This is a genomic window from Rubricella aquisinus, assembly GCF_014199445.1.
Lineage (GTDB): Bacteria > Pseudomonadota > Alphaproteobacteria > Rhodobacterales > Rhodobacteraceae > Rubricella > Rubricella aquisinus.
Map to the genome: position 1 here is coordinate 1 of NZ_JACIJS010000009.1, position 55,846 is coordinate 55,846.

A 55,846-nucleotide genomic window follows, 5' to 3' on the forward strand; every position below is an offset into this window, starting at 1 on the left:
GGAATGTCACGAATGACCTGGTACTTCAGTACCTCGCGACGCACAGCCCAGATGCTACCGACGTAAGTCGGTAGTGGTTCACTTTCTTCAAATATCTCCGCGCACGCGGGCGGCCTCTCATTGCCCCGGATCAATCTGCCGGCATGTCGCGCACGCGGGTGCCCTCATCATCGCGCGGCACGTCATCCACGGTCGTCTCAACCGGTTTGATGGCTTCGGTCGCCGCGTCCTCAATCGGTTTGGGCAATGTGTCGAGTGCCATGCGCATCGGCGGCGCTTTGCCCTGCTTGTCCTCCCCGAAATAGATCGTCTGATGCGGGAACGGGATCTCGATCCCGCGCTCGTCAAAGATCCGCTTGAGGATCGTCTTATAGGCCCGCCCCATGCCCCATTGCTTGCCCGGTTTGGTCTTGATCCGCGCGCGCACCACGACGGCACTGTCGCCAAATGCGTTCACGCCGAACCATTCCAGATCGGCCAGAATGTCCTTGCCGTACTCTTCGCTTGCCCGCAGCTCGTCGAACGCGTCATGCATGGCCTGTTTCGCGTCCTCCACACTTTCGCGGTAGGCGATGCCCATATCCTCCACATGGAAGGAAAACTCCTTCATGAAGTTCGACACGGAGCTGACAGAGCTGAACGGGATCACATGATAAACCCCGTTCAGATCACGCAAGGAGACGGAGCGCACGGTGAGCTTTTCCACCACCCCGGTGGTGCCGCCAAGGTTAACGACATCGCCCACATTCACTGCGTTCTCAAACTGGATGAACACGCCAGTGATGATGTCCTCCACCATCTTTTGCGCGCCAAACCCGATGGCGAGGCCCAACACGCCCGCCGAGGCGATCAATGGCGCGATGTTAAGCCCGAGTTCCGACAGCGCCACCATCAGCGTGATAATCAGGAGCGCGATTGTCACCGCGTTGCGCAGCAGCGTCAGCAGCGTCGCCTCTCGCGCGGTCGGCACGCTCCCGAAATCGGGGTTCAGCCGATACTCCACCCAAGAGGACAGCGCCAGCCACGCAAGAAAGCTGAACAGCAGCACAAATGTCACGCTGAACGCGACGCCCAACAGGCTCAGCCCTGCCGGGCTACCGAGCCAGCCAAAGGCGTCGGTCAGTCCCGACAAATCGCTGATGATCAGCACCACGGCGGCAATCACGATCAGCCGCACCGCGCCCAGAAGCTTCGGCACCAGCCCGTTGAGCCGCCGCTCCAAAAGCGGCAGGCGCAGGCGCACCCGCTCGGGCAGGCGCACACCGCGCTGCATCGCCCGCGTCAGCATCGCGATCACGACCATGCCCGCGACGAAAGACGCGACCGCGATGGCCGTGCCTTCCAACATCGGGCCAAGCACCCCGATGGGCCGCGTCAGCACCACCACCATCAGCGCCAGCAGATAGAGGATCACCGGCACGTTCCAGATGTCGCTCAGCAGTATGAGGAGTTTCGTATCACCGATCCGGCCCATGCCGTTCTTGAGCCATTCCGCGACCGGGCGGCGATAGCCGATGGCAAGCCCGATCCCCATCAGGATGACCAGCACGCCAATCGCAATTCCAACCGACTGACCCGAGAAAAAGCCGACCTGCTGGCGCACCACGGGCGTGACCAACAAGATGCCATAGCCCAGAAACGCGGTCGCCACCGTGCCCCAGCGATAAAGCACACGGGACGGATGATCGCCCAGCCCGGTGAGCCGCAGCCCCGCGCTGTTGGGCGAAAAGACGGTGCGCAAAAGCGCCTTGCTGACCTGCACCACCAAAAACGCGTTGAGGTAGAGGGATTGCACCAATTCAATCTCCCCCGCCGTCCCGGAGAACGCCAGCACCAGCCCGTAGCCCGATGCCCAGGCCAGCGCCACGACCGTCAGGTCCAACAGCATCGACAGGCTGGCAAGCAGGATCGTCCCGCCCCAGCCCATTGCCGCCGCCCGCTGCGCCAGCCGCTGATCGAGCCTCCGCGCGATCATGCGCAGCACCAGATAGGCGGCATAGGTCACAAAGATGGTGAAGGCGAGCTTGGTCAACAGATCGACGACAAGGTCCATATCCACCGCCGTCTGCACGGTCGCGAAGGTGGATGGCAGGTTGCGCACCGCGCTCATGAATTGCGCGACGCCGCTTGCCGTGCCTTCCGCGATGGATTGGGACAGTTCGGCCAGTTGCCGCACCAGCGTGAGCGGCGCGTCAGCCAGCGCGGTGGTGTCGGCTTCGGCCTCAGCGGCCACGGCCGCGTCTTCTTCGGCGCTGGATGCTGCCGCGCCGCTGCCGTCTGTGGTGTCGAGCGTGCGGAGCGCCTCGATCAGGGCGGCGCGGGTCTGCTCATCGGTCAGGGCCTCGATAAGTGTGTTGATCTGACTGCCCGCGGCATCACTGGCTGCCGCGGCGACATCCGCGCCACTCGCATCGGCGGGGGCGGCGCTGTCCTCTTGTGCGACGGCCAATGTGGCGAACAGGATCAACAGGGTGGTCAACGCCAGACGGACAAAAGCCATGGATGCCTCATTCAGATGGCGCCCAACCGGGCGCGCGCGGTGTCATTCTCAGGAGGTAACGCCCCACACGGGGATTTCGATCCCTGACATAGCCAGTTTTTACAGGGGCAAATAGCCGGTGCGTGGGAAATTTTGGTGGCGGGGGGGAGACTTGAACTCCCGACCTCACGATTATGAGTCGTGCGCTCTAACCAGCTGAGCTACCCAGCCACGCTGCGGGGGTGAATACGCAACGGGCGCGGGGGCGTCAAGCGCCTATCGGGGAATAAAGTACCGCGCGGGCCAATGCTTGCCCACTTTCCATCGCGTCACCCACCGTCGGGCCAAGGCACCAGTCCCCGGCAAGCCCGATATGCTGGTCCGCGTCCCACAGAAATGGCTGCCCCATGGGCATCTCCGTTAGGCCATAGCGCCAGCGATGCCCGGCGAGGTAGGCAGGCTCCGGCGCGCCCGTGGCCTCACGAAACGCCGCGATCAGGGCTGCGGCGATCGCTGGTTTGTCGTTCTCCACATGGGCGGCACTATAGGCTGGGGTGGCATGCAGCACCCACGCGTCCATCTTGCCCCGGCCCGGCTTGGCGCTGTTGTGGATCGCTTTTCCAATCGGCTCGGGCCAGTCCGCGACGCCCCGCACGGGGGCCTCGAACGCGGCCATCGCCGTCAGCACCGGTGCCATGCGCACCGCATCCAGCCCCGCGAACCCCGCGGCCCGCGCGCCCAGCAGCGCCACCGCCTGCGGATGCGGAATGGCCAACAGCACCGCGTCATAAGCCCGCTGATCGCCGCCCTCCACCCGCCAGTGATCGCCATGCCGGTGCAGGCCCGTGACCCCCCGCTTTTTCTTGACCCGCAGCCCGTCCGCGAGGTGTTTGCCAAGGCTGCTCATGCCCGGCCGGGCCAGCACGCCGCCCTGCCATTCGGCAAAGCCGTCCATCGGGAAATCCAGCGGCAGGTTATGGGCGACCGGCGCGCCATGATCGAAATTGCACAGATCGGTGCGCCGCGTGGCGCAGCGCCCGCCCAGACCACCGGATTTGTCGAAAACGGTGACGCTGTGCCCCTCGGCATCAAGGATGCGCGCGGCCGACAGCCCCGCCACGCCTGCGCCGATGATTGCGATCTCCATGCCTGTGCACTCCTGTCCCAGCCCGGCCCATTTGTTGCGCGGGGGGTGGGATTGGTCAAGTGTGTCCGAGGCTTAGCCGGAGGACACCCAGCTTGGCTTGCGCTTGTCAAAGAAGGCGGCGATGCCTTCCTGCGCCTCCGGGCTGTCCCACGCATCGGCGAGCCGCGCGACCGTATCCTCGATCACCGCGTCGTCGATGCGGGGGCCAAGGGCGCGCGCCAGCGCCTTTGAGCGGGCCACGGCACCGGGTGCGGCGCTGAGGTACGGCTTCACCTCCCGCGCGATCGCCTCGTCCAGCTCCGTCACCGGCACCGCGCGGGCAGCAAGGCCAAGGCGCACGGCCTCCTCTGCGCTGAACAGGCGGGCCGACATGAACACCTGCCGCGCGCGCCCCTCGCCCATGCGCGCGATCACATAAGGGGAGATCGTGGCCGGGATCAGGCCAAGCCGCGTCTCCGTCAGCCCAAACCGGGGATGATCCGCAATGATGCACACATCACAGACCGACATCATGCCGATGCCCCCGCCAAAGGCCTGACCCTGCACCCGCCCGATCAGCGGCTTTGGCAGGGTATTGAGCGCCCCGAGCATCCCCGCGAGCGTGCGCGCCTCCGCCATCCGGGTGGCGCGGTCGGCGGCGAATTGCTCTCGCATCCAGCCCAGATCACCGCCCGCGCAGAAACTCTCCCCCGCGCCGGTCAGGATCACGACGCGGCTGTCATCCTGCGCGAGCCTTGCTGCCGCGTCGGTCAATTCATGGATCATCCGCGACGACAGCGCGTTGTGCTTATCCGGGCGGTTGAGCGTCAGCGTGGCGATGCCGCGCGTGTCCGTCTCAAGCGTGATTGTCTCGTATGTCATTGATATAAAAGGCTTTCATCTTCGAGGGCGGTAGCGTAACAGATATCAACCTCCGCCAGATGTGCCATCATCACGGGCGAAACGGTGGCGCGCAGCCCGGCGCGCAGGGCGGTGGCCTGACCGCGCGGTGTGCGCAAAAAGGTCTGGTTCGCGACGATCTGCTGCACGGGCGACCAGCCCGCGCCAGTGGTCGTGAAACCGCCCTGCGCGGTGAACGCGGCCTCAATGCAGGTCGGGATAGAGCCGGGGCAGGTCGCCTCACACATCACATGCAGCGGCACCGCATCGGGCAGTGCCATCAACGTGCCCTGAAGGGCGCTGCGGGCCTCATCGGTCTTGGGTTGGTTATACCGCGCGGGCAGATTGCCATGGCGGAAAAGCCCGGTCAGCGTGCGGATGCGCTGGTGTTCCGCATCGGGCACCCGGCCTTCCAGCGTGAAAAGCCGCCCATAGGCCATCAATGCAGGCAGTGCACCTGCGTCCCATGAGGCTTGTAATTGTTGATCCATCTGGGCGACGGTTTCGGCGGATGGGTCGCTTTCCAACATGCGGCTCCAGACATTTGAGATCAGGCTTGGCGGAACGATCCCGTCCTCTATCAGGGGAATAAGCGCGCGGGCCCGTCCCTCGGGATAGGTCTCAGAAGCAAGGATGCGGATCGTGTGACGCCAGTCATCCGCCTCGGAGAGGGTAACAAGATCTTCCAGCGTCTCCGTCCGGCGATAGCTGCGTAACAGCCGGTCCGCCGCCGGGTGCGCGCCCTCCAGCCGGTTTTGCCAAAGGGTGCCGTTGCTGTCGCGCGCCAGCGCGCGGCGCTCCGCTCGGTCCAGCGTGGCAAGATAGGGAGAGGACAGGTCCGGCTCCCGCATCATCACCATCAGCCACATCTGCGCGGCGATATTGCCCTGATCGGCTTCGGCATGGAGGACGGGCAGGGCAAGTTCGTCCTCATCCTGTAGCCAGTTGAACAGGGCCGCGATGAAATTTGGCGCCATCATGCCGGGAATGGGCGCGTCCGTCTGCGCCACTGCCCGCAGCGGGAGGGAGAGGGCAATCAGGATCAGGAGGGCCCGCAGGATCATGGTGCGTCTTTCGTGCGAAGGGAGCGGGCAAACGCCGCCGCCGCGTCAAGTTTGGCAGGGTCGATCCCGGTGGTGAACCCCTTTTCGGTCATCAATGCCAGCACGGCCTCTGTCGCGACATTGCCTTTCGCGCCGGGGGCATAGGGGCAGCCGCCGAGCCCGCCCACCGCAGCGTCAAAGGTGCGAAGCCCGTGTTCCAGACAGACCGCGATATTATCGAGCGCGCGCCCGCGCGTGTCGTGGAAATGGCCAGCAAGCTGTGCGGCTGGCACGACCTCCTGCACCGCATGGAGCATGGCATTGGTCGTCTCGGGCGTTGCCGCCCCGATCGTGTCGCCAAGGGAGATTTCATAGCAGCCCGCCTTGACCAACGCGCGCGCCACAAGTGCCACGGATGCCGGGTGTACCGGGCCGTCATAGGGGCAATGGGTGACGCAGGAGACATAGCCGCGCACCGGGATGCCCGCCTCTTTCGCGGCTGAGGCCACGGGGCGCAACCGATCAAGGCTTTCGGCAATCGTGGCGTTGATATTGGCTTTTGAGAACCCTTCGGAGGCGGAGGCGAAAATCGCGACCTCATCGGCGCGGGCGGCCATGGCACCCTCCAACCCTTTCATGTTGGGGGTCAGGACCGCGTAGGTCAGGCCGGGCGCGCGGGTGATGCCCGCCATCACCTCTGCCGCATCGGCCATTTGCGGCACCCAGCGGGGAGAGACGAAGCTGGTCACTTCGATCTTTTGCAGCCCCGTGGCACTGAGCATGTCGGTCAGGCGGATTTTGTCCGCCGTCGCGATCTGAGCCTTTTCGTTTTGCAGCCCGTCGCGCGGGCCCATTTCAAAGATCGTGACATGCTCGCTCATGGTCTGGCCTTCGGGTTGTGTGGTGGGGGCGGAAGCCTCCGGCGGGAGGTATTTTTGGAAAAAAGAAATGGGTTAGGGCGTTTCTGGCTCCAAAGTCAGGAGGATGTCGCCGTCGCTGACTTGGGTGCCGGGGGCAGCCCCCAGAGTGGCGACGACGCCGTCGCGGGGCGCGGTGAGGGTATGCTCCATTTTCATGGCTTCCAGCACCATCAGAGCGTCACCTTTTGTGACCTGTGCGCCTTCCGTGGTCATCACCAGTTTGACGAGGCCGGGCATCGGGGCCGTGATGCTGTCGCCGCCCGTCGCATCCGCCGCCGCCGTGAGCGGATCGACGCGGGTAAAGACATGGGGCGTTGCGCCCTCAAACACCGTGATCCGGTCGCCAGAGACCGCGTGATCCAATTGTTTCGCGCGCGAAACATCGTCAACCTCCACGCCATCCGGGTGGATCGTGACGCGGGCAGTGTGGGGGGTCTCGTCATGGGTGAGGGTGACGGAATGGGTCAGCGGCTGCCACAGGGTGAAGCCCTGCCTGCCTTTACCATTCGTTAACCCAAGGGCCGCAATGGCTGCGGTCGCACGGGCCTGCGGGGAGGGGGCGGGTAGGGCCGTGAGCGCATCCTGATCCCGGCCAATCAGCCCGGTGTCCACCTCCCCCCGGCGGAACCCGTCATGGCGGCACAGAGCGGCGAGGAAGGGCAGGTTCGTCAGGGAGCCCGCGACGCGGGTGTCCTCCAGCGCCTTGAGAAGTGCGCCAAGGGCCGCGTCCCGGTTCGGGCCATGGGTGATGATCTTGGCAATCATCGGGTCGTAATGCGGGGTGATCGTGTCGCCTGCGCGGATGCCACTATCGGCCCGCGCGACATCGGGGAAGGAGAGATGCGTCAGCGTGCCAGTGGCGGGCAGAAAACCGCGCGCCGCGTCCTCCGCGTAAAGCCGTGCCTCAAAGGCGTGTCCGATCAGCGGCACGTCCTCCTGCGCCATCGGGAGCGGCTCGCCAGAGGCGACGCGCAACTGCCATTCGACAAGGTCGATGCCCGTGATCGCCTCCGTCACTGGATGCTCGACCTGTAGGCGGGTGTTCATTTCCATGAACCAGAATTTGTCAGGGTGCAGGCCATCGCCGCCATCCACGATGAACTCGATGGTGCCCGCGCCGGAATAGCCGATCGCCTCTGCCGCCTTTACGGCCGCGTCGCCCATCGCTGTGCGCATCTCAAGGGTCATGCCGGGGGCCGGGGCCTCCTCGATCACCTTTTGGTGGCGGCGCTGGAGGGAGCAGTCGCGCTCATTGAGGTGGATGGCGCGGGTGCCATCGCCAAAGACCTGCACTTCGATATGGCGGGGGGTGGTGATCCATTTCTCGATGAGGACGGCGGGGTCGCCAAAGCTGGCTTGGCCCTCGCGCTGTGCGCCTTCGAGCATGGACATGAAATCCTTTGGATCGTCGACCTTGCGCATCCCTTTGCCACCGCCACCGGCGCGGGCCTTGATGAGGACAGGATAGCCGATCTTGTCCGCCTCGGCGGCGAGGAAGGCCGGATCCTGCTCCGCACCGTGATAGCCGGGCACGACCGGAACGCCCGCCTGCTCCATCAGTTTCTTTGCGGCATCCTTGAGCCCCATCGCGCGGATCGCGTCGGCGGAAGGGCCGATGAAGGTGAGGCCAGCCGCCTCCACCGCGTCCACGAAATCGGGGTTCTCGGACAGAAAGCCATAGCCGGGATGGATCGCCTCCGCCCCCGTATCAAGCGCCGCTTGGATGATGCGGTCGCCCTTGAGATAACTGTCCGCCACGGGGGGCGGGCCGATATGCACCGCCTCATCCGCCATGGCGACATGTTTGGCCTGCGCGTCCGCGTCGGAATAAACCGCGATCGTGCGTACGCCCATGCGGGCGGCGGTTTCCATCACGCGGCAAGCAATCTCGCCCCGGTTGGCGATAAGGATCTTTCGGAACATCAGGAATTCTCCCCCGATTGGATGATGGCGCACCAGTTGGGGCGCGTGCCGCCGTCATAAGGCAGGGCATAGCCCGCCTGGGCCATGAGATCGCCCGCCGGGCGGCTGTTGAGTGTCATGAGGATGCGGGGCTGGCCGCGTGTATTCTGACCGTAAAGCGTGAGGTCGGTGGTGGTTGCGGCGTCCAGCAGGGTTTCAAGGTGGCGTTTGGCAGCGAAGCCAAGGATTGCCTCTTCGGCGCATTTGGGATTGGTGATCTCGGGCGCGTCGAAGGGGATGAGTTGGGCGGTTTGCTCGGGCAGGCCGGGGCAGATGAGGCGCACGGTGTCACCATCGACGACGCTCGTCACAGCGCAGGCGGTGCCGTCATCGCTGGTGCAGGCGGCGAGCAGCAGGGGTATGGCAAGCGCACGGATCATGACGCGGGGCAGAATTGCGGGGCAGGCGCGCCCGTGGGCCAGACCTGCCCGGTGGCGAGCAGGCTTTGCGCGGCGTCCTGCCCGTCAAGCGTGATGCGGGCCTCCCGGATGCCACCCACCACGCCCGTGGGGATGATGGAGACGGCCTCGGCGCGCGCAAACAGCGCCTCCGTTGTGAGGTAGGCTTGTCGCGCGGCGGCATGCCCGGCGGCGCAGGTCGGCGTGTCGATGTCGGGCGCGGTGATGCCCGCGATGCGGACCGGAAAGATGCTGCCATCGGTGCAGGACAACACCACCCGGTCGCCAGCGGCGACGCGCGCCACAGCGCAGGGCGGCTCAGTTCCCGCGCAGCCCGCCAGCAGCAGGACCGACAGCGCCAACGGGCCCTGCCACATCCGGGTGAAGCGGGGTCGTGGGTGCGGGGTGCGTGACGGCGTTGTGACCGGGCGCGCGTGGGGGCCAGCACCTGTTGATTGCTCTCCGCCAATGGATTGCGGTGCAGTGCGATCCCCGCCGCGATGCGGGCTGCGCGTGGGGTGCAGTGGTTGGGGCGCGAGGGTGATCCCGGCTACTGTCGGTGACGGGTGGCGCGGTGTTTGGTCCTGCAACGCGGCGGCGTCTTTCGGCTCACCCCCTACGGCCAGGTTCGCCGATTGGGCGCAGGGGATCAGGCCACGGACCGGACGTCGAGCGGAGCCTTCGCCCAGAATGACTGTTGCGGGACCATCCTCCCGAGGATGGGGGGTGCCGGGCGTTACCACCATGAGCTGCTCTCCCCGTCCTGCATATGGGCGCGGACATAGGCAGGCAGGGGCCATGCTTCATAATCCATGCCGGTGAGCTTGCCCGGTGTGCCGCTCCGATAGGCGTAGCTGTAGAGTTCGCGGTGGAGCGTGATGGTGATGCGCGACAGGGCGTCCTCCACCCGCTCTTTGGTTTCCTCTACCTCCGCCTCGATCTGCCGCGCGCGGCGGCGTTTGCGTTTGTCGGTGTCGAGCCCGAGGGCCGCGAGCAGGACGAGGTTCACCACAATGGTGCTGACGAGCGCGACGGGAAACAGAAGCGTTGAGCCGAAATCAATCCAGCCCCAGCTTTTGCCCTGCCCGTTCTGGCGGCGCATCGCTTCGAATTCGCGCGCGAACACCTCCCGGAATTGGCGGGCAAAGCGGCGGCGATCAAAGTCACTGCGGCCCGCCCAGATGCGCAAGCGGGGGCGGACGAACAGGCCGCGTTTGGAGCGCTCCATGAATTGCTCGAAATCGAACTGGAAGAAGTAATCCTCCGGGTCCAGAGAGTTGTGCACCAGATACACGTCGATATCGGCATCCCGCGTCAGGGTCGGCATCTCAACCGACCGGACGGAGCCGATCACCTTGGCCAGCAGGGCCGCCGGGGTGGACGTGATGCGGGTCAGCATCACATGCGGAACACGCCGAAACGTGTCTCCTTGATCGGGGCTTGCAGGCTGGCGCGGAGGGACAGGGCCAGCACGTCGCGGCTTTTGCGGGGGTCGATGATGCCATCATCCCACAGCCGGGCGGAGGCGTAGAGAGGATGCGATTGTTCCTCGAACATCTGGATCGTGGGCGCCTTGAACGCGGCTTCTTCGTCGGCTGACCATGTGCCGCCCTTCCGCTCGATCCCGTCGCGGCGGACGGTGGCGAGCACGCCTGCCGCCTGCTCCCCGCCCATCACCGAAATCCGGCTGTTGGGCCATGTCCACAGGAAGCGCGGTTGATAGGCGCGCCCGCTCATCCCGTAATTGCCCGCGCCGAAGGAGCCACCGACAAGCATGGTGATTTTCGGCACATTGGTGCAGGCGACCGCCGTGACCATCTTGGCCCCGTGCCGCGCGATGCCCTCATTCTCATATTTCCGCCCGACCATGAAGCCGGTGATGTTTTGCAGGAAAACTAAAGGGATGCCGCGTTGCGAGCACAGCTCAACGAAATGCGCGCCCTTTTGCGCGGCTTCGGAGAACAGGACGCCATTATTGGCGATGATGCCCACGGGGCAGCCCTCGACATGGGCGAACCCCGTCACAAGCGTGGTGCCAAACCGGGCCTTGAACTCATCAAAGCGGGAGCCATCGACGAGCCGGGCGATCACTTCGCGGATATCGTAGGGCGTGCGCAGATCGGCGGGGACGACGCCGAATATCTCCGCCGGGTCATAGGCGGGTGGCTCCGGGCTTTGCCATTCGACGGTGGCGGGTTCGGTGCGGTTCAGCCCCGCAACAGCCTGCCGCGCGAGGGCGAGCGCGTGGGCGTCATCCTCCGCCAGATAATCCGCGACGCCAGAGAGGCGCGTGTGCACGTCGCCGCCGCCCAAATCCTCTGCCGTCACGACCTCCCCCGTTGCGGCCTTCACCAATGGCGGGCCCGCGAGGAAGATGGTGCCCTGTTCCTTCACGATGATCGTGACGTCAGACATGGCGGGGACATAGGCGCCGCCTGCCGTGCAGCTTCCCATCACGACGGCGATTTGCGGGATGCCAGCGGCGCTCATCCGCGCCTGATTGTAGAAGATGCGCCCGAAATGGTCGCGGTCGGGGAACACTTCGTCCTGATTGGGCAGGTTCGCGCCGCCGCTATCGACGAGGTAGATGCAGGGGAGGTTATTCTCCGCCGCGATTTCCTGCGCGCGGAGGTGTTTCTTGACCGTCATGGGGTAGTAGGTGCCGCCCTTCACGGTGGCGTCGTTGCACACGACCATGCAGGTGCGGCCCGACACTTGGCCGATGCCCGCGATCACGCCCGCGCAGGGGGCTGCATTGTCGTAAAGGCCATGGGCCGCCGTCGCGCCCACTTCAAGGAAGGGCGCGCCGGGATCAAGCAGGTTCGCAACCCGCTCACGGGGCGGCATTTTCCCGCGAGAGACATGCCGCTCCAGCGCCTTCGGCCCACCGCCTGCCGCCGCGAGTGCTGCGGCCTCGGCCACCTGCGCAAGGGCCGCCTCATGCGCGGCGGTGTTGGCGCGGAATTGCTCGGACCCGGGGAGGGCTTGGGAGGTGAGTTTCATGTCTGTGTCCTAGCCAAAGGAGGAATGTTTCGTGCGGGCGGCAAAGCCGGCCAGCGCCCGTCCCGCCCGGCCCGGCCGGACGCTGGTCTTGTTCTTCGGTCCTGTCATCCCGCCTCCTTCGCCGCGCGGGCGCGGAGGTCTTTGCGGATGATCTTGCCGGTGACGGTCATCGGCAGGCTGTCCACGAAGGCGATTTCGCGGGGGTATTCGTAGGCCGCGAGTTTGGATTTGACGTGGGATTTGAGCGCGTCGCGGGTGGCCTCATCGGGCGCCACGCCGTCGCGCAGGATGACATAGGCTTTCACGATCTCGGTCCGCTGAGGATCAGGTTTGCCAACCACGCCGACGCTGGCCACCGCGTCGTGGCGCATTAAGCAATCCTCAATCTCCGCCGGGCCGATGCGGTAGCCAGCGGATGTGATCACATCATCATCGCGGCCTACAAAGCGGATAAAACCGTCCTGCGCCACGCCGCGATCCCCCGTCAGAAGCCATTCGCCGCGAAACTTGGCCGCCGTCGCCTCCGGGTTGTTCCAATATTCCAGCATCATCACGGGAGAGCCGCGCCGGATCGCGATATCGCCCTCGCCCGCCTCATCCGTGTCGATCACCGCGACGTCATGGCCCGGCACCACGCGACCAATCGCACCGGGGCGGGGGCTAAACAGCGCGCCGCAGCTTGACAGCACCATGTTGCATTCGGTCTGGCCGTAAAATTCGTTGATCGTGACGCCCAGCGCCTCCTGCCCCCATGCCAGCATCTCTGCGCCCAGAGGCTCCCCGCCGCAGGCCACAGTGCGCAGGCCGGGCAGGGCCATGCCTTCGGCCTTGAGCATCCGCAGGGCCGTGGGCGGGAAGAACACGTTGCGCACGCCCGCGCCCGCGATCACGTCGCGGCAGGCGGCGGCGTTGAATTTCGGCAACCGCGCGGCAACGACAGGCACGCCATGGTGCAGGCCCGGCATCAGCACATCCAGCAGGCCACCGATCCATGCCCAATCCGCCGGGGTCCACAGCACGTCCCCCCGCTGGGGCAAGAGGTCATGGGACATCTCGACACCGGGCAGATGGCCAAGCAGCACCCGGTGGCCATGCAACGCCCCTTTGGGCGCGCCCGTGGTGCCGGAGGTATAGATCAGGATCGCCGGATCATCGGGGCCAGTGTCGGCGGGCGCGAAATCGGTGGCGTAGCTGCCCAGCGCAATTTCCTCCGGCACGATCACATGGGCAAGCTCGGGCAGACGGGCGCGCAGGGGCGCGATCAGCGCGGCCCCGGCGGCATCGGTGATCACGGCGCGCGCCCCGCAATCGCTGAGCCGGGACAAAAGCGCCTCCTCCCCAAAGAGCGAAAAGAGCGGCATGGAGATGCCCCCGAGCTTCCACGCGGCGATATGGCCCGCCGCCGTTTCCACCGATTGCGGGCGCAGGATGCCGATCCGGTCCCCGGCTGCGACGCCAAGGGAGGTCAGCAGATTGGCAAACTGGTTCGACAGATCGCGCAGGGTGGCGTAGCTGATGTCGTTTCGCACGCCTTGGGTCATGTCGATGATGGCGGTGCGGTCCGGCTCCGCCTTTGCCCAGCGGTCACAGACATCAACGCCGATATTGTAGCGCGCGGGGATGTCCCATGCAAAATCGGCGGTGAGCGCCTCGTATGTGTCCGCTTGGGGCAGCATCAGCCCGCCTCATCCTTGGGCGCGGGCAGGAGCCCTTGCGCGTTGAGCCAGCGTTGGCGGTAAGCATAGCGCGCGGCGCGGCTCACATCAGTCTGAAAGCTGGCGTTGATCCCCGCGCCCAGCACAGCGCCCGCGATCGGGATGATCTGTGCCGCCTTGCGCTGCGCCAGATCAGTGCCAAGCTGGCGCGCGATCCGCTCCACCGCTTTGTCCACGACCCAGTCGAGCCCCTCTTTCGCCACCGTGCCGCCGATCCCGCGCGCCATTTGGTTGATCCGGGAGATGGCCCCGGCGCGGGCCTCCGTCGCGGATGTGGTGGCAAGCTCCAGTACGGTGAGGCGGAACATGCGCTCGTCATCTGTATTGGCGGCAAAGCCATAGGCCATGCCCGTGGCGCGCACATTGCGTGCAGCGAGGGTCATGGTGGCAGGAATATCCACGGCCATGCCCGCGCCACCGAACCAGCCCGCCCCCGCGCCGGACGCCGCATTGGCCCCCATTGCCCACGCCTGCGCGCGCAGGGCTGCGGCATCACAGGCGGGCAGGTCGCGCGTGTCATGCGTCATGTCGGGCAGGGTTGCAGCGGCCACACGGTCCGCCGCGTCCAGCGCCTGCCGCATGGCAGAGGGCGGCACGACCTGTCGCACGACGGAGCCAAGCGGCGCGGTGATCGCCTCCGCCCCACGGCCAAGGCGGGTCGCGCGATGCTCCTCAAACGCGCGCTGCTCATCCAGTACGCGGGCGATGGCGTCAGTGAGGTCAGGGCGGGTGGCGGGTGGTTTGGTCATGCGGAGACCCTCCCAAGGGAGCGGGAGCGCAGGCGCGCCGGACCACGAAGTGCCCCCACATCCGCCGCAACGCCGCTGCGAGGGGTGATAAGCGATACCTGTCTTTCACTCAGCATGGTCCGTCTCCCTGTTCCGTTAGGAGAGCATATAGGGATTTAGGCCGTCACCTTCATCAATTCGCGACCGCATAGCATCCGGCGGATTTCGGACGTACCAGCGCCGATTTCCATCAGTTTCGCGTCGCGCATGATGCGGGAGACGGGGCTGTCATTCATGAAGCCCGCGCCGCCCGTGGCCTGCACCGCTTGGATCGCTTGCAGCATCGCCTGTTCAGAGCAGTAGAGTACGCAGGCCGCCGCGTCCTGCCGGGTGACCTGCCCCCGGTCGCAGGCCGCCGCGACGGCATAAAGATAGGCGCGCGACGTGTTCATCGCGGTGTACATATCCGCGATCTTGCCCTGCATCAGTTGGAAATCCCCGATGGGTTTGCCGAACTGTTTGCGCTCATGCATATAGGGCATGATGTGATCGAGCATCGCGTGCATCAGGCCAACGCCGATGCCCGACAGCACCACACGCTCATAATCCAAGCCGGACATCAGGACGCGCACGCCGCCGTTTTCCTCGCCCAAAATATTCTCGAACGGCACTTCCACATCGTTGAAGGTCAGCTCCGCCGTGTCGGAGCCGCGCATCCCCAGCTTGTCGAAATGCGGCCCGACGGAGAAGCCGGTCATCTCCCGCTCAATGAGGAAGGCCGTGATCCCCTTGGACCCTTCGCCCGTTTTGGCATAGACGACGAGCGTGCTGGCCTGCGGGCTGTTGGTGATCCAGTATTTGTTGCCATTGAGGATAAAGCGGTCATTGCGCTTTTCCGCCTTCAGGGACATCGACACCACGTCTGATCCCGCACCCGCCTCTGACATGGCGAGGGAGCCGACATGCTCCCCGCTGATCAGTTTGGGCAGGTAGCGCGCCTTTTGCTCCGCCGTGCCGTTGAGCGCGATCTGGTTCACGCACAGGTTCGAATGCGCGCCATAGCTGAGGGAGACAGAGGCGCTGGCGCGCGCGATTTCCTCCACCGCGACGCAATGGGCGAGATAGCCCATGCCCGCGCCGCCATCCTCCTCCGGGACGGTGATGCCCAGAAGGCCAAGCTCCCCCATCTCCTGCCACAGCTCTGCGGGGAAAGCATTGTTGCGGTCGATATCGGCGGCCATCGGGGCGACGCGCTCTTGCGCCCAACGGTGAACCATATCGCGCAGCGCTTCGATATCCTCGCCCAGTGCGAAATTCATGGATGCGTGGAACATGCAGATTCTCCCCGAAAGCAGTGGCTTTGTCGCCTTTGGAAATTATCTGAACATACGTTCAATTAAAAAGCAAGCGGGATGAAGAGGAAGGCTCGGGCACAAGGACATGCTCGCTTATGTTGAAACAGGAGCCGGTCCAGCGGCCGTCCGAGGGGGCCGCACTGAAGGTTGGTTTAGGCGATTTATCGTGAAGAAGACCCTCATAGGTCAGCAGTGAGGAGGTGTTGCAAAGCGGCCGCCTGGGGGCGGGCGGCCGCTGGACCGGCGCCTTCGGCTTGATTGCGGTCCGGTTGAAGGTGTTGAACGACGCTTTGCAAGCCATTCCCATCGCCCTATAAGCAGCCTCAACAGACAGGAGGCTGCCCATGCGCCGCGCGACCGTGACCCGCAAAACCGCTGAAACTGATATCTCCGTCGAGATCAATCTCGATGGGACGGGGATGTATGACAATCAGACGGGCGTTGGCTTTTTCGATCACATGCTGGACCAGCTTGCGCGCCATGCGCTGATCGACATGACCATCCGCTGCGCGGGCGATCTGCATATCGACGATCACCACACGGTTGAGGATGTGGGCATCGCACTTGGTCAGGCTCTAACACAGGCGGTGGGGGATAAGCGCGGGATCGTGCGCTATGGCGCCTGCCTGTTGCCGATGGATGACGCGCTGGTGCGCGCGGCGCTTGACCTCTCTGCCCGGCCCTATCTGGTGTGGAAGGTCGATTTCCCGACCCCGCAGATCAAGACATTCGACACCGAACTGGTGCGCGAGTTTTTTCAGGCGTTCAGCACCCATGGCGGGATCACCCTGCATGTTGAGGCGCTCGACGGGATCAACAGCCACCATATCGCGGAGGCCGCGTTCAAGGCCGTGGCGCGCGCCCTGCGTGACGCGCTTGAGACCGATCCGCGCAAGGCGGATGCGATCCCATCGACCAAGGGGATGTTATGAGCACCTGCGCGATTGTCGATTACGGGTCCGGCAACCTGCATTCGGCCCATAAGAGCTTCGAGCGCGCCGCGCGCGAAGGGGCGGGTGGCGATATCGTCGTCACCGCCGATCCGGAGGTCGTGCGCCGCGCGGACCGGATCGTGCTGCCGGGTGTGGGCGCATATGCCGATTGCCGCGCGGGCCTGATGGCCGTGCAGGGCATGTATGACGTGCTGGAAGAGCGGGTGAGCGCGGGCGTCCCGTTCTTTGGCATTTGTGTGGGGATGCAGCTTTTGGCCAGCGTGGGTCGCGAATTTGGCGACACGCCGGGATTTGGCTGGATACCGGGGGAGGTGGTGCCATTGCGCCCCGCTGACCCGGCGCTGAAAATCCCGCATATGGGCTGGAACGCGCTGGCGCTCGATCAGGTGCATCCGGTGTTTCAGGGCGTGGAGGAGGGCGAGCATGTCTATTTCGTGCATTCCTTCCACATGCTGCCCCAGAACGCGACACACCGGATCGCGACCGTGCATTACGGGCAAAGCGTGACCGCCGCCGTGGGCCGGGACACGATCATCGGCACGCAATTCCACCCAGAGAAAAGCCAGCGCACGGGCCTGCATGTGATCTCCAATTTCCTGACATGGGCGCCGTGACCATGCTTGGCCCGATCCTCGCGCAGATCGCGGAGGAGATGGCCGCCCTGCCCGAAAGCGGCGTGTCGGCGGATTACATCCTCGAGCTTGCCCGGATCGACCCGGATCAATTCGCGATTGCCGTCGTGACGGCGGATGGGCAGACCTTTACGGCGGGGTTGTCGGACACGGCCTTTACCATTCAGAGCGTATCAAAGGTGTTTGCACTGGCACTGTCGCTCGGTCATGTGGGTGACGCGTTGTGGCAGCGGGTAGGGGTGGAGCCATCGGGCCAGCGGTTTGATTCGATCCTCCAGCTTGAGCAGGAAAGGGGCCGCCCGCGCAATCCGTTCATCAATGCAGGTGCGATTGTCGTCACCGATACGCTGCTCGATGGGTGCGTCCCACGCGAGGCGCTGGGCGGGATGCTGCGATTCGTGCGGGAGGCCGCAGAGGATGACAGCATCCTGATTGACCCGGCGGTCGCCAAATCAGAGATCGCGACGGGTGCGCGGAATTTCGCGCTTGCCCATTACATGAAATCCCATGGCAATCTGGTCCATGCGCCGGAACTGGTGCTTGGAACCTATTTCCACCAATGCGCGATAGAGATGAATGTGGTGCAATTGGCCCGCGCGGGGCGGTTTCTGGCAAGCCTGCCCGATGTGCCACAACTGGTCAGTCCGGAGCGGGTGCGCCGGATCAATGCGCTGATGGTGACATGCGGGCATTATGACGGATCAGGCGATTTCGCGTTTCGGGTGGGCCTGCCAGGCAAAAGCGGCGTGGGGGGCGGCATTCTGGCCATCGCGCCGGGTCGCGCCAGCATCGCCGTCTGGTCGCCGGGGCTGAACGTGTATGGCAATTCATTGCGCGGCACCGTCGCGCTGGAGCGGTTGGCGGCATTGACCGGGTGGTCGGTGTTTGGCTAGGGCAGACAGCCAGACAGGCGCACACCATGGGAGTTTCGCGTCAACTGCGCGGGCACAGCTCAGGATTGCCACCGTTGAACATCCGGTGTGTCATAACGCTAAGCGTCACTTTTAACACATCAGAGCGTGCGCCTTCCTCAATCGCCAGCACCATCGCGGGCAATTCGCGGGGCGTTAGGCTCCGACCGGGATACAGTCGCTTGATGATCGCATCATGCAGTTCCTTCGTCAGCGTATCGCGGGCGCGCGCGGTGATGCTTGATTTGATAAACGCAAGGACAATGCCGCCGAAAAACCAAGTCACCGGGTGCCTGAATGTCAGATCGAACTTTGTTTTTCTGATACTCAGGAAGGCACCATCGGGCGACTGCCCTCCCCAAACATCGACAGGTGCGACCGAGAATTCCAGCCGGAAGGTCGCATCATGTCTGCCAAAAGCATGCACGACAACCGGACCTTCCGCGATGATGGTTTGACCATCGGCACGGAGCGACATGCTGGTAATCTCCGCGCGGTCGCCTGAGTCGTTCATCGGGATCACCATAGGGAAACCAAGATCGGCCAATATGCTGCTAGCAGGCAACTCAACCGAAAGAGCATTGGCCTGCGCAGGGCTTAACACGATGTCCGGATCGGAGGCCGCCTCGGGTGGCACCTCAAAAACCCCCGAGCGGAAGATATAGTGCCCCGTTTCGCCGTGCTGGAGGAGAAAGGTCGCTTGGGCCGCGCCTTCAAGGTCGAGCGTGATCGCGCGGCGATTGTCCGGTGTCACGGTCACATCCTTCACGCGCCGGACCGGCGGGCTGCCGCGATCTGCGAATGTCGTGTATGACAACGTATAATCGCCGATATCGGGTGGTGCTCCCGGGGCAAGTGGAGTGGACACAACCAGTCGGATGGGAAGTGTTGCCATGTCTTCGACCTCGCGTCTCAGTCTTGCTCAAAGACGGTTTCGAACCCGCCATAGATCATGCGCTTTCCGTCAAAGGGCATCTCGCCCATGCGGGCCTCCATCTGCGGGTCAGACATCATCTTTTCCATGCAGGCATGGGCGGTGGCCTGATCGGGCCATGTGATCCATGAGAACACGATCGCCTCGCCCTCGGCTCGTTTGACGGCCATGGGGAAAGAGGTGTGCTCCCCATCGGGGACGTCCACTTCCCAGTTTTCACGGACGGACAATGCGCCCAACTCCATGAAAATCTCGGCGGCGGCCTTGGCATGGGTGATGAAGTCGGCCTTGTTTTCCTGCGGCACAGCCGCGACGAAGCCCTGAACATAGGTCATGGTGTTCTCCCGTTGTGATGGGAGGAGTGTGCGGGAATGGCGCGTTTTTGGCAAAGGAATTGGACGCTAAGCCGGTCCAGCGGCCGCCCGAGGTGGGCGCCGCAACAGATATGCTCGCCACTTTATCGTGCCGCATCGCAGAATGGTCGTGCTTAGTGGCAGCGTGAAGAAGCGACCGCCTGTGCGGCGGGCGGTCGCTGGACCGGCGCCTTCGGCGTGATTCCGGTCCAAGATAATTCTGAAACGGTGCCTCAGTTCACCCGCGTCCAGTCCTGCCCACGGCAGATGAACAGCACGCAGCCCTTGACGGTCAGCGTGTCGCCATTGACCTGCATGTTGGATTTATAGGTCTTGTCATCATCCGGCGCCCAGATCGTGCCGTTGGCGTAACGCGTCGCGTCGAGCACCTCCATGTCTTCGATGATCATGCGGCCCGTGTGCTCGTATTCGGTATTCTCCCCGGTTGCCGACATGGCGCGCGCGATGGTACCACAGGTCAGCGCGGCGTCGCCGGCGCAGGGCTGGATGTTCACTTCGATCCAGTTGCCCTCTTCATTACGTTCGCTGGCCCACATGCCATGGGCCGCTTCGGCGATGGCGCTCGCGGGCATCAGCGCGATCAAGGCGGCGAGTGTCAGTTTTTTCATCGGTGTCTCCTCCCAGAGTAGTGTTTTCCCGGATCGTGAGAGAGACAGCCGCGCGGCGTCAACGGTGACGTAACGCCAGTTCTTTGCATTCCGTGGCGTTCCGCCCTAATGAGAGCGCGAATCCACCAAACCGGAGCCTGACCGATGATCCTTTACCCTGCGATTGACCTCAAGGATGGTGCCTGCGTGCGCCTGTATAAGGGCGAAATGGATCAGGTCACGGTGTTCAATGATGACCCGGCAGCACAGGCGAAGGCATTTGCCGATGCGGGATGCGAATGGCTGCATCTGGTCGATCTGAATGGCGCGTTTGCGGGGGCACCAGTGAACGCGGCAGCGGTTGAGGGTATTCTGGCGGCGGTGAGCGTGCCCGCCCAGCTTGGTGGCGGTATCCGCGATATGGCGACGATTGACGCGTGGCTCGGCAAGGGGCTGGCGCGCGTGATCCTTGGCACGGTGGCGGTGCGCAATCCCGCACTGGTGAAAGAGGCGGCGAAGGCCTTTCCGGGGCAGGTTGCCGTGGGCATCGACGCGCGCGGCGGCATGGTCGCCGTCGAAGGCTGGGCAGAGACGACCGACATGACCGCGCTTGATCTGGCGCGGCAATTCGAGGACGCGGGCGTTGCGGCCATCATCTATACCGATATTGACCGGGATGGCGCGATGCAGGGCCCGAATGTGGAGGCGACGGCGGCACTGGCGCGCGCCGTGTCCATCCCTGTGATTGCGAGCGGTGGCGTGTCCTCCATGGCGGACCTTCAGGCGCTGAAAGACACCGGTGCGCCGCTCAATGGCGCGATCTCTGGCCGCGCGCTCTATGACGGGGCGATCAACGTGCCGGATGCGGTGGCGCTGTTGCGCGGTTAAGAGAGATTGCCGCGCCGCCCGCTGCGGGGTAATCAGACACATCCCCCATGGAGGCCCCATGCTCAAGACCCGCATCATCCCCTGCCTTGACGTGAAAGACGGACGCGTCGTCAAGGGCGTCAATTTCGTGGACCTCATCGACGCGGGCGATCCGGTGGAAGCGGCCAAGGCCTATGACGCGGCGGGCGCGGATGAGCTGTGCTTCCTCGACATCGCGGCGACATTGGAAAATCGCGGCACATTGCATGATCTGGCGCGGCGCACGGCGGAGCAATGCTTCATGCCGCTGACCATCGGGGGCGGGGTGCGCACGCCCGACGATGTGCGCGCGCTGCTGCTCGCCGGGGCGGATAAGGTCAGCTTTAACTCTGCCGCTGTCGCGAACCCGGATGTGGTGGCGCAGGCCAGCAACAAGTTTGGCACGCAATGCATCGTGGTGGCGATAGACGCTAAGACCGTGGCCCCCGGCGAATGGCAAATCTTCACCCATGGCGGCACCCGTGCCACGGGGATCGACGCGGTGGCCTTCGCCCGCGAGATGGAGACGAAAGGCGCGGGGGAAATCCTGCTGACCTCGATGGATCGGGACGGCACGCGCGCGGGCTTTAACTTGCCGCTGACGCGCGCGATCAGTGATGCGGTGAATATTCCCGTGATCGCGTCGGGCGGGGTCGGCACGCTCGATCATCTGGTCGAGGGGGTGCGGGACGGGCACGCCAGCGCGGTGCTGGCCGCGTCGATCTTCCATTTCGGGGATTTCACGATTGCCGAGGCAAAAGCACATATGGCCGCCGCGGGCATTCCGATGAGGTTGACATGAGCGATGTTCTAAAGCGACTGGCCGCCACAATCGAGGCGCGCAAAGGGGCCGATCCGGCCTCTTCCCACACGGCGGCGCTGCTGGCGAAAGGCCCCGCGAAATGTGCGGAGAAATTCGGCGAAGAGGCGGTTGAGGCGATCATCGAAGCGGTACAGGGCAACCGCGAAAAGCTGACCTATGAGGCGGCGGATGTGCTCTACCACCTCACGGTGATGCTGGCGGCACAAGGTGTCGCGCTGGACGATGTGCTGGCCGAATTGGAACGGCGCGAGGGGCGGTCTGGCATCGCGGAGAAAGCGGCGCGTTAGAGCTTTCCCACCCATGTGATGGCGAGGATGAGGCCGAACATCACCGGTACCAGACCCAGCGCGCCGGTCACGAGCGCGGGCAGGCCAAACATTACGACAGACGCCATCCATGCGAGCACATAGCTTGCTCCAAACCAGAACGGCGCGTCCTCCTTGCCGTAAAACAGATCACGCAACAGCCAGCCGAGCACCGGGATGGAGAAAGTCAGTTTCGCGACGGCGGTCATAATGCGTATCCTTGTGTCAGGTTTTAACACGCTGCTATTTGGACACGCGCGCTGGAATTTCAGCGTGGCAGGCTGACGCGCGGCGCGACCGCACAGGACAACTCGCCACAGGCCGCTCCCGCACGCTGTTCAGTCGCGATGCTCCTTCCAGCCCTTGGGCCGGGCCGGCGCTGCGCGCCGGTTTAAGATTGCGCTGAGGTGTTTGAGGAACAGGCCTGTTCCTCAAATCACCCGTTCAATTGTGCTGCTACGATTCGCCCGCGCGTCAAGGCCGCTCGTTCCTCGGACCTTGACCCACGGCCGAATCGCGGTGGCTGCTCTAGCTGCGCTCGTCCCAATTCACTTTCTTCAAATATACCCCGCCGGAGGCACCGCCGCGCCGAAAGGCGCGGCGCCCGGCCAAACGGGAGGACGGAGCGTCAGCGACGGAACGACGGGCGGGAGCGCTTGCCTAGCTGCGGGTCGTCAGTTGGACGAACACGTCTTCAAGATGCGCCTCTTCGGTCGCCACATCCTTGATCCGGATGCCATTCTCCCGAGCGAGGTCCAGCACCGCTTCTGCGGACACCTTGCTGCGGGCATAGGTGAAGGCGAGCGCGCCATCCTCGCGGCGGTCAACCTTGATCCCTTCAGGGGCGTCCGGCAGCGCGGCCTCTCCTTCTGGTGTGATGACCAGCGTTTTCGCGTCCATCTGCGCCAAGAGGGTCGATTTTTCATCAGATGCGACAAGGCGTCCTTCGGCGATGATCCCGATCCGGTCGCACATTTCCTCAGCCTCTTCGAGGTAGTGGGTCGTCAGGATGATCGTCGTGCCCGCCGCATTCAGTTCGCGCACATAGGACCACAACATCTGGCGCAGCTCGATATCGACGCCCGCTGTCGGCTCATCGAGGATCAGCACGGGCGGGCGGTGCACGAGCGCCTTGGCGATCAATAGCCGCCGCCGCATCCCCCCCGAAAGCGTGCGGGCATAGGCCTCCGCCTTATCGGCGAGGCCGACGGCGGCCAATATCTCCATCGTCCGGCGCTCCGATTTTGGCACGGCATAGAGCCCGGCCTGCACCTCAAGCGCGGCGCCCGGGCTGAGGAACGGGTCAATGTTCAGCTCCTGCGGCACGACCCCGATGGACGCGCGCGACTGGCGCGGGTTCACATCCTGATCGAAACCCCAGATCGACACCTGCCCGGCGGTCTTGTTCACCAGTCCTGCGAGAATATTGATCGTTGTCGATTTTCCGGCACCGTTCGGCCCCAACAGGCCAAAGATCGACCCTTTCGGGATTGTGAGGTCCAGCCCGTGCAAAGCCGTCTTTGCCTCCCCGCCGCCCGCCGGGCGATAGACTTTTCTCAGGCCGCGCAGGTCGATTGCATTGTCGGTCGTCATGGTGATGGTCCTCTCACCCCTTGTGGTGGGGCGCTGTTCTTGTATGTATGGGGCATCTACCTAACACCGACCACCCAGAGAGCAAGTGAGGGTTTCGATATGGCTGCTGCCTCCTCCCACATGACCCCGCCGGAAACGGAAATCGTCACCAAGGAGCGTATCTCCTGTGATGGGGGCGGCGGGGCGCTCGGTCATCCGCGTGTCTGGCTCTCCGTTGATCCGGTCGATGGCTATGTCGAATGCGGCTATTGCGACAAGAAATTCATCCTCAAGGGTGGCCCAGCCGATACCTGAACACTCCTGACAGAAGGCTGTCAGGAGGGGGGTGTTAGACAGGTCTCAACGCACCGACGCGTTTTTGAGGAGACCAACCATGTCACATGCACCCGCACATCCCGTCATTTGGGCTGAATTGCCCGTCAAAAACCTTGCCGCCGCGCGCGCTTTCTATGTCAAAGTCACCGGGATGGAGGCAGAAGACATGGAAATGGGCGGGCAGGATATCGTCGTTCTGAAAGGAGCGGAGCGCGGCAGCGTGTCCGTGAACCTCTATGAAGGGCGGCCGGCGGCGGATGGGGCAGGCCCAACCCTGCATCTGGTGGTGGAGGGCACGGTCGAGGAGGCCGCGACCCGCTGCTGGGAGGCGGGCGGCACCGTGCTGGGTGAGCCGATGCCGATTCCCGAAGGGCGCTTTGTCTATGCCAAAGACCCAGACGGAAATTCGCTCGGCCTTTTTGAAGCGAAGGCAGGATAACCCCATGCGCCGCGCCGACCGCCTGTTTCAGATCGTTCAATATCTGCGCGGCGGTCGCGTGGTCACGGCGCGCGACCTCTCGGAACGGCTTGAAGTGTCAGAGCGCACGATCTACCGCGATATCGCGGACCTGATCGGCTCCGGCGTGCCGATCGAGGGGGAGGCCGGGATCGGTTATGTGATGCGCGCGGGCTATGATGTGCCGCCATTGATGTTCACCAAATCGGAAGTGAGCGCGCTGGTCGCGGGCATTCGCCTGATCCGGGCCTGGGGCGGGGCGGAAATGGCGCTGGCCGCAGAGGAGGCGCTGGTGAAAATCGACGCGGTCCTACCCGAAGCCGCACGCGGCCATGCCGAGCGGGTGCCCATTCATGCGATGACACTGGGCCATCTCAACACCGCGGATCGCGCGCGGATCGACCGACTAGAGAAAGCCTGCGATGCGCGGGTGCGGATCAGTTTCGATTATGCCGATAAGGACGGCGCGCGCACCCGGCGCACTGTCCGCCCCCTTGGCCTGTGGTTCTGGGGGCAGGCATGGACGCTCGCCACATGGTGCGAGTTGCGGCAGGATTTCCGCATGTTCCGCATTGACCGGATCAGCGCGGAGGAAGAAGGGGAGCGGTTTGCGGTGGAGAAAGACAAGACGCTCGCCGCGTTTTTCGCACGCGAGGCGTGTTGAGACGGATGGACCGCACAAGGGTCCATATTTGAAGAAACGGGACTCAGGCGGGCTGCGCAGGATGACGCTTGGGTCTGCTTATTGGTTGAGTGGTTTTCAAAAACGGCCAGCATCCATTGCAATACTGCAATTAACGTCACCCCGTCTCAGGGTGTCGTAGAATTCCAAATAGTTTCCGCTGATCCCAAGACTGCGAACGTATTCGCCGCTCCAGGCAATGAAGCGATCGCCACTTGCCGTATACCCCAACGCGATGCTTGAGCCGCTTGATTGCTCCATAATGCGGAAAGTCGCCTCAAGCGACTGACCGTCAGCGCAGGACATTGAGACGCCTCCCGAACGACGGTCCGGGTTACTGGCCCAAGTGCCTGTGCAGGGGTGTCCATAATCGGTGGCCCCCGAGACTGTCCCGGTGATCCGACCATAGGTGCGGCCAACCATTGAACGCCCCTCATTACCCACGCAAGCAAAGACCGGCACACACCATTCGCCGTCGCGTGTCGTGTCACAATCGTTATCTGCGATCCCCATATCGGATGGGGAGCACGATGTCAGGGTGACAGTCAGGGCCAAGGGCAGGTAGAAGGACCGCATGAGGAATGCTCCGGTTCCGGGGTGTCGCTGGCAAAAAGGGTAGGACATGGCAACTGGCATCGGCAAGGGGCACCATCTGCATCTGATCGACGGGTCTGGATTTATCTTTCGCGCGTTCCACGCGTTGCCGCCCCTGACCCGCAAATCGGATGGACTGCCAGTGGGCGCCGTCAGCGGCTTTTGCAACATGATCTACAAGATGGTGGAGGCGAACAACGGGCCGGATGCGCCGACCCATGTCGCCGTCATTTTCGATCATTCGGGCAAGACGTTCCGCAATGACATCTATCCCGAGTACAAAGCCAACCGCCCGCCCTTGCCAGAGGATCTGCGCCCTCAGATGCCTTTGACGCGAGAGGCAACGCGGGCCTTTGGGCTGGCGTGTATCGAGCAGGAAGGATTCGAGGCCGACGATCTGATCGCGACCTTTGCCGTGCAGGCGCGCGACGCGGGCGCGCGGGTGACGATCATCTCGTCGGACAAAGACCTGATGCAGCTTGTCGGCGGCGGGGTCGAGATGGTCGATGGGATGAAGAATGTCCGCATCGGGCCAGAGGAGGTCGAGGCCAAATTCGGCGTCGGGCCGGACCGGGTGGTGGATGTGCAAAGCCTTGCGGGGGATTCGGTCGATAACGTGCCGGGCGCGCCCGGCATCGGGATCAAGACGGCAGCCCTGTTGATCAATGAGTTCGGTGATGTGGAAACTCTGCTGGAGCGGGCAGAGGAGATCAAACAGCCCAAACGCCGCCAGACCCTGATCGACAACGCAGAGCAGATCCGCATTTCCAAACGGCTGGTGACGCTCGATCAGAACGTCCCGGTCGAGGTGGGGTTCGAGGCGATGGAAGTGCGGGAGCCGAATGCCGACGACGTGCTCGGTTTTCTTGCGCAGATGGAATTTCGGACGCTGACCAACCGCATCGCGGAAAAGCTGGGTGTGGAGGCCCCGACAGTGGCCGCGCCCGCCGGGGCACCCTCCGCCGATGGCGCCGCTCCGGCAAAGCGGGACATGCCCCCGATCGACCCGTCCAAATATGAGATCGTGCGCGACAAAGCAGCCCTAGAGACATGGATCACCGCGATCCGTGAGCGCGGCTATGTCGCCGTGGACACCGAAACCACCGGGCTGGATGAAATGATCGCGGACCTTGTCGGCATCTGCCTGAGTGTTGAGGTCGGCCAGGCCTGCTATGTCCCTCTGCGGCATGTGGAGGGGGAGGGCGATCTGCTGGGTTCGTCGGAGCGGGCCGCGGGGCAGATGGACCCGGCGGAGGCATTGGCGCTCCTCAAACCTGTTTTTGAGGACGCAGCGATCCTCAAAATCCTGCAAAACGCCAAATACGACATGAAGATTTTTGCCCGCGAAGGCATCACGCTCGCGCCGATTGAGGACACGATGCTGATGTCCTACGCGATGCATGGTGGCCTGCACGGGCATGGGATGGATGCGCTCAGCGAGCGGTATCTCGATCACAAACCGATCCCGATCAAATCGCTGATCGGGACGGGCAAGAGCCAGATCACCTTCGACAAGCTCAAGATCGAGGATGCCGCGCCCTATGCCGCGGAGGACGCGGATATCACCCTGCGCCTGTGGCACCTGTTCAAGCCACGGCTTCATGCGGCCAAAACCACGACCGTTTATGAGACGATGGAGCGGCCGCTTGTCCCTGTGCTCGCACAGATGGAGCGCAACGGCATCCTTGTGGACCGCGATCATCTGAGCCGCATGTCCAACACCTTCGCGCAGAAAATGGCGGGGCTGGAGGCGGAAATACACGAGCTGGCCGGGCGGTCCTTCAACGTCGGCTCGCCCAAACAGCTTGGTGAAATTCTGTTTGATGAGATGGGCATTCAGGGCGGCAAGAAGGGCAAAACCGGGGCCTATGCCACGGGTGCTGACATTCTGGAGGAGTTGGCCGCGCAGGGGCATGACCTGCCCGCGCGGGTGCTCGATTGGCGGCAACTTTCCAAGCTGAAATCGACCTATACCGACGCGTTGCAGGACCATATCAACAAGGACACGGGCCGGGTGCACACGTCCTATGTGATCTCTGGTGCGAATACCGGGCGGCTTGCCTCCACCGATCCGAATTTGCAGAACATCCCCGTGCGGACAGAAGAAGGCCGCCGCATTCGGGAGGCATTCGTGGCGGAGGAGGGCAATGTCCTGCTATCGCTCGATTACAGCCAGATCGAGTTGCGCATTCTGGCCCATATCGCGGGGATCGACGCGCTGAAGCAGGCGTTCCATGATGGGCTGGATATTCACGCGATGACGGCCTCTCAGGTGTTCGATGTGCCGCTGGACGAGATGACGCCAGAGGTGCGGCGCAAGGCGAAAGCGATCAATTTCGGGGTGATCTACGGGATTTCGGCCTTCGGGCTCGCGAACAACCTGCGCATTCCCCGCGATGAGGCAAAAGCGTTTATCGACGCCTATTTCGAGCGGTTCCCCGGCATCAAACAATACATGGAGGACACCAAAAAGTTCGCGCAGGAGCACGGCCATGTGAAAACTCTGTTTGGCCGGGTGATCCACACGCCAGAGATCAACGCGAAGGGGCCGCGCGCCAGTTTTGCTTACCGGGCGGCGATCAACGCGCCGATCCAGGGGTCAGCGGCGGATATCATCCGGCGCGCGATGGTGCGGATACCCGATGCGCTGCGGGCTGCGGACAATTCCGCGCGGATGCTGTTGCAGGTGCATGACGAACTGATCTTTGAGGTGCGGGAAGGGGAGGCGGAGGCCACCGCCGCGATCGTGCGCGAGGTGATGGAGCAGGCCGCGAACCCGGCGGTGAAGCTCGATGTGCCGCTGGTGGTCGATGCGGGGACCGGGCTGAACTGGGCTGCGGCGCATTGAGGGTGGCGTCTGTTGAGTTAACGACGACGCAAGCCGGTCCAGCGGCCGCCCGAGGGGGTCGCTGAAACAGTCGGGCTTTGCGGTTTATCCCGCCACACCGCACATGCGGTCTGCTTCTTGAAAGGTCGTAAAGCGGCCGCCGGGGGGCGGGCGGCCGCTGGACCGGCGCCTTCGGCTTGATTCCGGTCCGTTCAGAGACAAAGCTCACTTTCATGACCAAAGACGACAGCACCCCCCGGATCGACATTCGCAGCCGCGCGGACCTGCGCGATTGGCTGATGGCGCACCATGCGACCGCCAGAACGGTCTGGCTTGTGCTCTACAAGAAACACCATCCCGACCATCTGCCATGGCCCGACGTTGTGGAGGAATTGCTCTGTTGGGGCTGGATCGACAGCTTGCCGCGCGCGCTGGATGCGGATCGCACGATGCTGCGCGCCTCCCCCCGCAAGGACAGCTCGGCATGGTCAGGGATCAACAAGGCGCATGTCGCGCGGGCCATCGCATCGGGGGCGATGACGGCGGCGGGCCTTGCGAAGGTGGATGCCGCCAAGGCGAACGGGATGTGGGATTTCCTTGAGGATGTGGAGCGGCTGGAGGTGCCGGATGACCTTGCCACCGCGTTTGATGCGCATCCCCCGGCCCGGGCGGAATGGGACAGCTTTCCGCCCTCGGCCCGGCGCGGCATTCTGGAATGGATCAAACAGGCCAAGCGGCCCCAGACCCGCGCGGACCGGATCACCCAGACCGCCACGCTCGCACAAAAGGGCCAGCGGGCGAACCAGTGGCGTTAGCCGCAATAAAGCCGGATGATGACGCCATTGCCGTCGGTCTCGATATTGAGCCGGGTGGGGACGTAATCCATCGTGACCGCCATGCCGGGGCCAATGATCCGTGTGTTGAGCGTCGCAGGCAGGGTCACGGCTGCGATGTTTGACCCGATCAGACCAGCGTAATCGGCGGCGCCACAGGCGGACTGCTCTTTCACGCAATCCGCGTCACAGGGTTTTTCGGTCACCTCTTCGACGGTGCAGGCGGCAACGGTCAAAAGGCAGGTAAGGGATAGGGCCGTCAGGCGGCGCATGGCTGTCATCTGAAAATGTCCTTTGGTCAAACTGCGCTGAGTGTCCCCCCAACGGCGCGCCACTTCAACAGCAACCTGCGCCTGGCGATTGGCCCGCCGCATCCGCGTATGCCGGGGGCGGGGGGCGGTTTTGGGGTGTGAGGCAGGCTGGGCGGCATCCCGCCGCTTGCATCCTGCGTCAAAAGCGTTAGCTTCACGCCTGCCTCGGGGGGCCCAAATGGGCTGAGATGCGTGATGCAGACCCGTTGAACCTGAACCGGATTATGCCGGCGTAGGGAAGGCTGCATTCGCCCCGACATGCGTATGCCGCCTCCGCCTCGCTCTAGGCTTTGGAGGATATGATGAAGACAGTTTCCCTGACACTGCTTGCCACAACCGCGCTCATTGGTGCGACCCATGCGCAATCGCGTGGCGAATTGGTGGTCTATACCTATGACAGTTTCACATCCGACTGGGGCCCCGGCCCGGTGGTCGAAGAGGCGTTTGAGGCCGTGTGCGATTGCGATCTGACCTTTGTCGGCGCGGGCGACGGTGCGGCGCTGTTGTCGCGCGTGCAGCTGGAGGGTGCGCGGTCTGACGCGGATGTGGTGCTGGGCCTTGATACCAACCTCACGGCGCGGGCCACGGCAACCGGCCTGTTTGCCGACAAGCCCGCGGGCCTGCCGACACCGGATCTGCCAATTGCGTGGACCGACCCGATCTTTACCCCCTTCGACTGGGGCTATTTCGCCTTTGTGCATGAGGCTGACCTTGCCGATGTGCCGACCTCGCTCAAGGCATTGGGGGAGAGTGACCTGAGCATCATCGTGCAGGATCCGCGCAGTTCCACCCCCGGGCTTGGGCTCGTGATGTGGGTGGATGCGGCATATGGCGACGAAGCCGCTGCGGTTTGGGCTGCGCTGGCCGATAATGTCGTCACCGTGACCCCCGGCTGGTCCGAGGCCTATGGCCTGTTTCTGGAGGGAGAGGCGGATATGGTCCTCTCCTACACCACATCGCCCGCCTATCACCTGATCGCGGAGGATGATCCGAGCAAATCCGCCGCGGCCTTCGATGAGGGGCATTACATGCAAGTCGAGGTTGCGGGCATTCTGAAAGGGTCCGATCAGCCGGACTTGGCGGCGGAGTTCATTCAGTTCATGGCGACAGACGGGTTTCAGGGTGCGATCCCGACGACCAACTGGATGTATCCGGCCTTTACCCCGGCAGGTGGGCTGCCTGACGGGTTTGAGACGCTGATCACGCCGGAGACCGCGCTGCTCCTTCCCGCCGATGAGGCCGAGGCCCGCCGCGCGGCCGCGATTGAGACATGGCGCGCCGCGCTCTCTCAATAAGTACGGGTTTGGGGGCTGCGGCGATTGTCATCGTCGTGGCCCTCACCCTTGGCACCATCGTCCCGCTTTTGTGGATCGCGGAGGCCCCGGGCCGGATCGTCGGTGCGGATTGGGCCGTGCTGCGGTTCACGGTGGTGCAGGCGTTTTTGTCAGCGGTCCTGTCGGTGCTGTTTGCGGTGCCGCTGGCGCGCGCGCTGGCGCGGCGGCAGTTCTGGGGGCGGCAGGCGCTTTTGCTGCTGCTGGGTGCGCCCTTTATCGTGCCGGTGATTGTCGCGGTTCTGGGCATTCTGGCGGTCTGGGGCCGATCCGGCTGGCTGTCGGACGGGTTGGGGGCGCTGGGCCTGCCCGCGCTCGATATCTACGGCATGACGGGTGTTTTGCTGGCGCATGTGTTCTTCAACCTGCCGCTGGTCACGCGGATGCTGCTGACGGGCTGGGCCGCGATCCGGGCGGAGCAGTTTCGGCTGGCCGCGCAGCTTGGCTTTGGCCCGCGCGACATGCTGCGCCATGTGGAAGCGCCGATGCTGCGCGAGGTGCTGCCCGGGGCGGGGCTGGTGGTGTTTCTGATTTGCCTGACGAGTTTTGCGGTGGCGCTGACGCTGGGGGGCGGGCCGCGCGCAACGACGCTGGAGCTTGCGATCTATCAATCCTTGCGGTTCGATTTCGATCTGTCACGCGCGGCGATGCTGGCGCTGGTGCAGATGGGTGTGGCGCTGGCCGCGGCGATCCTGCTTTTGGGGCTTGGCCGCCCGGCGGAGTTTGCCGATGCGCTGGGCCGGGTGGCGGAGCGGTATGACACGGGTGGTCTGTGGCAGGATCGGCTGGTCATCGGGGCCGCACTCCTGTTTCTGGGCCTGCCGATGCTGGCGGTGGTGGCGCGCGGGGCGCCCGCGCTCTTGACCCTCAGCGCCAGCATCTGGGAGGCCGCGCTGCGCAGTGTCACCATTGCGCTGGCCGCGACGGCGATCTGTTTTGCCCTCTCGCTCGCGATTGCATGGGTTCTGAGCACCGGGCGCGCCGTGCTGGCGGAAGGGATGGTTCTGATCGGGTTGACTGCCTCCTCGCTGGTGATCGGGACCGGGTTGTTCATCCTGCTGCGCCCGATTGTCGATCCGTTCGCGCTGGCGCTGCCGCTCACGGCGGTGGTGAATGCGGTGATGGGCGTGCCGTTTGCGCTGCGGGTGTTGTTGCCTGCGGTTGCGACCGTGCGGCGCGGGCAGGGGCAGCTTGCGGCGAGCCTTGGGCTGTCGCGCGGCGTGTGGCTGCGCCATGTGCTGTTGCCCGGCATCCGCCGCCCTGCGGGCTTTGCGCTGGGGCTGGTCGCGGCGTTCTCCATGGGGGATCTGGGGATCATCGCGCTGTTCGGGACGAGTGCGACCGCGACGCTGCCGCTGGAAATGGCGCAGCTTATGGGGGCCTACCGGATGGAGGCCGCGGCGGGCGCGGGCGCGTTGCTTCTGATCCTGTCTTTCATGCTATTCGCGGTTTTTGATGCGGGAGGGCGCTATGATCACGCTCGATAATGTGACGCTCGGGCAGGGCGGGTTTGCGCTCTCTGCTGATGTGACCTTCCGCCGGGGCGTTTGCACGGCGATCATGGGGCCAAGCGGCGGCGGGAAATCGACGCTTCTGCACGGGCTTGCCGGGTTTCTGCCCGCGCGCACCGGGCGCATTACGGTGGCAGGTCTCGATGTGACGGATCAGCCCCCGGCGGTGCGGCCCGTGTCGCTTTTGTTTCAGGACAACAACCTTTTTCCGCATATGACCATCGCGCAGAATGTGGGCCTTGGCCTGCGGCCCGATCTGAAGCTGACCGACGATCAGCATGTACGGGTGGAGGCGATGCTCGCGGATATGGGGCTTGAGGGCATGGGCGCGCGGCGGCCAGCGGCCATGTCGGGTGGGCAGGCAAGCCGCGCCGCACTTGCGCGGGCGCTTCTGCGGGACAAGCCGGTGCTGCTGCTCGACGAGCCATTCGCCGCGCTTGGCCCCGCGATGCGGGCGGATATGATGGCATTGTTGCGCCGTGTGATGGCGGACAAAGCACTGACGGTCCTGATCGTGTCCCACCAGCCGGAGGACGCCGCCCGGATCGCGGATGACATTGCGGTGGTGGCAGAGGGGCGCGTGGCCCCGCCGCAGGACCGCGAGACGCTGCTTGCCAATCCGCCGGGGGCGCTGCGCGATTATCTGGGCTGACGCGCCGCGCCCTTGTTCCCCCGCTTGCCGCGCGATACCACTAGGCGAAGCACGCCCAAACTCTGGAGAATTGCCATGCCGCCGCGCCCTGTGATCCTGTGTATCCTCGACGGTTGGGGGCTGGGGCAGGCGGTTGCGTCCAATGCCGTGTCAGCGGGCAAAACGCCCGTGTTCGACCGATTGATGGCTGAATGCCCGAATGGCACGCTCGCCGCCCATGGCAATGATGTGGGTCTGCCAGAGGGGCAGATGGGCAATTCGGAGGTGGGCCACACCAATATCGGCGCGGGCCGGATCGTGTGGATGGACCTGCCCAAGATTGACCGCGCGATCGCGGAGGGCAGCTTTGCCAACAATCCTGCACTCACCGGATTTATCGACCGGTTGAAGGAAAGCGGCGGCACGGCCCACCTTGCGGGCCTTGCCTCTCCCGGTGGGGTCCATGCGCATCAGCGCCATATCGCGGAGGCCGCGCGCGTGATCGCGGGCGCAGGCGTGCCGGTGGTGATCCATGCCTTTACCGATGGGCGCGACGTGCCGCCGAAATCCGCGCTTGGCCAACTCAGCGATCTGGAGGCCGCCCTGCCTGACGCTGCGCGCATCGGCACCGTCACGGGCCGCTTTTACGCGATGGACCGGGACAATCGCTGGGACCGGGTATCGCAAGCCTTCGACGTGATCGCCCATGCCAAAGGAGCCGCCGCAGCATCTGTCGCGGAGGCCGTGCAGGCCGGGTATGACGACGGACAGACCGACGAATTCACCCCACCGAGCGTGATCGGGGACTATGCGGGCATGGCCGATGGCGATGGGCTCATGTTCCTCAATTTCCGGGCCGACCGCGCGCGGGAAATCCTGGCCGCCTTTCTTGATCCCGCATTTGACGGGTTTGAGCGGCAGGCACCCACGATCGCTGCGGCGCTGGGCGTGGTGGAATATTCCGATCAGCATAATGACTGGATGGAGGTGATGTTCCCCTCGGAAGATATTCCCAACACGCTCGGCCAATGGGTGTCGGCGCAGGGGCGGCGGCAGTTTCGCATTGCGGAGACGGAGAAATACCCCCATGTCACCTTCTTCCTGAACGGGGGCGTCGAAACGCCCTATCCGGGCGAAGAACGGCTGATGCCGAAATCCCCCAACGTGCGCACCTATGACCTCAAGCCCGAGATGAGTGCGGCGGAGGTTACGGCGGGTGTCATCGGCGCGATCAAGGATGGCTATGACCTGATCGTCGTGAATTACGCCAATCCCGATATGGTCGGTCATACTGGCGATATCGAGGCGGCAAAGGCCGCGTGCGAGGCCGTGGATGCCAGCGTGGGTCAAGTGCTCGACGCGCTGAAGGAGGCCGGGGGGGCGATGATCCTGACCGCCGACCATGGCAATTGCGAGGTGATGGTGGACCCTGACACGGGCGCGCCCCACACCGCGCATACCCTCAACCCGGTGCCGGTGATCCTGATTGGCGGGCCGGAGGGCGCGGTGATGGGATCGGGCCGTTTGGCCGATCTTGCGCCGAGCCTTCTTGATCTGATGGAATTGCCGCAACCGGCCGAGATGTCGGGCCGGTCGCTGATCGAGCGGGGCTGAATGCGGCGTTTCCTCCTTGCCCTTTTGTGCCTGACCGTACCGCTTTATGCCCAATCCCCGGAGCGGGATGCAGAGCGCGCAACGGCCATTATGGCAGGGGCGGAGGCCGATCTGGTTGCCGCGCGCGATGCGCAAAACCAGCTTGCCGCCTATGCAAAGGCGGTGCAGGGCTATGAATTGGCGCTGAGCGTGGCGCGCGGCTCTGCCCGGCAGATCGCCCTTGCCCGGGTGGATGCGGAACAGCGGTTCGCCGCGCAACGGGATCAGGTGGCAAAGCTGTTGGGCGGATTGCATCGGGTGGAGCGCGCGCCGGTGCCGCTCTTGATGATCCATCCGTCCGGGCCTGCGGGGGCGGTGCGAGCCGGGCAGTTGATGTCTGGCCTCGTCCCGATCCTGCAACAAGAGGCGACCACCCTGCGGACAGAGGCCGATTATCTGGTGACCCTGCAAGAGGATCAGGCGGCGGTCGAGGCACTGTTGAGCGATGGGCTGGCCGGGGTGCGCGCGGCGCGTGCGTCGCTCAATGATGCGCTGGCGCGGCGCAACACGGCGCGGGTCACGGTGGACCGGCTGGTTCTGGAGGGGCTGCGGGACGGGAGTGCGACGCTACAGGCATTTGCCCGCGCCCTGGCCCGGCAGGCGCCGCCCGCCAGCGCCCGGTTCGAGAGTGCGGAAGGCGCACTTCCGCTGCCTGCCGAGGGCCGCATCCTACGCGCCTTTGGCACGCCCGATGCCGCCGGGATCGTCCGACCCGGACTGATCCTTGAGACGGGGGCTGTCAGCCTTGTCACCGCACCGATGGACGCGACGCTGCGCTATTCCGGGCCGTTCCTTGATTACGACCAGATCGCCATTCTGGAGCCGGAGGCCGGATGGCTGCTGATTCTGGCGGGCCTGACTGAGGTATCGCGGGAGACGGGCGAGGTGATTTTGGCCGGGGAGCCGCTTGGAACTTTGGCAAGCGGCCCCACCACACGCAAAGATGATGCATTTTTGGTGGAAAATACCGGGCAGGGCGCGACAGTGGGAACAAACACGCTTTATATAGAGCTTAGACGCGACGGCGTGCCGATTGACCCGGCACCATGGTTCGCGACCGGAATGGATGGGGAGTAATTGGTTATGAAAAAGATGGTCATGGCGGCCTGTGTCGGGGCGCTGGCAGGTGGGATTGTCACAACGCAATTCGTTGGCCCCCTTGTCGCGCAGGAAACCGAGCGGCAGCGCTCCACCTACGAATATCTCGATCTTTTTGGCTCGATCTTTGAGCGGGTGCGCGCGGGCTATGTCGAGGAAGTGGATGACCGCGATCTGATCGAGGCCGCGATCAACGGGATGCTGACATCGCTTGACCCGCATTCGGGTTTTCTGCCTGCGGATGATTACAGCGATATGCAGGTGCAGACCCGTGGCGAATTTGGCGGGCTGGGGATTGAGGTCACGCAGGAGAACGGCTTTGTGAAGGTCGTGTCCCCGATTGACGACACGCCCGCCGCTGAAGCGGGGCTTCAGGCGGGGGATTTCATCACCCATCTGAATGGCGAGTCGCTCCTTGGTCTGAACCTTGACGAGGCGGTCGAGTTGATGCGCGGGCCGGTCGGCTCTGAGATCATCATCAGCATCGTGCGTGAGGGCATGGACCCGTTCGACGTAACGCTGGAGCGGGCGACGATCCGCATTCGCGCCGTGCGCTCCCGTGTGGAGGACAACACCGTCGTGCTGCGCGTCACCACATTCAGCCGTCAGACGTTCGACAACCTTGTCGAGCAGCTTGAGGAAGAGGCAGAGGCGCTTGGTGGCATGGACAGCGTGGATGGCATCGTGCTGGACCTGCGCAACAATCCCGGCGGGCTTTTGTCACAGGCGATACAGGTGTCCGACGCGTTCCTTGAGCAAGGGGAGATCGTGTCCACCCGTGGGCGCGACCCGCAGGACAGTGACCGCTACAACGCGCGGCCCGGCGATATTTCCGGCGGCAAGCCGATTGTGGTGCTGATCAATGGCGGCTCCGCCTCCGCATCTGAGATCGTGGCGGGTGCCTTGCAGGATCATCGCCGCGCGATTGTGGTGGGTGAAAAGAGCTTCGGCAAAGGCTCCGTTCAGTCGGTGATCCCATTGCAGGGCAATGCCGCGATGCGCCTGACCACGGCGCGGTATTACACGCCATCGGGCCGCTCGATCCAGTCGCTGGGGATTGAGCCGGACATCCTCGTGCGCCGCCGCCTTGGCGATGGGGAGGACGTGGACACCACGGGCCGGTCCGAGGCCGATCTGCGCGGCAGCCTGATCAACGACAGCCTGACCGAAGATGAAATCCGCCAGTTGGAAGAAGAGCGCGCCCGGCTTGAGGCCGACGCGCAGCGCCGCAATGATGATTACCAGTTGGCCTATGCGCTCGACATCATCAAAGGGATCGCGGTGCTGGAGAACCGGTGATGCTCACCGAAGCGGAGATCGCAAAGCTGCCATACCGGCCTTGTGTCGGTGTGGTGCTGATGAATCGCGCCGGGCTGGTTTTCGTGGGCCAGCGCGCGGATATGGACAGCCCCGCATGGCAAATGCCCCAAGGCGGCATCGACAAGGGGGAGACAGCGCTGGACGCCGCCTTGCGCGAGTTGTTGGAAGAAACCGGCGTCCCGCAGGAGGCCGTTGAGGTTGTCGCCCAAACAGATGAACCGCTCCGCTATGACCTGCCGAAAGAGGCGATGGGTGTTGCTTTCAAGGGCAAATATCGGGGCCAGGCGCAGGATTGGGTGCTGATGCGGCTCAAGTCCGGGGATGACGCGATCAACATCGCGACAGAGCATCCTGAATTCAGCGCATGGGAATGGGTCACACCGGCGGAGGCCGTGGCCCGGATCGTCCCCTTCAAACGCCCGATCTATGAGCGGGTGATGGACGCGTTTGCCGCGCACTTGGCTTGAACCGATCCTATTGTCGGCTGGGGCGGGTGGCAGAGGACCGGCGCGTTTGACGTCGCTCCGGTCCTTTGGGGTTAGTGGACGTTCACCGGTTTGAATTCGTGATCGCGTGCCACGCGAAATGCAAGCTTTCGGTCAGTGACGATGGCAAGCTGCTGCCCTTCGGCAGAGTGGATCGCGTATAGCGTCGGCGCGGTCGTCTGGGCGCGCAACTCCTCCGGCAGGTCGGCGGCTGCAATCGCACGGACATAAACGGTCTTTTCGGGCAGGTTGAATGGCAGGTCGTTCATGGTGGTCCTCCTGAAAATAGGCAGGGTTAGCCGCGCTTGATCTCGATCTTTTGGACGATGCTGTCGGGAAGGGAGCGGGACAGATCGACATGCAGCAATCCGCGCTCCAGCGTGGCGGTGGTCACGTCCACGCCTTCGGCCAGCACGAAACTGCGCTGGAACTGGCGCGCAGCGATCCCGCGATGCAGGAACACGCGGCCCGCGCTGTCATCCTGCTGACGGCCCCGGATGACAAGCTGGTGATCTTCGATCGTGATCGACAGATCCTCCTCGGCAAATCCGGCGACTGCGAGCGTGATGCGGTAGGTCCGCTCATCCACCTGCTCGATATTATAGGGGGGGTAGCCGTCATTGCCGGTTTTGGCGGTCCGCTCGACCAGTCGGTCAAGCTCCTCAAATCCCAGCAGAAACGGGTGCGAAGCGAAAGAGATGCGCGTCATCCTTAATCCTCATGTCCTTGTATCAAGCGACAGGTCACGGCCCCTCAAAAGGCGACCGGTGCAAGGAATATGGGGAGGATCGCGCGGCGCGGCAAGGGGTCAGCTGTGACCCGTCGCATCCCGCCAGTGTTTGCGGCAAAGGGAGACGTACGTCTCATTCCCGCCGATCTGAACCTGATCGCCATCGATCAGGGTGTTGCCCTCGTCATCCTGCCGCACGACCATCGTCGCCTTGCGCCCGCAATGGCAGATGGTGCGCACTTCGCGCAGGTGATCGGCAATCGCAAGCAGCGTTTCCGAGCCGGGAAAGAGTTTGCCCTGAAAATCGACACGCAGGCCGTAAGCCATCACCGGCACGCCAAGGTCATCCGCGACCCGCGCCAATTGCCAGACCTGATCGGAGGTCAGAAACTGCGCCTCGTCCACCAGCACACAGGCAATCGGCCCCGATTGTAGGCGTTTTTGGATACGGGTGTAGAGGTCATCCTCGGGCGCGTAGGTATCGGCCTTAGCCTCGATCCCGATGCGCGAGCCAATGACGCTCTCGCCTGCGCGGGTGTCAAACGCGTAGGTCAAGAGATAGGTGTCCATCCCGCGTTCGTTGTAGTTATAGGACGCTTGCAGCAAGAGCGTACTCTTGCCCGCGTTCATGGTGGAATAGTTGAAATAGAGCTTGGCCATGGCTGCTTTTTTGACCCGTGAGATGGGGGCGGTCAAGGCGGTGGGCGCGGGCCCCGGTGGCTAAATCCAGCGCGGGGTCAGGCCGCAAGCGTCGGTCTGATCACGCCCCGTACTAGAGGGGGACGGCAATCAGACCGGTCGCTTGCTTCAAAGCCCCTGAATAGGCATCACGTCAATCTCGCCCTCGCGCGCGTTGCGGATCGCCAAGGCGGTCGCCCGCGATCCGGCGGCGGTGGTGTAGTAGGGGATCTTGTCATAGAGCGCCACGCGGCGAATATCGCGGCTGTCCTCCACGGATTGTGTGCCCTCGGTCGTGTTGAACACGATCTGCACATCGCCATTCTTGAGCGCGTCCACGATATGGGGCCGGCCCTCGAACACCTTGTTCACACGGGTCGTGGCGATGCCTTGATCAGACAGCCACGCCGCCGTGCCAGAGGTCGCGAGGATCGTAAAGCCGAGATCCGCCATGGTCTGCGCGGCCTCCAGCATCGCCGGGCCCTTATCCGCATCCTTGATCGAGATGAACACCTTGCCGCTATCCGGCAGGGCCACGCCCGCGCCCATCTGCGCCTTCAGGAAGGCCCGCTCGAAGGTCATATCAAGGCCCATCACCTCCCCGGTGGAGCGCATCTCCGGCCCCAGCAGCGTATCGACGCCGGGGAAGCGGGCGAAGGGCAACACGGCCTCTTTCACGGCGATATGCTTGGTCTCCGGCGCTTTCAACTCCATGTTCGACAGCGGCTCCCCGGCCATCAGGCGGGCGGCGATGCTGGCGATGGGGCTGCCCACGGCCTTTGCCACGAAGGGCACGGTGCGGGACGCGCGCGGATTGACTTCCAGCACATAGATCACGCCGTCCTTGATCGCGAATTGCACATTCATCAGGCCGATGACATTGAGCGCCTTGGCCATCGCGACGGATTGGGTTTTCAGCTCCGCGACAATCTCCGCCGACAGGGAATGGGGCGGTAGGGAACAGGCGCTGTCACCCGAATGCACGCCCGCCTCTTCGATATGTTCCATCACGCCCGCGACATGGACGTTCTGCCCATCGCACAGACAATCGACATCCACCTCAACCGCGCCCGCAAGATAGCTGTCCAAAAGAACCGGACTGTCGCCCGACACCACCACGGCAGAGCGGATATAGCGGCGCAATTGGTCCATATCGCGCACAATCTCCATCGCGCGACCCCCCAGCACATAGGAGGGGCGGATCACGAGGGGGAAGCCGACTTCTTCGGCAATCTTGAGCGCTTCCTCATCGGAGGACGCGATGCCGTTCACGGGCTGTTTGAGGTTCAGATCACCGAGCAATTGCTGGAACCGCTCGCGATCCTCAGCCAGATCAATCGCGTCGGGGGAGGTGCCAAGGATCGGGATGCCCTCTGCCTCCAGCGCGTTGGCGAGTTTCAGCGGGGTCTGCCCGCCGAACTGGACGATCACACCATGCAGCGTGCCGTTTTCCTGCTCGACCCGCAGGATTTCCATCACATGCTCAATCGTCAACGGCTCGAAATAGAGGCGGTCGGACGTGTCGTAATCCGTGCTCACCGTTTCCGGGTTGCAGTTGATCATGATCGTCTCGTAGCCCTGCTCGGTCAGCGCGAAACAGGCGTGACAGCAGCAGTAGTCAAATTCGATGCCCTGCCCGATCCGGTTCGGCCCACCGCCAAGGATGACGACTTTCTTGCGATCCGACGGGCGGGCTTCGCATTCGACCTCACCCATCATGTCGGCCTCATAGGTCGAATACATGTAGGGGGTCTGCGCCTCGAATTCGGCGGCGCAGGTGTCGATCCGCTTGAACACGGCGGTCACGCCGAGCCGTTGGCGCGCGTGGCGCACCTCCGTTTCCGATTGCCCGGTCAGAAGGCCAAGCCGCGCATCGGTAAATCCAAGCATCTTGAGCGCGCGCAGGCCTGCCGCGTCAGTGGGCAGGCCCGCCTGCCGCACACCGTCCTCCGCATCGACGATTTCGCGAATACGGTCGAGGAACCACGGATCGAACGCGGTGATGCGCTGGATCTCGTCATTCGAGATGCCTTCGCGCATCGCCTGCGCAATCACGCGCAGCCGGTCGGGTGTCTGCTGGGACAGGTTGGCGATCAGCGCCTCGCGCGTGTCGAACGCGATCTCATCAAACCCGGTCAGGCCGGTTTCCATGGAGGCCAGCGCCTTTTGCATCGATTCGTGGATCGTGCGGCCAATCGCCATCGCTTCGCCCACGGATTTCATCGCGGTGGTCAGCGTCGCCTCGGACCCGGGGAATTTCTCAAAAGCAAAGCGCGGGATTTTGGTGACGACATAGTCGATGGTCGGCTCAAACGATGCCGGGGTCACGCCCGTGATGTCATTGTCCAACTCATCGAGCGTATAGCCCACCGCGAGCTTTGCCGCGATCTTTGCGATCGGGAAGCCGGTCGCCTTCGATGCCAGCGCGGAGGAGCGGGACACACGCGGGTTCATCTCGATCACGACCATGCGGCCATTCTGAGGGTTCACGGCCCATTGCACGTTGGACCCGCCGGTCTCTACCCCGATTTCCCGCAATACGGCAATGCTGGCGTTGCGCATCATCTGATATTCCCGGTCGGTCAGGGTCAGCGCAGGGGCGACGGTGATCGAATCGCCCGTATGCACACCCATCGGATCGACGTTTTCGATGGAGCAGATGATGATCGCATTGTCCGCAGTGTCGCGGACAACCTCCATCTCATATTCTTTCCAGCCCAGAAGGCTCTCATCAATCAGGATTTGCGCCATGGGAGAGGCATCAAGGCCGGACCGACAGATCCGCTCGTAATCCTCCCGGTTATAGGCCACGCCTCCCCCGGTGCCACCAAGGGTGAAGGCCGGGCGGATAATGGCGGGCAGGCCGACATATTCGATGGCGTCCACAGCGGCGCGCACGCCCGCGTCGATATCGTACTTGCCGTTGGCCCCTTTCGGTGCGGCAATGATCGTGGCGCGCGGGTTTTCCAGCCCCAGCCGGTCCATCGCCTCCCGGAACAGCTTACGATCTTCGGCCATTTCAATGGCGTCACGTTTCGCGCCGATCAACTCGACCCCGAATTTCTCAAGCACGCCCAGATCGTCCAACTCAAGCGCGGTGTTCAGCCCGGTTTGTCCGCCCATCGTGGGCAAAAGCGCGTCGGGCCGCTCCTTTTCAATGATCTTGGCGACCATATCGGCGGTGATCGGCTCGATATAGGTGGCGTCCGCCATGCCGGGGTCGGTCATGATGGTGGCAGGGTTGGAGTTGACGAGGATAACCCGGTATCCCTCCTCCTTGAGCGCCTTGCAGGCTTGCGCACCGGAGTAGTCAAATTCACAGGCCTGCCCGATGACGATAGGGCCCGCACCGATGATCATGATTGAGTGAATATCATCTCTTTTCGGCATCGGGGCATCCTTCGGGCTGGCAGGGTCGGCACAAATTGTGTGGGAGATACGCGGGCAGCGCCAAAGGCGCAAGCACGGACTTGCCCGCATGGGAAAAAGGGCGCGCTCCCGCCCGTCGTTCCGTCGCTTGCGCTCCGTCCTCCCGTTGGGGGTGGCGCGGCTGCGCCGCGCAAAGGGAAGAATGCGCTGAGGTGTTTGAGGAACAGGTGTGTTCCTCAAATCACCCGTTCAATTTTGGGTGTCACGATTCGCCCGCGCGTCAAGGCCGCTCGTTCCTCGGACCTTGACCCACGGCCGAATCGCGGGGGCCGCTCTTACTTCACCAAGTCCAATTCACTTTCTTCAAATATACCCCGCCGGAGGCACCGCCGCGCCGCAAGGCGCGGCGCTCGGCCCAAAGGGAGCGGCCCGAAGGGCCAGCGACGTGCGGGAGCGCCGCGTTGTGCCGCGCGACTGCGGGGGATAGAGTGGAGCGCATATCAAAAGGAACACTCCCCATGGCCACCCCAGGCGCCGATCCGCTTCTGACCACTGCTGCTGTTTTCCTCGGCGCTGCGGTGGTCGCTGTCCCCTTGTTCCAGCGTCTCAAGATGGGATCGGTGCTTGGCTATCTGGCGGCGGGTGCGGCCATCGGGCCATATGGGTTGGCCGTGATCCAGGACACCGATGCGGTTTTGCATTTCGCGGAATTTGGCGTCGTGATGCTTCTCTTCGTCATTGGGTTAGAGTTGAAGCCTGCGCGGCTATGGCGGTTGCGGTCGGATATATTCGGGCTTGGCCTTTTGCAGGTGTTGATCACGGGCAGTCTGGTCGCCGGGGTGTGTCTTGCCATCGGGCTGAGTTGGCAGGTGGCCGTCATCATCGGATCGAGCCTCGCGCTCAGTTCCACCGCCATCGGCATTCAGGTCCTGCGGGAGCGGCGGGAGTTGCGCTCTGACTATGGCAACCGGGCCTTTTCGATCCTGCTGTTGCAGGATTTAGCGATTGTCCCGCTGTTTGCGCTGGTCGCCTTCCTCGCGCCCGGTGCTGGTGCCACCGGCAGCCCGTTGACGCAAGCGGGTCTGGCGCTGGGCGGTGTTGTCATTCTGATCGTCGTGATCCGTTACGGGCTGCGGCCCGTGTTCCATGCCGTCGCCAATTCCGGCAGTGGCGAGTTGTTCACCGCGGCGGCTCTGCTTGTCGTCATCGGCTCTGCTCTTGCGATGGACCTTGTGGGCCTTTCCATGGCGCTTGGCGCGTTCATCGCGGGCGTGCTGCTCGCTGAGAGCGAATTCCGCCATCAGTTGGAAACCGATATCGAGCCGTTCCGTGGATTGCTCCTTGGCCTCTTTTTTATGGGCTTTGGCATGACGCTGAACTGGATGCTCGTGGTCGAGAATTGGTGGATCGTGCTGGGCGGTGCCTTGGGCCTCTACCTCGCGAAAGGTGCGGTGCTCTACGGTCTCGCGCGGCTTTTCCGGTCGAGCCATAAGGACGCGATCCGCATTGCCAGTGTTATCGGGCAGGGCGGCGAATTTGCCTTCGTCATGATCACGCTCGCGATCGGGGTCGGATTGTTTGAGGGCGAGTTGCCCGCGATCCTGTCCGCGATTGTCACCTTCTCCATGATCCTCACGCCATTGGCGATGGCCGGGGCGGACCGGTTGATCGCGCGCATGGGCGGGGCCGATACGCTTGATGACATGAAAGGGGTGGAGCACGCGGACCGCGCAAAAGTCATCGTCGCAGGCTTTGGCCGCGTGGGCCAAGTCATCGCGCGGATCATGGCTATGCAGGACGTGGACGTCACGCTGATCGACAATTCGCCGCGCCGCATTCGGATCGCCCGCACGTTCGGTACGGAGGTTTATTTTGGGGACGCCCGCAGGCTCGACATGCTTGAAACCGCAGGGGCCGCCGAGGCCGATCTTTTGTTCCTTTGCATCAGCGACCGGGATGGCGCGCCCGAATCGGTGATCAAGCTCAAAGAGCGGTTCCCGAACCTCAAAATCTTTGCCGAGACCTATGATCGTTTCTCCGAAGTCGATATGCGCCGCGCCGGGGCCGATTTCGTCGTCCGCCAGACCTATGAAAGCGCCATTGCGCTCGCCGCCGCTGGGCTCGATGAATTGGGCGAGTGGGATGATGTGGAGGACGTCATCGCGGAATTCCGGCGGCACGACATGGAGCGGCTCGATCTTGAAACCGAACATGGCACTGAAAAGGCGCTCGATATCCTGCGCGAAAAGTACGAATTGAGCGATGAAGCCTGAACTGAGGGTCGCCCGCATGGCGGATGCGGAGCCGATCAGCGCCCTGTTTGCCGCCTGTTACCCGACACTGATGGCCCCGGCTTATGCCCCGGATGTGCTCAGCGCGGCTTTGCCGAAGATGATCCACGCCAATCCCGTTCTGATCGCGTCGGGCCGCTTTTATGTGGTGGAGCAGGAGGGGCGGATCATTGGTGCGGGCGGTTGGGGGCCAGCGCCACCGTCGGGGGAAGATGTCCCCGTTCATATCCGTCATTTCGCGACCCATCCCGATGCGACGGGGCAGGGCGTTGGCGCCCTATGCCTCACGCGGTGTCAGGAGGACGCGCGGGCCGAAGGGCATCCTGCCTTGGGCTGCTTTTCGAGCCTGAATGCCGAAGGCTTCTACGCCCGGCATGGATTTCAGCGCGTGGCCGCGCGCGATATCCCGATTGGCGACGCGTCCTTTCCGGTGATCGAGATGCGCTGCCCGCTTTAGCCATTGCATGTCCGTGCCCCGGCCCCATATCGGGCAGGGAAAGGCAGGGCACATGAGCACAAGGATCATCACAAGAAACCGCGTCAGCCTGCGCTGGGCGGAGATGATCGCGCTGTTTGTCGGCACGCCCTTGGTGCTCGCTTTTCTGCTGCCGCCCACGATGATGTTCACGGTGCTGGGTGTGACGACCTTTGCCGGTATCGTTCTGTTGCACATCACGCCGGGCTTTTCATGGGCGGAGTTGAACCGGGGGCAATTCGATTGGCGGGCCTTAGCGCTGCTCGGCGCAAGCACGGTCGTGACCTCGGCCATTGCGGTGATGGTGCTGATGCCGGAGAACGCGCTCATCCTGCCGCGCACGCAAACCGGGCTGTGGCTGATGATCATGCTGCTTTATCCGCTTGTCAGCGCGCTGCCGCAGGAGGTGATCTTTCGCCCGCTGTTTTTCCGCCGCTATGGCGATCTGATGCCCGCTGGCAGCCTGATCTGGGTGAACGCAGCACTCTTTTCACTGGCGCATCTGATGTATTGGGATGCGTTGGTGCTGGCGATGACGTTCTGCGGCGGGCTGGCGTTTGCATGGGCCTATCATGTGCGCGGCTCGTTCTGGCTGGCAGTGGTGATGCACGCGGTAGCCGGGCAGATCGTGTTCACCAGCGGGCTGGGGCGGCTGTTTTATTCGGGGGCGGTTTAGCGCTCTCCCCTTGGCCCCGCTATCGTTGCGGCTGTTGGCACCCCACCCCTTGACACATCCGCCCCTGTGCGGTGTATCGGCGCGAGCCGTTTTGACCTGATCCCAAGGATGCCCGCCATGCACCGTTACCGTTCTCACACCTGCGCCGATCTCACCAAGGAGAATGTGGGCGAGACTGTCCGCCTGTCGGGCTGGGTGCATCGGGTGCGCGATCATGGCGGCATCCTCTTTATCGACCTGCGCGACCATTATGGCATCACGCAAGTGCTGGCCGACCCGGACAGCCCGGCGTTCAAGGATGTGGAAAAGGTCCGCTCTGAATGGGTGATCCGCATTGATGGCACGGTGAAGGCACGGGATGCCGCACTCGTGAACCCGAAACTCCCCACTGGTGAGGTGGAGATTTTCGTGCGTGATCTGGAAGTGCTTGGCACCGCGGACGAATTGCCAATGCCGGTGTTCGGCGATCAGGACTACCCGGAGGAAACGCGCCTGAAGTACCGTTTCCTCGATCTGCGTCGGGAGAAGCTGCATGACAACATCATGCTCCGCTCCCATGTTGTGCGCAGCTTGCGCAACCGGATGTGGGACACGGGCTTTACCGAATTCCAGACCCCGATCATCACCGCATCCAGCCCCGAAGGCGCGCGCGATTTTCTGGTGCCAAGCCGCCTGCATCCCGGCAAATTCTACGCGCTGCCGCAGGCGCCGCAGCAATTTAAGCAGTTGATCATGGTCGGCGGCTTTGACCGCTATTTCCAGATTGCCCCCTGTTTCCGCGATGAGGACCCGCGCGCCGACCGCTCCCCGACCGATTTCTACCAGCTTGACGTCGAGATGAGCTTTGTCGAGCAGGAGGACGTGTTCAGCGCCGTGCAGCCGGTGATCACCGGTCTGTTTGAGGAGTTCGGCAAAGGCCGCCGCGTGGATGCCGAATGGCCGCGCATTCCCTATAAAGAGGCGCTGGCCAAATACGGCTCCGACAAGCCGGACTTGCGCAACCCGATTGAGATGCAGGACGTGTCCGAACATTTCCGTGGCTCGGGCTTCGCGATTTTCGCGAAGCTGTTGGAGCAGGACGGAACAGAAGTTCGCGCGATCCCGGCCCCCACGGGCGGCAGCCGCAAATTCTGCGACCGGATGAACAAGTATGCCCAGCAGGAAGGGCTGCCCGGGATGGGGTATATCTTCTGGCGCGACATGGACGGTCAGATGGACGCCGCAGGCCCGCTCGCCAAAAACATCGGGCCGGAGCGGACGGAGGCGATCCGCCAGCAGCTTGGGCTGGGGATTGGCGACGCCGCGTTCTTCCTCGGTGGCAAGCCGTCCGCGTTTGAGGGTGTCGCGGGGCGTGCGCGCAACGTGATCGGGGAGGAGTTGGGCCTCACCGATAAGGACCGTTTCGCCTTTGCCTGGATCGTGGATTTCCCGATGTATGAGCGGGATGACGAGGGCAAGCTCGACTTTTCGCACAACCCGTTCTCCATGCCACAAGGCGGGATGGACGCGCTCAATGGCGACCCGGAAGAGGTGCTTGGCTATCAGTATGATTTGGCCTGCAACGGCTATGAGCTGATCTCCGGCGCGATCCGAAACCATAAGCCTGAGATCATGTATAAGGCCTTTGAACTGGCGGGCTATCCGAATGAGGAAGTCGATAAGCGGTTCGGCGGCATGGTCAACGCGTTCAAATACGGCGCGCCGCCCCATGGTGGCTGTGCCGCCGGGATCGACCGGATCGTGATGCTTCTGGCCGATGAGGCGAATATCCGTGAGGTCATCATGTTCCCGATGAACCAGCGCGCCGAAGACCTGATGCTCGGCGGCCCGTCCGACCCGACGAATGAGCAATTGCGCGAATTGGGGCTGCGCGTCATTCCGCGTGACTGACCTGCCCTATGCCAGCGTGGTGCCCGTGTTTGATGGGTATCTGGCGCGGTTGGACGGCCTGATTGCCAGGGCAATGGGGCTGGAGGACGCGCGGCTCGCGCCCGATATGTTCGATCTTGAGGAACAGGCGCGCATCGCGGCGCAGTTTACCCTGCGCGTTGCCTGCCCCCTTGCCGGGCAGGCCGTGCCGCCCAGCCCGGATGATCTGCCCCTTGCCGATGTCGTGCGGGCGACGCGCGCCCAGCTTGGCTTGCTCACACCCCCGATGTTCGCTGATGCGGGCAACCGGCGCTACAGCGTAGAAGCGGGGCAGGGCATCCGAGACTTGGATGCGGAGACTTTCCTTCTGCAATTTGGCATTCCCAACATCCAGTTTCATATGGCGATGGTCTATGCCCTGTTGCGGTCCAAGGGCGTTGCGGTGGGCAAGGCCGATTTTGACGGCGTGCATGTTTACGAGGCTGGGTTCAGCTTCAGCGATTGACGTTTCCTGATTGGCGACAGTTTGGGTAGAAACCTGCGATTGATGCGCGTCATTCCCACCCCACATGCACTCCATCAACACAGATGGAGCATCCCCATGACCACCCTTCTTATCCAGTCCAGCGCGCGCACCGTTGGGTCCACCTCTCGTGATTTGTCCGCGCTGTTGGCAGAGCGGCTTGGCGCGCCGGTTGTCACCCGCGACGTTTCCGCAGGCCTTCCGATGGTCAGCGCCGATTGGATCGCCGCCAACGTGACAGAGGCCGACGCGCGGACCGATGCGCAAAAGGCCGAGCTTGCCCAGTCGGACGAACTGATCGCGGAGGTGGAGGCCGCAGATACGCTCGTCATTGCCGTGCCGCTCTACAATTTCAGCATCCCCGCCAGCCTGAAATCTTGGATTGACCAGATCGCCCGCGCCCGCCGCACATTCCGCTATACCGAGAATGGGCCGGAGGGGCTGCTCAAGGGCAAGCGCGCCTTTCTCGTCGTCACCTCCGGCGGTGTGCCGGTCGATGCGCCGGTGGATTTCGCGACGCCCTATCTGCGCCATGTGCTGAGTTTTATCGGGATCACGGATGTGACCGTGATCGGCGCGGATCGACAGATGGCCAATCCCGATGCGGTTGACGCGGCGCGGGCGCAGATTGAGGCGCTCACCCGGTCTCAGGCTGCCTGACCCCTTGAATCCCGCAGGGGCGGGGCCGACATTGTGGGAAGACTTGAAAGGACTTCCCATGCCGCTGACCCCCCGCCCCGACGTGATCGACTTTCTGCTGACCCGCCGGTCGCGCCCCGCCAAAACGCTGACCGGGCCGGGGCCGGATCGTGAAACGGTGGAGGTGATCCTTCAGGCTGCCGCGCGCACCCCTGATCACGGCAAGCTGGAGCCATGGCGCTTCATCGTGCTGGAGGGCGCGGCCCTAACCCGGCTGGGCGCCCTGACCCGGCGGCGCGGGGTGGAGGCAGGGGTAGACCCTGACAAGCTTGACAAGCACGCCCATGGTTTTGAAGCCAATCCGCTCGTGATCGCGGTGATTGCCGCGCCGAAACCGTCAGACAAGATCCCCGAAGGCGAACAGATCCTGAGCGCGGGCGCGGCCTGTCTGGCCGCCCTCAACGCGGCCCTAGCCAGCGGTTGGGGTGCCAATTGGCTGACCGCATGGATGGCAACCGATCGTCCGTGGCTGCGGGAAGGGCTTGGGCTGGAGGATCATGAAACCGTCGCGGGCTTCATCCATATCGGGACAGAGACGATCGCCCCGCCAGAACGCCCCCGCCCCGCCATGGCAGCGATCACGACCTGGGTTGACGCATGATCTTTTCATCCTTGTCCAAGGCCATCGCACAGGCCACCGATCCCGCGTTTCGCGGGGTGTTTCTGAAGGCGCTCGGGATCACCATCGCGGTGCTGATCGGGGCGGTGATCGCGATTGGCTATCTGGTTGGCTCCCTTGGGGCGTTTACCTTGCCGTTCATCGGGGTGATTGATCCCGGTGCAACTGCCGGGATCGTGAGTGCGCTGCTGACGCTGTTGCTGTCGGTCTTTCTGATGCTGCCCGTGGCCAGCATCGTGATCGGCTTTTTCCTAGATGACATCGCCTCAGCGGTGGAGGAGCGGCATTATCCGAGCCTTCCTGCGGCGGCGCGCCTGTCGATTTCGGACTCGTTCGTGGATGCGCTGCGGTTTTTCGGCGTGGTCGTGGGGGCGAATCTTGCGGCGTTGATCGTCTACCTGATTTTTCTGCCGCTTGCGCCGTTCATCTTTTACGGGCTGAACGGGTATCTTTTGGGCCGGGAGTATTTCCAGCTTGTCGCCCTGCGACGGTTGCCCCCGAAAGAGGTCGCCGCCCTGCGCCAGCGGAACAAGGGCGTGATCTGGGGCATGGGCGTGATGCTGGCGCTGCCGTTGTCGATCCCGTTTGCGGGTGTGCTTGTGCCATTGATCGGGGTGGCTGCGTTCACCCATCTGTTTCATCGGGTCGCGGCGCGTTAGGGCGCTGTTTTTCGTCCATGGTCCGGGGCAAAGCCGAAGGCGCCGGACCGCGCCCTCCCTCCCCCATGGGAGGGCGCATTTCCGCGTGTCGCCTCGCGTGAGCGGTGGAGGATGCATCGCGATAAAGCGCACTGCTTTACGTCGGGAGCGCCCACCCGAGGGAGGGCGCGATCCGGCTCCCCACCCACATAAAAAACCCCTCGCGCCGGGCAGCGGGAGGGGTCAGGTGCTTGAATATGGGTCGGCTTACGGCCAGCCAACCTCGTTGAAGATCTGCTGCGCTTCACCGATATGCTCGGCCACTGCGGAGAGGTCCACGTCGTCTGCCTTGAACAGGCCCATATAGGCCACGCTCGGGGACAGGCCGATGCCCGGCACCGCCGGATATTCGTCATTCCCGGCAGAGAAATACTGCTGCGCCTGATCAGAGGCGAGGTATTCAAGGAACTTGATCGCGTTCTCCCGGTTCGGCGCATGGGCTGCGACGCCCCCGCCGGACAGGTTCATATGCGCGCCGTTGCCCGCCTGATCGGGGAACACCCAGCCGATCATATCGAGGCTGTCGGACACGCCGGACACCTCACGGCGCACCGCGCGGCCGAAATAGTAGGTGTTGGACATCGCGATGTCGCACTCACCGGACACAACGCCACGGATCTGGTCCGTGTCGCCACCCTGCGGGGCGCGGGCGAAGTTGGCATAGACGCCTTCGGCCCAGTCTTTCGCGGCCTCAGCGCCCAGATGCTCGATCATCGCGGCGAGGATGGTCTGGGAATAGACATTGGTGGAAGAGCGGATGCAGACCATGCCGCGATATTGCGGATCGGCAAGGTCAGCATAGGTTTGCGGCGGGTTCGCAACATCGTTCTTGTCATAGAACAGGATGCGCGCACGCTGGGAGAAGCCGAACCACTGGTTGTCATCATCCTGAAGCTGCGCGGGGATGCGCGCCTCCAGCACGTCGCTGTCGATGGAGGACAGCACGCCCGCGTCTTTCGCGCGGGTCAGGCGGGAGGTGTCCACGGTCAACAGGATATCCGCCGGGGAGTTTGCACCCTCGGCCTGCATCCGGGCGATCAGTTCGTCCCCATTGCCTTCGATCCGGTTGATCTTGATCCCGGTCATTTCCTCGAAATCGGAATAGAGCCGCTCGTCGGTCTCATAGTGACGGGAGGAGTAGAGGTTCAACTCCTCAGCGAATGCGGGCGCGGCGATGGCGGCAACGCACAGCGTGGTCAGGGCAGTTTTGCGGTAGGACATGGATCACTCCAAGCTGGTGAAATAATTTCCGACTGTATCAGTCGGGTACACATGTCGCGTACCTGATGGAAAAGATCAAGAATTAATTTCGAGTGTTTCACTCGGGCTTTCTGTCGCACCTTTCCGCCGCTCTCCGGTCAGGGTATGAGAGCGCATGAGTATCCCATTGCCATCGCTGACAAACCTGCCCGATCTGCCCTTTGACGAGGTGATCGACGTGCGCTCCCCTGCCGAATTCGCCGAAGATCACATTCCGGGCGCCGTGAACCTGCCGGTCCTGAGCAATGAGGAGCGGGCAGAGGTCGGCACCATCTATGTGCAGGACAGCCGATTCCGCGCGCGCAAGATCGGGGCCGCCCTCGTGGCGCGCAATGCCGCCGCCCATCTGCAAACCTATCTGGCGGATAAGCCCGGCGGCTATCGCCCGCTGGTCTATTGCTGGCGCGGGGGGCAGCGGTCGGGCAGTTTCGCGCTGATCCTGAGCCAGGTTGGCTGGCGCGCGGAAACGCTGGAGGGTGGATATCAGACCTATCGCCGGGCCGTGGTCGAACAGCTTTATCACCAGCCCTTTCCCGCACGGATCGTGGTGCTGGACGGAAACACCGGCACCGCCAAGACCGACATGCTGGCGCATCTTGCCGCGCAGGGCGTTCAGGTGATCGACCTTGAAGGGCTCGCCAATCATCGCGGCTCCGTTTTTGGGGCGCGGGGCGGGCAACCGTCGCAAAAGATGTTTGAGGGGTATCTCGCGCAAGAGGTCGTCGCCCTTGATCCCACACGCCCGGTCGTGGTGGAGGCCGAATCGAGCAAAATCGGCGCGCTGTCCCTGCCGCCAACTCTGTGGAAAGCCATGGTCGACGCCCCGCGCCTGCGGCTGAGCGCGCCGCTATCCGCGCGCGCGTCCTATCTGACGCGGGCCTATGCCGATATCGTCGCGGATGAGGCGCGGTTGCGGGAGGTTCTGGCGCGGCTGGTGCCGATGCACGGCCATGAGAAAATCCATGATTGGCAGCGGCTCGCCCAATCGGGTGCGTTTGAGGAGCTGGCCGCTGCATTGATGGCCGAGCATTACGATCCCCGCTACGAAAAGCAGCGTGGGCGGATAGACGGGCGCGCGGAGGAGGTCATCACGCTGGACAGCCTGACCGACAGCGCGCTGGCCACTGCCGCCCCCGGCATCGCCGCGGCGGTAGTACGGATCAGCGGCTAGATCACCTCAATCCATGGCGTGCCTTCGGTAACCTCCCCGATCCGGGCGGCTGGCACTTCCTGTGACGCCAGTTCGGACAAGACGGCCTCTGCGTGATCCGCTGGCACGGCGGCAAGCAATCCACCCGCCGTTTGCGGATCGAAAAGAAGCGGCACCGCCGGGTGATCCGGCAGGGTCATGCGGTGGCGCACCATCTCATTGGCCGGAAACAGGCTGGAGCGGATGCCTGCTGCCGCGCAGTCCGCTGCCCCCGGCAGGACGGGGACCGCATCCAATGCCAGTGTCGCGGCGGCCCCTGATTGCTCCAGCATCGTCATCAGATGTCCAGCAAGGCCAAAGCCCGTAACATCCGTCATCGCATGGGCCACGGGGGCAAGGCAGGCCGCATCCCGCGCCAGCGGACGCATCATGCTGGCATAGGCATCCACCACATCGCGCCCGCGCGCCTGACCGCGCATCTCTGCCGCCAGAAGGGTGCCGCTGCCGATGGGCTTGGTCAGGATCAGAACATCGCCGGGCCGGGCACCGGATTGGCGCGTGGCCTGCCCTTCAAGAAGGCCGGTGACCGTGACCCCCAGCGAGAACTCCGCACCGACACTGCTGTGCCCGCCCACAATGCTTGCGCCCGCGTCCTCGACCACCTGTTGCGTAGCGGTTAGGAGTTCGGCCAGCATGTCGGCCTGCATCGGCCCGGTCATGCGCGGCAGTGTGGCGGATACCAGCACTGCCTGCGGTGCCGCCCCCATCGCCCACACATCGCCAAGCGCGTGTACGGTGGCAATCTTGGCGAAGGTCCACGGATCCTCGACAAAGGCGCGGATATGGTCGGTCGTGATAACCTGCGCGCCAGCGCCATGGCGCAACACTGCCGCGTCATCGCCCGCGCCCTGCAACACGTCCGGGTGGGTGTGTGTTGGCAGTGTCGCAAGCGCCGTTTTCAGATCGGCTTGCGCGACCTTCGCCCCGCATCCACCGCACAGCGGTGTGTCCCCTAGCAGATCGCGCAGCCCATGGGCCACCTCACGCGGCAGGGCAGGGGGCTGCATCCGGGGCAGATGGGTGAACTGGTCCATGAATTTGCGGTCGATCCGGTCTTTCAGCCGCCACAGATAAGCCCCGTCAAAGGTCAGGCCGAACTTGTCCGCGACCGCGCCCTTGCCCCCGGTGGAGATCAGCTTGAGGTAATCGCGCTGCGGATGGAACGGTTTGCGCTGCCCGCCGGTGAGGTCCGCGCGCAGGTTATGGGCTAGCTTCGGAGCTTCGCGCACCGCGAACACGCCCGCCTTGGGCCGTGGCGCGTGAGAAAGATGCGCGCAATCCCCCACCGCATAGATCGCGGGATCGGAGGAGCGCAGGCACTCATCAACGCGGATGAACCCGTCCTCCAGATCAAGATCGGTATCCGCCAGCCAGCCATGGGGCCGCGCGCCCGCCGCCCCGGTGACGAACCCAGCAGGCAGCGTGTCGCCATCCGCCAGCACGATATGATCGGCATGGATCTGGGCAGGGTGCGCATCGGTGCGCAGGGTCACACCGAGCCGCGCCATATGGGCCAAAAGGGCGCGGCGTGCGCCCTCCCCGATGCCATTCAGCGCCACAGGCCCCGCTTCCAGCACCGTGATGCGATACTCCGATAGGCCCGCGCGGCGCATCCGCTCCGCCATGGCGAGGGACAATTCCACCCCACCGACGCCGCCGCCGATGACGGCGACATTGGCGGGCAGGGTCCGGGCGCGCGCCGCATCCAGAAACGCCTCCCATGCGCCCGCGAAAGGGCCAAGCGGCTTGGCCGGGACGGCATGCTCGGCAAAGCCGGGAAGCTCGGGCATGGCGGAGGTGATGCCAATGTCGATCGACGCGATATCATAGCGGATCGGGGCGCGCCCGGGCACGGTGATCCGCCGCGTGCTCCGGTCAATCGCGCTTACCGCACCAAGGATCAGGCGCGCGCCCGCGTGCCGCGCCAGCGTGACCATGTCGATATCGAGCGCCTCGCGCGGGTAATGCCCCGCGACATGCCCCGGCAGCATCCCGGTATAGGGTGCCGTCGGGGCCGGGTTGATCAGGGTCAGGCGCGCGCCGGGCAGCGGGGCCATGCCCCATTTGCGCAGCACAAGCGCATGGGTGTGGCCGCCGCCGATCAGGACGACATCGCGCGTCAGGGGAAGGGGCAGGTGCATGGCGGGCCTCGTCTTTCCATATGAACTTTGACTATATCGTCCTAGGTGGTTTGGCGAGGGACGCCGGGCGCGCGTCACGGGAAAGTCAGCACAGGTTGATCACGCGGAAGCCTCCGGCGGGGTATATTTGAAGAAAGTGAATTGGATGAGGGTGCGCGCTTGGATCATCGCGGTATGTGCGCTGGCTGCGATTGCCGTGTCCGTCTGGCAGTTGGAGCGGGATCGGGCGGGGCTGGAGATCGAGGCGCTGGACGTGGGGGCCATCCCCGCGACCGTCTACCGCGCCGGGGACACGCCGCGCCCGGTGGTGGTGATCGCCCATGGCTTTGCCGGATCGCGGCAGTTGATGGAGCCCTTTGCTCTCACGCTGGCGCAGGCCGGGTATGCCGCTGTTAGCTTTGATTTCGCGGGGCACGGGCGCAATCCGGTGCCGATGTCGGGAGATGTGACGCGGATCGACGGGACCACGCGCCTTTTGATGGACGAGGTCGGCGCGGTGACGGACGCGGCACTGGCGCAGCCATGGGCCGATGGGCGCGTGGCCCTTTTGGGGCATTCCATGGCCTCTGACATTATCGTGCGGCAAGCGCTGGAGGATGCCCGGGTTGAGGCCGTTGTCGCGATCTCCATGTTTTCCGAAGCGGTCACGGCGGATGCGCCCGTGCGGCTTTTGATCCTGACCGGAGAGTGGGAGGGGCTGCTGGCGGAGGAAGCCCTGCGGGCGCTCAGGCTCGTTGATCCGGGTGCGGATTACGGCGAGACGGTTGGCCCGCCGCCGAGGCGCGCGGTGCTCGCGCCCTCGGTCGAGCATGTGGGGGTCTTGTATTCCGGCACCAGCCTGCGGGAAGCACGGGCATGGCTGGGGGAGGGGTTTGGCCAGAGCGCTGACGGAGCGGTCACCCTTCGCGGCGGC

At 63.9% G+C, this 55,846-nt stretch carries 53 protein-coding genes, 1 tRNA gene and 1 riboswitch (1 of these 55 cut by a window edge); of the genes, 28 read left to right on the top strand and 26 right to left on the bottom strand.

The window, feature by feature from the left end; translation table 11 throughout:
- Nucleotides 1-130 precede the first annotated feature (130 nt).
- The 14 genes from FHS89_RS13885 to FHS89_RS13950 all read right to left on the bottom strand — a co-directional run bounded on the left by FHS89_RS13885 (nt 131) and on the right by FHS89_RS13950 (nt 15,608).
- Nucleotides 131-2,500 carry a mechanosensitive ion channel domain-containing protein gene (locus FHS89_RS13885; protein WP_184012701.1) on the bottom strand — a complete coding sequence of 790 codons (2,370 nt, stop codon included), beginning with the start codon at nt 2,498-2,500 and terminating at the stop codon, nt 131-133.
- A gap of 133 nt (nt 2,501-2,633) precedes the next feature.
- Nucleotides 2,634-2,710, bottom strand: a tRNA-Met gene (locus FHS89_RS13890).
- 37 nt (nt 2,711-2,747) lie between these two features.
- Nucleotides 2,748-3,626: an NAD(P)/FAD-dependent oxidoreductase gene (locus tag FHS89_RS13895; RefSeq protein WP_184012703.1), complete on the bottom strand. Its 879-nt coding sequence runs from the start codon at nt 3,624-3,626 to the stop codon at nt 2,748-2,750.
- A 72-nt stretch (nt 3,627-3,698) separates the two neighbouring features.
- Nucleotides 3,699-4,487, bottom strand: a complete 789-nt coding sequence (locus FHS89_RS13900; RefSeq protein WP_184012705.1) for a crotonase/enoyl-CoA hydratase family protein — start codon at nt 4,485-4,487, stop codon at nt 3,699-3,701.
- Entirely contained in the window at nt 4,484-5,569 is a 1,086-nt protein-coding gene (locus FHS89_RS13905) for a glycoside hydrolase family protein (protein WP_184012707.1), read from the bottom strand. Before FHS89_RS13905 ends, FHS89_RS13900 begins: the two co-directional genes overlap by 4 nt.
- Complete coding sequence (locus tag FHS89_RS13910) at nt 5,566-6,429, bottom strand: hydroxymethylglutaryl-CoA lyase (RefSeq protein ID WP_184012709.1); 864 nt, start codon at nt 6,427-6,429, stop codon at nt 5,566-5,568. Before FHS89_RS13910 ends, FHS89_RS13905 begins: the two co-directional genes overlap by 4 nt.
- 72 nt (nt 6,430-6,501) lie before the next feature.
- Nucleotides 6,502-8,391 (bottom strand): acetyl/propionyl/methylcrotonyl-CoA carboxylase subunit alpha, encoded by a 1,890-nt coding sequence (locus FHS89_RS13915; protein ID WP_184012711.1) that lies wholly within the window; start codon nt 8,389-8,391, stop codon nt 6,502-6,504.
- Nucleotides 8,391-8,810 carry a thermonuclease family protein gene (locus FHS89_RS13920; RefSeq protein ID WP_184012713.1) on the bottom strand — a complete coding sequence of 140 codons (420 nt, stop codon included), beginning with the start codon at nt 8,808-8,810 and terminating at the stop codon, nt 8,391-8,393. Before FHS89_RS13920 ends, FHS89_RS13915 begins: the two co-directional genes overlap by 1 nt.
- Nucleotides 8,807-9,574: a hypothetical protein gene (locus FHS89_RS13925; RefSeq protein ID WP_184012716.1), complete on the bottom strand. Its 768-nt coding sequence runs from the start codon at nt 9,572-9,574 to the stop codon at nt 8,807-8,809. The genes FHS89_RS13920 and FHS89_RS13925 overlap by 4 nt, the downstream gene beginning before the upstream one ends.
- Nucleotides 9,565-10,227 (bottom strand): hypothetical protein, encoded by a 663-nt coding sequence (locus FHS89_RS13930; RefSeq protein WP_184012718.1) that lies wholly within the window; start codon nt 10,225-10,227, stop codon nt 9,565-9,567. The genes FHS89_RS13925 and FHS89_RS13930 overlap by 10 nt, the downstream gene beginning before the upstream one ends.
- Nucleotides 10,227-11,831 carry a carboxyl transferase domain-containing protein gene (locus tag FHS89_RS13935; protein ID WP_184012720.1) on the bottom strand — a complete coding sequence of 535 codons (1,605 nt, stop codon included), beginning with the start codon at nt 11,829-11,831 and terminating at the stop codon, nt 10,227-10,229. Before FHS89_RS13935 ends, FHS89_RS13930 begins: the two co-directional genes overlap by 1 nt.
- Before the next feature lie 104 nt (nt 11,832-11,935).
- A complete protein-coding gene (locus FHS89_RS13940) occupies nt 11,936-13,507 on the bottom strand; it encodes an AMP-binding protein (RefSeq protein WP_184012722.1) in 1,572 nt (523 codons plus the stop codon).
- Nucleotides 13,507-14,295 carry an EcsC family protein gene (locus tag FHS89_RS13945; RefSeq protein WP_184012724.1) on the bottom strand — a complete coding sequence of 263 codons (789 nt, stop codon included), beginning with the start codon at nt 14,293-14,295 and terminating at the stop codon, nt 13,507-13,509. The genes FHS89_RS13940 and FHS89_RS13945 overlap by 1 nt, the downstream gene beginning before the upstream one ends.
- A gap of 155 nt (nt 14,296-14,450) precedes the next feature.
- A complete protein-coding gene (locus FHS89_RS13950) occupies nt 14,451-15,608 on the bottom strand; it encodes an isovaleryl-CoA dehydrogenase (protein WP_184012726.1) in 1,158 nt (385 codons plus the stop codon).
- 365 nt (nt 15,609-15,973) lie between these two features.
- Between FHS89_RS13950 and hisB the strand changes: the two genes are divergently transcribed.
- From hisB to FHS89_RS13965, 3 genes are read left to right on the top strand one after another with little or no spacing between them, the layout of a single operon-like run.
- Nucleotides 15,974-16,561 carry an imidazoleglycerol-phosphate dehydratase HisB gene (gene hisB, locus FHS89_RS13955; protein ID WP_184012728.1) on the top strand — a complete coding sequence of 196 codons (588 nt, stop codon included), beginning with the start codon at nt 15,974-15,976 and terminating at the stop codon, nt 16,559-16,561.
- Entirely contained in the window at nt 16,558-17,196 is a 639-nt protein-coding gene (gene hisH / locus FHS89_RS13960) for an imidazole glycerol phosphate synthase subunit HisH (protein ID WP_184012731.1), read from the top strand. The genes hisB and hisH overlap by 4 nt, the downstream gene beginning before the upstream one ends.
- Nucleotides 17,184-18,107, top strand: coding sequence for a glutaminase (locus tag FHS89_RS13965; RefSeq protein WP_184012733.1), 924 nt, complete (start codon nt 17,184-17,186; stop codon nt 18,105-18,107). Before hisH ends, FHS89_RS13965 begins: the two co-directional genes overlap by 13 nt.
- Nucleotides 18,108-18,147: 40 nt before the next feature.
- Here FHS89_RS13965 and FHS89_RS13970 read toward each other — a convergent pair whose 3' ends face one another.
- The 3 genes from FHS89_RS13970 to FHS89_RS13980 all read right to left on the bottom strand — a co-directional run bounded on the left by FHS89_RS13970 (nt 18,148) and on the right by FHS89_RS13980 (nt 20,041).
- On the bottom strand, nt 18,148-19,020 hold the full coding sequence (locus tag FHS89_RS13970) for a hypothetical protein (RefSeq protein ID WP_184012735.1): 873 nt from the start codon (nt 19,018-19,020) through the stop codon (nt 18,148-18,150).
- A gap of 17 nt (nt 19,021-19,037) precedes the next feature.
- Nucleotides 19,038-19,394 carry a DUF1428 domain-containing protein gene (locus tag FHS89_RS13975; protein ID WP_184012737.1) on the bottom strand — a complete coding sequence of 119 codons (357 nt, stop codon included), beginning with the start codon at nt 19,392-19,394 and terminating at the stop codon, nt 19,038-19,040.
- 251 nt (nt 19,395-19,645) lie between these two features.
- Complete coding sequence (locus FHS89_RS13980; protein ID WP_184012739.1) at nt 19,646-20,041, bottom strand: DUF2147 domain-containing protein; 396 nt, start codon at nt 20,039-20,041, stop codon at nt 19,646-19,648.
- A 144-nt stretch (nt 20,042-20,185) separates the two neighbouring features.
- On the opposite strand from FHS89_RS13980, the gene hisA reads away from it, so the two are divergent.
- Genes hisA through FHS89_RS13995 form a run of 3 tightly spaced genes read left to right on the top strand, consistent with a single transcriptional unit; the run spans nt 20,186 to nt 22,036 of the window.
- Entirely contained in the window at nt 20,186-20,908 is a 723-nt protein-coding gene (hisA, locus tag FHS89_RS13985; protein WP_184012741.1) for a 1-(5-phosphoribosyl)-5-[(5-phosphoribosylamino)methylideneamino]imidazole-4-carboxamide isomerase, read from the top strand.
- Between the two features lie 58 nt (nt 20,909-20,966).
- Nucleotides 20,967-21,728, top strand: coding sequence for an imidazole glycerol phosphate synthase subunit HisF (hisF, locus tag FHS89_RS13990; protein WP_184012743.1), 762 nt, complete (start codon nt 20,967-20,969; stop codon nt 21,726-21,728).
- Entirely contained in the window at nt 21,725-22,036 is a 312-nt protein-coding gene (locus FHS89_RS13995; protein ID WP_184012745.1) for a phosphoribosyl-ATP diphosphatase, read from the top strand. The genes hisF and FHS89_RS13995 overlap by 4 nt, the downstream gene beginning before the upstream one ends.
- Here FHS89_RS13995 and FHS89_RS14000 read toward each other — a convergent pair.
- Together FHS89_RS14000 and FHS89_RS14005 are read right to left on the bottom strand one after the other, a co-directional pair.
- Nucleotides 22,033-22,263, bottom strand: a complete 231-nt coding sequence (locus FHS89_RS14000; RefSeq protein ID WP_184012746.1) for a hypothetical protein — start codon at nt 22,261-22,263, stop codon at nt 22,033-22,035. The genes FHS89_RS13995 and FHS89_RS14000 overlap by 4 nt on opposite strands.
- 451 nt (nt 22,264-22,714) lie before the next feature.
- A complete protein-coding gene (locus FHS89_RS14005) occupies nt 22,715-23,647 on the bottom strand; it encodes an ABC transporter ATP-binding protein (protein ID WP_184012747.1) in 933 nt (310 codons plus the stop codon).
- 99 nt (nt 23,648-23,746) lie between these two features.
- On the opposite strand from FHS89_RS14005, the gene FHS89_RS14010 reads away from it, so the two are divergent.
- The 5 genes from FHS89_RS14010 to FHS89_RS14030 all read left to right on the top strand — a co-directional run bounded on the left by FHS89_RS14010 (nt 23,747) and on the right by FHS89_RS14030 (nt 29,337).
- On the top strand, nt 23,747-23,941 hold the full coding sequence (locus tag FHS89_RS14010) for a zinc-finger domain-containing protein (RefSeq protein ID WP_246413926.1): 195 nt from the start codon (nt 23,747-23,749) through the stop codon (nt 23,939-23,941).
- Between the two features lie 79 nt (nt 23,942-24,020).
- Complete coding sequence (locus FHS89_RS14015) at nt 24,021-24,401, top strand: VOC family protein (RefSeq protein WP_184012748.1); 381 nt, start codon at nt 24,021-24,023, stop codon at nt 24,399-24,401.
- Between the two features lie 4 nt (nt 24,402-24,405).
- Nucleotides 24,406-25,083 carry a helix-turn-helix transcriptional regulator gene (locus FHS89_RS14020; protein ID WP_184012749.1) on the top strand — a complete coding sequence of 226 codons (678 nt, stop codon included), beginning with the start codon at nt 24,406-24,408 and terminating at the stop codon, nt 25,081-25,083.
- A gap of 640 nt (nt 25,084-25,723) precedes the next feature.
- Nucleotides 25,724-28,543: a DNA polymerase I gene (gene polA, locus FHS89_RS14025; RefSeq protein ID WP_184012750.1), complete on the top strand. Its 2,820-nt coding sequence runs from the start codon at nt 25,724-25,726 to the stop codon at nt 28,541-28,543.
- Nucleotides 28,544-28,755: 212 nt separating this feature from the next.
- Nucleotides 28,756-29,337 (top strand): YdeI/OmpD-associated family protein, encoded by a 582-nt coding sequence (locus tag FHS89_RS14030; protein ID WP_184012751.1) that lies wholly within the window; start codon nt 28,756-28,758, stop codon nt 29,335-29,337.
- Here FHS89_RS14030 and FHS89_RS14035 read toward each other — a convergent pair.
- Entirely contained in the window at nt 29,334-29,636 is a 303-nt protein-coding gene (locus FHS89_RS14035) for an I78 family peptidase inhibitor (protein WP_184012752.1), read from the bottom strand. The genes FHS89_RS14030 and FHS89_RS14035 overlap by 4 nt on opposite strands.
- Nucleotides 29,637-29,822: 186 nt before the next feature.
- A riboswitch (TPP riboswitch) is annotated at nt 29,823-29,922 on the top strand.
- Between the two features lie 43 nt (nt 29,923-29,965).
- Here FHS89_RS14035 and thiB point away from each other — a divergent pair.
- The 7 genes from thiB (at nt 29,966) to FHS89_RS14070 (ending at nt 37,677) form a co-directional block, all read left to right on the top strand.
- Complete coding sequence (gene thiB, locus FHS89_RS14040) at nt 29,966-30,961, top strand: thiamine ABC transporter substrate binding subunit (protein WP_425502804.1); 996 nt, start codon at nt 29,966-29,968, stop codon at nt 30,959-30,961.
- The gene (locus FHS89_RS14045; RefSeq protein WP_184012754.1) at nt 30,937-32,484 is read left to right on the top strand and encodes a thiamine/thiamine pyrophosphate ABC transporter permease ThiP; all 1,548 of its coding nucleotides are present in this window, start codon (nt 30,937-30,939) and stop codon (nt 32,482-32,484) included. The genes thiB and FHS89_RS14045 overlap by 25 nt, the downstream gene beginning before the upstream one ends.
- Nucleotides 32,468-33,160 carry a thiamine ABC transporter ATP-binding protein gene (locus FHS89_RS14050; RefSeq protein ID WP_184012755.1) on the top strand — a complete coding sequence of 231 codons (693 nt, stop codon included), beginning with the start codon at nt 32,468-32,470 and terminating at the stop codon, nt 33,158-33,160. The genes FHS89_RS14045 and FHS89_RS14050 overlap by 17 nt, the downstream gene beginning before the upstream one ends.
- 75 nt (nt 33,161-33,235) lie before the next feature.
- Complete coding sequence (gene gpmI / locus FHS89_RS14055; protein ID WP_184012756.1) at nt 33,236-34,753, top strand: 2,3-bisphosphoglycerate-independent phosphoglycerate mutase; 1,518 nt, start codon at nt 33,236-33,238, stop codon at nt 34,751-34,753.
- On the top strand, nt 34,754-35,869 hold the full coding sequence (locus FHS89_RS14060; protein ID WP_184012757.1) for a murein hydrolase activator EnvC family protein: 1,116 nt from the start codon (nt 34,754-34,756) through the stop codon (nt 35,867-35,869).
- A 6-nt stretch (nt 35,870-35,875) separates the two neighbouring features.
- Nucleotides 35,876-37,189 (top strand): S41 family peptidase, encoded by a 1,314-nt coding sequence (locus FHS89_RS14065; RefSeq protein ID WP_184012758.1) that lies wholly within the window; start codon nt 35,876-35,878, stop codon nt 37,187-37,189.
- Nucleotides 37,189-37,677 (top strand): RNA pyrophosphohydrolase, encoded by a 489-nt coding sequence (locus FHS89_RS14070; RefSeq protein WP_184012759.1) that lies wholly within the window; start codon nt 37,189-37,191, stop codon nt 37,675-37,677. Before FHS89_RS14065 ends, FHS89_RS14070 begins: the two co-directional genes overlap by 1 nt.
- A gap of 71 nt (nt 37,678-37,748) precedes the next feature.
- Here the strand turns inward: FHS89_RS14070 and FHS89_RS14075 are convergent, their stop codons facing one another.
- The 4 genes from FHS89_RS14075 to carB form a co-directional block, all read right to left on the bottom strand.
- Complete coding sequence (locus tag FHS89_RS14075; protein ID WP_184012760.1) at nt 37,749-37,964, bottom strand: DUF1150 family protein; 216 nt, start codon at nt 37,962-37,964, stop codon at nt 37,749-37,751.
- 26 nt (nt 37,965-37,990) lie between these two features.
- Nucleotides 37,991-38,404 (bottom strand): Hsp20 family protein, encoded by a 414-nt coding sequence (locus tag FHS89_RS14080; RefSeq protein ID WP_184012761.1) that lies wholly within the window; start codon nt 38,402-38,404, stop codon nt 37,991-37,993.
- 99 nt (nt 38,405-38,503) lie between these two features.
- The gene (locus FHS89_RS14085; protein ID WP_184012762.1) at nt 38,504-39,085 is read right to left on the bottom strand and encodes a thymidine kinase; all 582 of its coding nucleotides are present in this window, start codon (nt 39,083-39,085) and stop codon (nt 38,504-38,506) included.
- A gap of 147 nt (nt 39,086-39,232) precedes the next feature.
- Nucleotides 39,233-42,493 (bottom strand): carbamoyl-phosphate synthase large subunit, encoded by a 3,261-nt coding sequence (gene carB, locus FHS89_RS14090; RefSeq protein ID WP_184012763.1) that lies wholly within the window; start codon nt 42,491-42,493, stop codon nt 39,233-39,235.
- A 497-nt stretch (nt 42,494-42,990) separates the two neighbouring features.
- On the opposite strand from carB, the gene FHS89_RS14095 reads away from it, so the two are divergent.
- The 8 genes from FHS89_RS14095 (at nt 42,991) to FHS89_RS14130 (ending at nt 50,283) form a co-directional block, all read left to right on the top strand.
- Nucleotides 42,991-44,745, top strand: a complete 1,755-nt coding sequence (locus FHS89_RS14095; RefSeq protein WP_184012764.1) for a monovalent cation:proton antiporter-2 (CPA2) family protein — start codon at nt 42,991-42,993, stop codon at nt 44,743-44,745.
- Complete coding sequence (locus tag FHS89_RS14100) at nt 44,735-45,220, top strand: GNAT family N-acetyltransferase (RefSeq protein ID WP_184012765.1); 486 nt, start codon at nt 44,735-44,737, stop codon at nt 45,218-45,220. The genes FHS89_RS14095 and FHS89_RS14100 overlap by 11 nt, the downstream gene beginning before the upstream one ends.
- A 52-nt stretch (nt 45,221-45,272) precedes the next feature.
- Nucleotides 45,273-45,914, top strand: a complete 642-nt coding sequence (locus FHS89_RS14105; protein WP_184012766.1) for a CPBP family intramembrane glutamic endopeptidase — start codon at nt 45,273-45,275, stop codon at nt 45,912-45,914.
- Nucleotides 45,915-46,031: 117 nt separating this feature from the next.
- The gene (aspS, locus tag FHS89_RS14110; protein ID WP_184012767.1) at nt 46,032-47,804 is read left to right on the top strand and encodes an aspartate--tRNA ligase; all 1,773 of its coding nucleotides are present in this window, start codon (nt 46,032-46,034) and stop codon (nt 47,802-47,804) included.
- Entirely contained in the window at nt 47,797-48,288 is a 492-nt protein-coding gene (locus tag FHS89_RS14115) for a DUF1993 family protein (protein ID WP_184012768.1), read from the top strand. The genes aspS and FHS89_RS14115 overlap by 8 nt, the downstream gene beginning before the upstream one ends.
- A 96-nt stretch (nt 48,289-48,384) precedes the next feature.
- Nucleotides 48,385-48,966 carry an FMN-dependent NADH-azoreductase gene (locus FHS89_RS14120; RefSeq protein ID WP_184012769.1) on the top strand — a complete coding sequence of 194 codons (582 nt, stop codon included), beginning with the start codon at nt 48,385-48,387 and terminating at the stop codon, nt 48,964-48,966.
- A gap of 58 nt (nt 48,967-49,024) precedes the next feature.
- The gene (locus FHS89_RS14125; RefSeq protein ID WP_184012770.1) at nt 49,025-49,606 is read left to right on the top strand and encodes a nitroreductase family protein; all 582 of its coding nucleotides are present in this window, start codon (nt 49,025-49,027) and stop codon (nt 49,604-49,606) included.
- On the top strand, nt 49,603-50,283 hold the full coding sequence (locus tag FHS89_RS14130; protein ID WP_184012771.1) for an EI24 domain-containing protein: 681 nt from the start codon (nt 49,603-49,605) through the stop codon (nt 50,281-50,283). Before FHS89_RS14125 ends, FHS89_RS14130 begins: the two co-directional genes overlap by 4 nt.
- Nucleotides 50,284-50,529: 246 nt before the next feature.
- Here the strand turns inward: FHS89_RS14130 and FHS89_RS14135 are convergent, their stop codons facing one another.
- Nucleotides 50,530-51,543 (bottom strand): extracellular solute-binding protein, encoded by a 1,014-nt coding sequence (locus tag FHS89_RS14135; RefSeq protein ID WP_184012772.1) that lies wholly within the window; start codon nt 51,541-51,543, stop codon nt 50,530-50,532.
- Between the two features lie 154 nt (nt 51,544-51,697).
- Here FHS89_RS14135 and mnmH point away from each other — a divergent pair, with 154 nt between their 5' ends.
- Entirely contained in the window at nt 51,698-52,753 is a 1,056-nt protein-coding gene (mnmH, locus tag FHS89_RS14140; RefSeq protein ID WP_184012773.1) for a tRNA 2-selenouridine(34) synthase MnmH, read from the top strand.
- Here the strand turns inward: mnmH and selD are convergent.
- A complete protein-coding gene (gene selD / locus FHS89_RS14145) occupies nt 52,750-54,933 on the bottom strand; it encodes a selenide, water dikinase SelD (protein ID WP_184012774.1) in 2,184 nt (727 codons plus the stop codon). The genes mnmH and selD overlap by 4 nt on opposite strands.
- Before the next feature lie 145 nt (nt 54,934-55,078).
- Here selD and FHS89_RS14150 point away from each other — a divergent pair, with 145 nt between their 5' ends.
- Nucleotides 55,079-55,846, top strand: the 5' portion of a protein-coding gene (locus FHS89_RS14150) for an alpha/beta hydrolase (protein WP_184012775.1). It continues 705 nt past the right edge of the window; 768 of the gene's 1,473 nt are visible here — the first part of the coding sequence; the start codon lies at nt 55,079-55,081; its stop codon lies beyond the right edge, outside the window.

Excerpts from the sequence above, each read along its gene's own strand:
- FHS89_RS13885 (WP_184012701.1), bottom strand. The coding sequence starts at position 2,500 with ATGGCTTTTGTCCGTCTGGCGTTGACCACCCTGTTGATCCTGTTCGCC.
- FHS89_RS13895 (WP_184012703.1), bottom strand. The coding sequence starts at position 3,626 with ATGGAGATCGCAATCATCGGCGCAGGCGTGGCGGGGCTGTCGGCCGCG.
- FHS89_RS13900 (WP_184012705.1), bottom strand. The coding sequence starts at position 4,487 with ATGACATACGAGACAATCACGCTTGAGACGGACACGCGCGGCATCGCC.
- FHS89_RS13905 (WP_184012707.1), bottom strand. The coding sequence starts at position 5,569 with ATGATCCTGCGGGCCCTCCTGATCCTGATTGCCCTCTCCCTCCCGCTG.
- FHS89_RS13910 (WP_184012709.1), bottom strand. The coding sequence starts at position 6,429 with ATGAGCGAGCATGTCACGATCTTTGAAATGGGCCCGCGCGACGGGCTG.
- FHS89_RS13915 (WP_184012711.1), bottom strand. The coding sequence starts at position 8,391 with ATGTTCCGAAAGATCCTTATCGCCAACCGGGGCGAGATTGCTTGCCGC.
- FHS89_RS13920 (WP_184012713.1), bottom strand. The coding sequence starts at position 8,810 with ATGATCCGTGCGCTTGCCATACCCCTGCTGCTCGCCGCCTGCACCAGC.
- FHS89_RS13925 (WP_184012716.1), bottom strand. The coding sequence starts at position 9,574 with ATGGTGGTAACGCCCGGCACCCCCCATCCTCGGGAGGATGGTCCCGCA.
- FHS89_RS13930 (WP_184012718.1), bottom strand. The coding sequence starts at position 10,227 with ATGCTGACCCGCATCACGTCCACCCCGGCGGCCCTGCTGGCCAAGGTG.
- FHS89_RS13935 (WP_184012720.1), bottom strand. The coding sequence starts at position 11,831 with ATGAAACTCACCTCCCAAGCCCTCCCCGGGTCCGAGCAATTCCGCGCC.
- FHS89_RS13940 (WP_184012722.1), bottom strand. The coding sequence starts at position 13,507 with ATGCTGCCCCAAGCGGACACATACGAGGCGCTCACCGCCGATTTTGCA.
- FHS89_RS13945 (WP_184012724.1), bottom strand. The coding sequence starts at position 14,295 with ATGACCAAACCACCCGCCACCCGCCCTGACCTCACTGACGCCATCGCC.
- FHS89_RS13950 (WP_184012726.1), bottom strand. The coding sequence starts at position 15,608 with ATGTTCCACGCATCCATGAATTTCGCACTGGGCGAGGATATCGAAGCG.
- hisB (WP_184012728.1), top strand. The coding sequence starts at position 15,974 with ATGCGCCGCGCGACCGTGACCCGCAAAACCGCTGAAACTGATATCTCC.
- hisH (WP_184012731.1), top strand. The coding sequence starts at position 16,558 with ATGAGCACCTGCGCGATTGTCGATTACGGGTCCGGCAACCTGCATTCG.
- FHS89_RS13965 (WP_184012733.1), top strand. The coding sequence starts at position 17,184 with ATGGGCGCCGTGACCATGCTTGGCCCGATCCTCGCGCAGATCGCGGAG.
- FHS89_RS13970 (WP_184012735.1), bottom strand. The coding sequence starts at position 19,020 with ATGGCAACACTTCCCATCCGACTGGTTGTGTCCACTCCACTTGCCCCG.
- FHS89_RS13975 (WP_184012737.1), bottom strand. The coding sequence starts at position 19,394 with ATGACCTATGTTCAGGGCTTCGTCGCGGCTGTGCCGCAGGAAAACAAG.
- FHS89_RS13980 (WP_184012739.1), bottom strand. The coding sequence starts at position 20,041 with ATGAAAAAACTGACACTCGCCGCCTTGATCGCGCTGATGCCCGCGAGC.
- hisA (WP_184012741.1), top strand. The coding sequence starts at position 20,186 with ATGATCCTTTACCCTGCGATTGACCTCAAGGATGGTGCCTGCGTGCGC.
- hisF (WP_184012743.1), top strand. The coding sequence starts at position 20,967 with ATGCTCAAGACCCGCATCATCCCCTGCCTTGACGTGAAAGACGGACGC.
- FHS89_RS13995 (WP_184012745.1), top strand. The coding sequence starts at position 21,725 with ATGAGCGATGTTCTAAAGCGACTGGCCGCCACAATCGAGGCGCGCAAA.
- FHS89_RS14000 (WP_184012746.1), bottom strand. The coding sequence starts at position 22,263 with ATGACCGCCGTCGCGAAACTGACTTTCTCCATCCCGGTGCTCGGCTGG.
- FHS89_RS14005 (WP_184012747.1), bottom strand. The coding sequence starts at position 23,647 with ATGACGACCGACAATGCAATCGACCTGCGCGGCCTGAGAAAAGTCTAT.
- FHS89_RS14010 (WP_246413926.1), top strand. The coding sequence starts at position 23,747 with ATGGCTGCTGCCTCCTCCCACATGACCCCGCCGGAAACGGAAATCGTC.
- FHS89_RS14015 (WP_184012748.1), top strand. The coding sequence starts at position 24,021 with ATGTCACATGCACCCGCACATCCCGTCATTTGGGCTGAATTGCCCGTC.
- FHS89_RS14020 (WP_184012749.1), top strand. The coding sequence starts at position 24,406 with ATGCGCCGCGCCGACCGCCTGTTTCAGATCGTTCAATATCTGCGCGGC.
- polA (WP_184012750.1), top strand. The coding sequence starts at position 25,724 with ATGGCAACTGGCATCGGCAAGGGGCACCATCTGCATCTGATCGACGGG.
- FHS89_RS14030 (WP_184012751.1), top strand. The coding sequence starts at position 28,756 with ATGACCAAAGACGACAGCACCCCCCGGATCGACATTCGCAGCCGCGCG.
- FHS89_RS14035 (WP_184012752.1), bottom strand. The coding sequence starts at position 29,636 with ATGACAGCCATGCGCCGCCTGACGGCCCTATCCCTTACCTGCCTTTTG.
- thiB (WP_425502804.1), top strand. The coding sequence starts at position 29,966 with ATGATGAAGACAGTTTCCCTGACACTGCTTGCCACAACCGCGCTCATT.
- FHS89_RS14045 (WP_184012754.1), top strand. The coding sequence starts at position 30,937 with ATGGCGCGCCGCGCTCTCTCAATAAGTACGGGTTTGGGGGCTGCGGCG.
- FHS89_RS14050 (WP_184012755.1), top strand. The coding sequence starts at position 32,468 with ATGATCACGCTCGATAATGTGACGCTCGGGCAGGGCGGGTTTGCGCTC.
- gpmI (WP_184012756.1), top strand. The coding sequence starts at position 33,236 with ATGCCGCCGCGCCCTGTGATCCTGTGTATCCTCGACGGTTGGGGGCTG.
- FHS89_RS14060 (WP_184012757.1), top strand. The coding sequence starts at position 34,754 with ATGCGGCGTTTCCTCCTTGCCCTTTTGTGCCTGACCGTACCGCTTTAT.
- FHS89_RS14065 (WP_184012758.1), top strand. The coding sequence starts at position 35,876 with ATGAAAAAGATGGTCATGGCGGCCTGTGTCGGGGCGCTGGCAGGTGGG.
- FHS89_RS14070 (WP_184012759.1), top strand. The coding sequence starts at position 37,189 with ATGCTCACCGAAGCGGAGATCGCAAAGCTGCCATACCGGCCTTGTGTC.
- FHS89_RS14075 (WP_184012760.1), bottom strand. The coding sequence starts at position 37,964 with ATGAACGACCTGCCATTCAACCTGCCCGAAAAGACCGTTTATGTCCGT.
- FHS89_RS14080 (WP_184012761.1), bottom strand. The coding sequence starts at position 38,404 with ATGACGCGCATCTCTTTCGCTTCGCACCCGTTTCTGCTGGGATTTGAG.
- FHS89_RS14085 (WP_184012762.1), bottom strand. The coding sequence starts at position 39,085 with ATGGCCAAGCTCTATTTCAACTATTCCACCATGAACGCGGGCAAGAGT.
- carB (WP_184012763.1), bottom strand. The coding sequence starts at position 42,493 with ATGCCGAAAAGAGATGATATTCACTCAATCATGATCATCGGTGCGGGC.
- FHS89_RS14095 (WP_184012764.1), top strand. The coding sequence starts at position 42,991 with ATGGCCACCCCAGGCGCCGATCCGCTTCTGACCACTGCTGCTGTTTTC.
- FHS89_RS14100 (WP_184012765.1), top strand. The coding sequence starts at position 44,735 with ATGAAGCCTGAACTGAGGGTCGCCCGCATGGCGGATGCGGAGCCGATC.
- FHS89_RS14105 (WP_184012766.1), top strand. The coding sequence starts at position 45,273 with ATGAGCACAAGGATCATCACAAGAAACCGCGTCAGCCTGCGCTGGGCG.
- aspS (WP_184012767.1), top strand. The coding sequence starts at position 46,032 with ATGCACCGTTACCGTTCTCACACCTGCGCCGATCTCACCAAGGAGAAT.
- FHS89_RS14120 (WP_184012769.1), top strand. The coding sequence starts at position 48,385 with ATGACCACCCTTCTTATCCAGTCCAGCGCGCGCACCGTTGGGTCCACC.
- FHS89_RS14125 (WP_184012770.1), top strand. The coding sequence starts at position 49,025 with ATGCCGCTGACCCCCCGCCCCGACGTGATCGACTTTCTGCTGACCCGC.
- FHS89_RS14130 (WP_184012771.1), top strand. The coding sequence starts at position 49,603 with ATGATCTTTTCATCCTTGTCCAAGGCCATCGCACAGGCCACCGATCCC.
- FHS89_RS14135 (WP_184012772.1), bottom strand. The coding sequence starts at position 51,543 with ATGTCCTACCGCAAAACTGCCCTGACCACGCTGTGCGTTGCCGCCATC.
- mnmH (WP_184012773.1), top strand. The coding sequence starts at position 51,698 with ATGAGTATCCCATTGCCATCGCTGACAAACCTGCCCGATCTGCCCTTT.
- selD (WP_184012774.1), bottom strand. The coding sequence starts at position 54,933 with ATGCACCTGCCCCTTCCCCTGACGCGCGATGTCGTCCTGATCGGCGGC.